At 41.4% G+C, this 57,671-nt stretch carries 52 protein-coding genes and 1 pseudogene (1 of these 53 running past the window's edge); 31 read left to right on the top strand and 22 right to left on the bottom strand.

Annotation, left to right across the window (positions count from 1 at the left end; genetic code table 11):
- The 3 genes and pseudogenes from HWQ58_RS11490 to HWQ58_RS11480 form a co-directional block, all read left to right on the top strand.
- Window positions 1–2,222: pseudogene (locus HWQ58_RS11490) on the top strand (dynamin-like GTPase family protein) (it extends 247 nt beyond the left edge of the window).
- 118 nt (window positions 2,223–2,340) lie between these two features.
- Window positions 2,341–2,727 (top strand): KGK domain-containing protein, encoded by a 387-nt coding sequence (locus tag HWQ58_RS11485; protein ID WP_292861915.1) that lies wholly within the window; start codon window positions 2,341–2,343, stop codon window positions 2,725–2,727.
- Between the two features lie 198 nt (window positions 2,728–2,925).
- Window positions 2,926–3,951: an LD-carboxypeptidase gene (locus tag HWQ58_RS11480; protein ID WP_292861912.1), complete on the top strand. Its 1,026-nt coding sequence runs from the start codon at window positions 2,926–2,928 to the stop codon at window positions 3,949–3,951.
- Window positions 3,952–4,146: 195 nt separating this feature from the next.
- Here the strand turns inward: HWQ58_RS11480 and HWQ58_RS11475 are convergent, their stop codons facing one another.
- The 4 genes from HWQ58_RS11475 to HWQ58_RS11460 all read right to left on the bottom strand — a co-directional run bounded on the left by HWQ58_RS11475 (window position 4,147) and on the right by HWQ58_RS11460 (window position 7,475).
- Window positions 4,147–5,100, bottom strand: coding sequence for a hypothetical protein (locus HWQ58_RS11475; RefSeq protein ID WP_292861909.1), 954 nt, complete (start codon window positions 5,098–5,100; stop codon window positions 4,147–4,149).
- A gap of 245 nt (window positions 5,101–5,345) precedes the next feature.
- Complete coding sequence (locus HWQ58_RS11470) at window positions 5,346–5,867, bottom strand: hypothetical protein (RefSeq protein WP_292861907.1); 522 nt, start codon at window positions 5,865–5,867, stop codon at window positions 5,346–5,348.
- A gap of 67 nt (window positions 5,868–5,934) precedes the next feature.
- On the bottom strand, window positions 5,935–6,369 hold the full coding sequence (locus tag HWQ58_RS11465) for a hypothetical protein (RefSeq protein ID WP_292861904.1): 435 nt from the start codon (window positions 6,367–6,369) through the stop codon (window positions 5,935–5,937).
- 242 nt (window positions 6,370–6,611) lie between these two features.
- Window positions 6,612–7,475 (bottom strand): DUF2382 domain-containing protein, encoded by an 864-nt coding sequence (locus tag HWQ58_RS11460; protein ID WP_292861901.1) that lies wholly within the window; start codon window positions 7,473–7,475, stop codon window positions 6,612–6,614.
- Window positions 7,476–8,100: 625 nt separating this feature from the next.
- Here HWQ58_RS11460 and HWQ58_RS11455 point away from each other — a divergent pair.
- The 6 genes from HWQ58_RS11455 (at window position 8,101) to HWQ58_RS11430 (ending at window position 13,974) form a co-directional block, all read left to right on the top strand.
- Window positions 8,101–8,316 (top strand): hypothetical protein, encoded by a 216-nt coding sequence (locus tag HWQ58_RS11455; protein ID WP_292861898.1) that lies wholly within the window; start codon window positions 8,101–8,103, stop codon window positions 8,314–8,316.
- Between the two features lie 34 nt (window positions 8,317–8,350).
- A complete protein-coding gene (locus tag HWQ58_RS11450) occupies window positions 8,351–8,806 on the top strand; it encodes a CAAD domain-containing protein (protein WP_292861895.1) in 456 nt (151 codons plus the stop codon).
- Between the two features lie 129 nt (window positions 8,807–8,935).
- The gene (locus HWQ58_RS11445) at window positions 8,936–9,418 is read left to right on the top strand and encodes a hypothetical protein (RefSeq protein ID WP_292775507.1); all 483 of its coding nucleotides are present in this window, start codon (window positions 8,936–8,938) and stop codon (window positions 9,416–9,418) included.
- A 292-nt stretch (window positions 9,419–9,710) separates the two neighbouring features.
- The gene (locus HWQ58_RS11440) at window positions 9,711–10,355 is read left to right on the top strand and encodes a hypothetical protein (RefSeq protein WP_292861892.1); all 645 of its coding nucleotides are present in this window, start codon (window positions 9,711–9,713) and stop codon (window positions 10,353–10,355) included.
- A gap of 293 nt (window positions 10,356–10,648) precedes the next feature.
- Window positions 10,649–12,139 (top strand): helix-turn-helix transcriptional regulator, encoded by a 1,491-nt coding sequence (locus HWQ58_RS11435; RefSeq protein ID WP_292861889.1) that lies wholly within the window; start codon window positions 10,649–10,651, stop codon window positions 12,137–12,139.
- A gap of 215 nt (window positions 12,140–12,354) precedes the next feature.
- Window positions 12,355–13,974, top strand: a complete 1,620-nt coding sequence (locus HWQ58_RS11430; protein ID WP_292861886.1) for an NAD(P)/FAD-dependent oxidoreductase — start codon at window positions 12,355–12,357, stop codon at window positions 13,972–13,974.
- Window positions 13,975–14,432: 458 nt separating this feature from the next.
- Here HWQ58_RS11430 and HWQ58_RS11425 read toward each other — a convergent pair whose 3' ends face one another.
- The 3 genes from HWQ58_RS11425 to HWQ58_RS11415 form a co-directional block, all read right to left on the bottom strand.
- Window positions 14,433–14,699 carry a hypothetical protein gene (locus HWQ58_RS11425; RefSeq protein ID WP_292861882.1) on the bottom strand — a complete coding sequence of 89 codons (267 nt, stop codon included), beginning with the start codon at window positions 14,697–14,699 and terminating at the stop codon, window positions 14,433–14,435.
- 262 nt (window positions 14,700–14,961) lie between these two features.
- Window positions 14,962–15,150 carry a hypothetical protein gene (locus HWQ58_RS11420; RefSeq protein ID WP_292861879.1) on the bottom strand — a complete coding sequence of 63 codons (189 nt, stop codon included), beginning with the start codon at window positions 15,148–15,150 and terminating at the stop codon, window positions 14,962–14,964.
- A 167-nt stretch (window positions 15,151–15,317) separates the two neighbouring features.
- The gene (locus tag HWQ58_RS11415) at window positions 15,318–16,442 is read right to left on the bottom strand and encodes a THUMP domain-containing protein (RefSeq protein WP_292861876.1); all 1,125 of its coding nucleotides are present in this window, start codon (window positions 16,440–16,442) and stop codon (window positions 15,318–15,320) included.
- Between the two features lie 346 nt (window positions 16,443–16,788).
- Here HWQ58_RS11415 and HWQ58_RS11410 point away from each other — a divergent pair, with 346 nt between their 5' ends.
- Window positions 16,789–18,186, top strand: coding sequence for a hypothetical protein (locus HWQ58_RS11410; RefSeq protein WP_292861873.1), 1,398 nt, complete (start codon window positions 16,789–16,791; stop codon window positions 18,184–18,186).
- Window positions 18,187–18,431: 245 nt separating this feature from the next.
- On the opposite strand, the gene HWQ58_RS11405 is transcribed toward HWQ58_RS11410, so the two are convergent.
- Together HWQ58_RS11405 and hemW are read right to left on the bottom strand one after the other, a co-directional pair.
- On the bottom strand, window positions 18,432–19,319 hold the full coding sequence (locus tag HWQ58_RS11405) for a UTP--glucose-1-phosphate uridylyltransferase (protein WP_292861870.1): 888 nt from the start codon (window positions 19,317–19,319) through the stop codon (window positions 18,432–18,434).
- 10 nt (window positions 19,320–19,329) lie between these two features.
- Window positions 19,330–20,559, bottom strand: a complete 1,230-nt coding sequence (gene hemW, locus HWQ58_RS11400; protein WP_292861868.1) for a radical SAM family heme chaperone HemW — start codon at window positions 20,557–20,559, stop codon at window positions 19,330–19,332.
- Window positions 20,560–20,963: 404 nt separating this feature from the next.
- Here hemW and HWQ58_RS11395 point away from each other — a divergent pair, with 404 nt between their 5' ends.
- Window positions 20,964–22,040: a PIN/TRAM domain-containing protein gene (locus tag HWQ58_RS11395; protein ID WP_292861865.1), complete on the top strand. Its 1,077-nt coding sequence runs from the start codon at window positions 20,964–20,966 to the stop codon at window positions 22,038–22,040.
- Window positions 22,041–22,107: 67 nt separating this feature from the next.
- Here the strand turns inward: HWQ58_RS11395 and HWQ58_RS11390 are convergent, their stop codons facing one another.
- On the bottom strand, window positions 22,108–22,926 hold the full coding sequence (locus HWQ58_RS11390) for an Rpn family recombination-promoting nuclease/putative transposase (RefSeq protein WP_292861862.1): 819 nt from the start codon (window positions 22,924–22,926) through the stop codon (window positions 22,108–22,110).
- Between the two features lie 519 nt (window positions 22,927–23,445).
- Here HWQ58_RS11390 and HWQ58_RS11385 point away from each other — a divergent pair.
- Both HWQ58_RS11385 and HWQ58_RS11380 read left to right on the top strand, forming a co-directional pair.
- On the top strand, window positions 23,446–25,392 hold the full coding sequence (locus HWQ58_RS11385) for an amino acid transporter (protein ID WP_292861859.1): 1,947 nt from the start codon (window positions 23,446–23,448) through the stop codon (window positions 25,390–25,392).
- 264 nt (window positions 25,393–25,656) lie between these two features.
- Window positions 25,657–28,899, top strand: coding sequence for a PAS domain-containing protein (locus tag HWQ58_RS11380; protein ID WP_292861856.1), 3,243 nt, complete (start codon window positions 25,657–25,659; stop codon window positions 28,897–28,899).
- 163 nt (window positions 28,900–29,062) lie between these two features.
- Here the strand turns inward: HWQ58_RS11380 and recR are convergent, their stop codons facing one another.
- The 4 genes from recR to HWQ58_RS11360 all read right to left on the bottom strand — a co-directional run bounded on the left by recR (window position 29,063) and on the right by HWQ58_RS11360 (window position 31,370).
- Complete coding sequence (recR, locus tag HWQ58_RS11375; protein ID WP_292861853.1) at window positions 29,063–29,620, bottom strand: recombination mediator RecR; 558 nt, start codon at window positions 29,618–29,620, stop codon at window positions 29,063–29,065.
- Between the two features lie 65 nt (window positions 29,621–29,685).
- Complete coding sequence (locus HWQ58_RS11370; RefSeq protein ID WP_292861850.1) at window positions 29,686–29,814, bottom strand: hypothetical protein; 129 nt, start codon at window positions 29,812–29,814, stop codon at window positions 29,686–29,688.
- A gap of 269 nt (window positions 29,815–30,083) precedes the next feature.
- A complete protein-coding gene (locus HWQ58_RS11365) occupies window positions 30,084–31,121 on the bottom strand; it encodes an aldo/keto reductase (protein WP_292861847.1) in 1,038 nt (345 codons plus the stop codon).
- Window positions 31,122–31,190: 69 nt separating this feature from the next.
- On the bottom strand, window positions 31,191–31,370 hold the full coding sequence (locus tag HWQ58_RS11360) for a hypothetical protein (RefSeq protein ID WP_292861844.1): 180 nt from the start codon (window positions 31,368–31,370) through the stop codon (window positions 31,191–31,193).
- A gap of 245 nt (window positions 31,371–31,615) precedes the next feature.
- Here HWQ58_RS11360 and HWQ58_RS11355 point away from each other — a divergent pair, with 245 nt between their 5' ends.
- From HWQ58_RS11355 to HWQ58_RS11345, 3 genes are all read left to right on the top strand, one after another.
- A complete protein-coding gene (locus HWQ58_RS11355) occupies window positions 31,616–33,508 on the top strand; it encodes a lipoxygenase family protein (protein ID WP_292861841.1) in 1,893 nt (630 codons plus the stop codon).
- A gap of 30 nt (window positions 33,509–33,538) precedes the next feature.
- Entirely contained in the window at window positions 33,539–34,888 is a 1,350-nt protein-coding gene (locus HWQ58_RS11350; RefSeq protein WP_292861839.1) for a cytochrome P450, read from the top strand.
- Window positions 34,889–35,157: 269 nt separating this feature from the next.
- Entirely contained in the window at window positions 35,158–35,718 is a 561-nt protein-coding gene (locus HWQ58_RS11345) for a hypothetical protein (RefSeq protein WP_292861836.1), read from the top strand.
- Window positions 35,719–35,768: 50 nt separating this feature from the next.
- Here HWQ58_RS11345 and HWQ58_RS11340 read toward each other — a convergent pair whose 3' ends face one another.
- Complete coding sequence (locus HWQ58_RS11340) at window positions 35,769–36,509, bottom strand: chromophore lyase CpcT/CpeT (RefSeq protein WP_292861833.1); 741 nt, start codon at window positions 36,507–36,509, stop codon at window positions 35,769–35,771.
- Window positions 36,510–36,715: 206 nt separating this feature from the next.
- The gene (locus tag HWQ58_RS11335) at window positions 36,716–37,213 is read right to left on the bottom strand and encodes a GNAT family N-acetyltransferase (protein ID WP_292861830.1); all 498 of its coding nucleotides are present in this window, start codon (window positions 37,211–37,213) and stop codon (window positions 36,716–36,718) included.
- A gap of 251 nt (window positions 37,214–37,464) precedes the next feature.
- On the opposite strand from HWQ58_RS11335, the gene HWQ58_RS11330 reads away from it, so the two are divergent.
- From HWQ58_RS11330 to HWQ58_RS11320, 3 genes are all read left to right on the top strand, one after another.
- Window positions 37,465–38,055 (top strand): flavodoxin family protein, encoded by a 591-nt coding sequence (locus HWQ58_RS11330; RefSeq protein WP_292861827.1) that lies wholly within the window; start codon window positions 37,465–37,467, stop codon window positions 38,053–38,055.
- Between the two features lie 3 nt (window positions 38,056–38,058).
- The gene (locus HWQ58_RS11325) at window positions 38,059–38,205 is read left to right on the top strand and encodes a hypothetical protein (protein WP_292861825.1); all 147 of its coding nucleotides are present in this window, start codon (window positions 38,059–38,061) and stop codon (window positions 38,203–38,205) included.
- Between the two features lie 140 nt (window positions 38,206–38,345).
- Window positions 38,346–39,365, top strand: a complete 1,020-nt coding sequence (locus tag HWQ58_RS11320) for a tRNA-dihydrouridine synthase family protein (protein ID WP_292861822.1) — start codon at window positions 38,346–38,348, stop codon at window positions 39,363–39,365.
- 63 nt (window positions 39,366–39,428) lie between these two features.
- Here the strand turns inward: HWQ58_RS11320 and HWQ58_RS11315 are convergent, their stop codons facing one another.
- From HWQ58_RS11315 to HWQ58_RS38420, 3 genes are all read right to left on the bottom strand, one after another.
- A complete protein-coding gene (locus HWQ58_RS11315; protein ID WP_292861819.1) occupies window positions 39,429–40,232 on the bottom strand; it encodes an oxidoreductase in 804 nt (267 codons plus the stop codon).
- 572 nt (window positions 40,233–40,804) lie between these two features.
- The gene (gene dpdE / locus HWQ58_RS11310; protein ID WP_292861816.1) at window positions 40,805–44,116 is read right to left on the bottom strand and encodes a protein DpdE; all 3,312 of its coding nucleotides are present in this window, start codon (window positions 44,114–44,116) and stop codon (window positions 40,805–40,807) included.
- Window positions 44,117–44,424: 308 nt separating this feature from the next.
- Window positions 44,425–44,607, bottom strand: coding sequence for a hypothetical protein (locus tag HWQ58_RS38420; protein WP_366837760.1), 183 nt, complete (start codon window positions 44,605–44,607; stop codon window positions 44,425–44,427).
- A 182-nt stretch (window positions 44,608–44,789) separates the two neighbouring features.
- Between HWQ58_RS38420 and HWQ58_RS11300 the strand changes: the two genes are divergently transcribed.
- The 7 genes from HWQ58_RS11300 to HWQ58_RS11270 all read left to right on the top strand — a co-directional run bounded on the left by HWQ58_RS11300 (window position 44,790) and on the right by HWQ58_RS11270 (window position 50,423).
- Complete coding sequence (locus HWQ58_RS11300) at window positions 44,790–45,044, top strand: RNA-binding S4 domain-containing protein (RefSeq protein WP_292861812.1); 255 nt, start codon at window positions 44,790–44,792, stop codon at window positions 45,042–45,044.
- Between the two features lie 47 nt (window positions 45,045–45,091).
- Complete coding sequence (gene arfB, locus HWQ58_RS11295) at window positions 45,092–45,508, top strand: alternative ribosome rescue aminoacyl-tRNA hydrolase ArfB (RefSeq protein ID WP_292861810.1); 417 nt, start codon at window positions 45,092–45,094, stop codon at window positions 45,506–45,508.
- 49 nt (window positions 45,509–45,557) lie between these two features.
- The gene (locus tag HWQ58_RS11290) at window positions 45,558–45,734 is read left to right on the top strand and encodes a hypothetical protein (RefSeq protein WP_292861807.1); all 177 of its coding nucleotides are present in this window, start codon (window positions 45,558–45,560) and stop codon (window positions 45,732–45,734) included.
- 783 nt (window positions 45,735–46,517) lie between these two features.
- A complete protein-coding gene (locus tag HWQ58_RS11285) occupies window positions 46,518–47,402 on the top strand; it encodes a lipid kinase (protein ID WP_292861804.1) in 885 nt (294 codons plus the stop codon).
- A gap of 117 nt (window positions 47,403–47,519) precedes the next feature.
- Window positions 47,520–48,125: an exopolysaccharide biosynthesis protein gene (locus HWQ58_RS11280; RefSeq protein ID WP_292861801.1), complete on the top strand. Its 606-nt coding sequence runs from the start codon at window positions 47,520–47,522 to the stop codon at window positions 48,123–48,125.
- A gap of 794 nt (window positions 48,126–48,919) precedes the next feature.
- Window positions 48,920–49,477 (top strand): hypothetical protein, encoded by a 558-nt coding sequence (locus tag HWQ58_RS11275; protein WP_292861799.1) that lies wholly within the window; start codon window positions 48,920–48,922, stop codon window positions 49,475–49,477.
- Between the two features lie 169 nt (window positions 49,478–49,646).
- Window positions 49,647–50,423 carry an SDR family oxidoreductase gene (locus HWQ58_RS11270; protein WP_292861796.1) on the top strand — a complete coding sequence of 259 codons (777 nt, stop codon included), beginning with the start codon at window positions 49,647–49,649 and terminating at the stop codon, window positions 50,421–50,423.
- 78 nt (window positions 50,424–50,501) lie between these two features.
- On the opposite strand, the gene HWQ58_RS11265 is transcribed toward HWQ58_RS11270, so the two are convergent.
- The gene (locus HWQ58_RS11265; RefSeq protein WP_104909074.1) at window positions 50,502–51,281 is read right to left on the bottom strand and encodes a photosystem II S4 domain protein; all 780 of its coding nucleotides are present in this window, start codon (window positions 51,279–51,281) and stop codon (window positions 50,502–50,504) included.
- Between the two features lie 156 nt (window positions 51,282–51,437).
- Here HWQ58_RS11265 and HWQ58_RS11260 point away from each other — a divergent pair, with 156 nt between their 5' ends.
- From HWQ58_RS11260 to HWQ58_RS11250, 3 genes are all read left to right on the top strand, one after another.
- Window positions 51,438–51,722 (top strand): hypothetical protein, encoded by a 285-nt coding sequence (locus HWQ58_RS11260; RefSeq protein ID WP_292861793.1) that lies wholly within the window; start codon window positions 51,438–51,440, stop codon window positions 51,720–51,722.
- Complete coding sequence (locus HWQ58_RS11255) at window positions 51,688–51,933, top strand: hypothetical protein (protein ID WP_292861790.1); 246 nt, start codon at window positions 51,688–51,690, stop codon at window positions 51,931–51,933. Before HWQ58_RS11260 ends, HWQ58_RS11255 begins: the two co-directional genes overlap by 35 nt.
- Before the next feature lie 238 nt (window positions 51,934–52,171).
- Window positions 52,172–52,444, top strand: a complete 273-nt coding sequence (locus HWQ58_RS11250; RefSeq protein WP_292861787.1) for a hypothetical protein — start codon at window positions 52,172–52,174, stop codon at window positions 52,442–52,444.
- Between the two features lie 54 nt (window positions 52,445–52,498).
- On the opposite strand, the gene HWQ58_RS11245 is transcribed toward HWQ58_RS11250, so the two are convergent.
- Together HWQ58_RS11245 and HWQ58_RS11240 are read right to left on the bottom strand one after the other, a co-directional pair.
- On the bottom strand, window positions 52,499–53,008 hold the full coding sequence (locus HWQ58_RS11245; RefSeq protein ID WP_292861784.1) for a hypothetical protein: 510 nt from the start codon (window positions 53,006–53,008) through the stop codon (window positions 52,499–52,501).
- Between the two features lie 242 nt (window positions 53,009–53,250).
- The gene (locus tag HWQ58_RS11240) at window positions 53,251–53,628 is read right to left on the bottom strand and encodes a hypothetical protein (RefSeq protein ID WP_292861782.1); all 378 of its coding nucleotides are present in this window, start codon (window positions 53,626–53,628) and stop codon (window positions 53,251–53,253) included.
- 463 nt (window positions 53,629–54,091) lie between these two features.
- Between HWQ58_RS11240 and HWQ58_RS11235 the strand changes: the two genes are divergently transcribed.
- A complete protein-coding gene (locus tag HWQ58_RS11235) occupies window positions 54,092–56,722 on the top strand; it encodes a TonB-dependent siderophore receptor (protein ID WP_292861779.1) in 2,631 nt (876 codons plus the stop codon).
- 452 nt (window positions 56,723–57,174) lie between these two features.
- The gene (locus HWQ58_RS11230) at window positions 57,175–57,570 is read left to right on the top strand and encodes a hypothetical protein (protein WP_292861776.1); all 396 of its coding nucleotides are present in this window, start codon (window positions 57,175–57,177) and stop codon (window positions 57,568–57,570) included.
- The last annotated feature ends 101 nt before the right edge of the window (window positions 57,571–57,671 follow it).

Here is a 57,671-nt window from a genome sequence, read left to right as displayed (position 1 = left end):
CAGAATGCAAAATTGAGTATGCAGAAGTAGATAAAGAACGTGTTATTTTGACGTTTTTAAGTGAAGCAGAGATTCGAGAACAAGTAGCTTCTTTGTGTCAGCAACTAGGATTTAAGACAGTACCTAATATCAATCAACCTGATTTAATTAACTTGCTACGTCAATATTCTGAAGCAATTATTCAGCAGGAGGGTGGTGAGAGTAAATCAGAACGTGCAAAACAGGCGAAGGCGTTAATGTTGTTGGTAGAAGGATATATAGCAAACCGCGATCGCATAAACACGGTGATTAATGCTACATATCCAATGGAGCAATTTAACTTTTCTAATCTCAAGGAAGCGGCTGGATATGCCCGTCGTGGTAGTAATAGTGCCGTATTAAAGCGAATAGAATATTACTGTAATCATCCTTTGTTACAAGATGGAAATGTAATTATTGACACGCCGGGTATCGATGCACCAGTAGAGAAAGATGCCCAACTAACTTATGCCAAAATTCAACATCCTGATACTTCGGCGGTGGTGTATGTGCTAAAACCTGCTGCGGCGGGTGACATGACAAAAGAAGAAACAGAACTTTTGGAATTAATGCGGGAGAATGGGGGAGTACGCGATCGCGTTTTCTATATCTTCAACCGGATCGATGAAACTTGGTATAATACTCAGCTACGGCAACGATTGGACGATTTAATTAATGGGCAATTTACCAATTCAAGGAAGGTTTATAAAACGAGTGGATTATTAGGATTTTATGGCAGTCAGATTAAACAGACAAGCCAACAAGATAGATTTGGTTTAGATTCTGTTTTTACAGAAAGTATTAAAGGTTTAGATGGTAAAGAAGAAACACCACAATTTGTCTATGCGTTTAACAACTACTGTGTAAATTCAGGAAAGCTATCTTCTACTAAATTCCGTGTTTCTGTTAACGGCTATGAAACCCCAAATCAAAATTATGTGCGGATTTTGGGAGATTGGGGAAATGAACTGATAGAAAAGCTAATTCAAGATAGTGGTACTGAAGAATTTCGCACAGCTATTACTCGTTATCTTACGGAAGAGAAGCGTCCACAATTATTCAAAAATCTTGCTGATGATTTGGAAGATATTTGTATTAAGCTTAAAAAACATTATCAGAGTGTCCAACGCGATTTAGATAGTCAGCCTCAATAAATTGAGACGATGAAGGCGCAAGAGTTGCAACACCTAAATCAGCAACTACAGCAAATTGGGAGAGAATTTAGTGAGCAGATCAAAGAAGAAGTTAATCATGTAATTAATAATTCATGTGATGCTTTTGAAGCAGATTTTAAGCAATTACAATCACGAATGATTCGCCGTTTAGATGAATTGCTAGATACTTTTTCTGTAGCTTATGCTTATCGACGTGCAACCATTAGCCATCCTCGCAACGCTACTGCACCCTTAATTGCTATTTTAGTAGAGGCATTTTATTACTTAGCAAATCAATTAGAAGATATTTTGGTTGAATCTTCTCAGCAAGTAATTGCAAATTATTTCCAGCAGTTGATTGAAAAGATTCGCAAGTCAGAATATTATCACCAATTGTATCGTTTATTAGATCATGATGGTGGCATTGAACAAGAGATCAAAACTGTAGAAAAAGTAGTTACTCAAGCATTAGTGAGTGCAGCTAGTGTAGAGTGCGATCGCTTTGTGCGAGAAAGCCCTAGATTTTATGATGAGGGCACTTTTTCTATATATCAATTTCGTCAGACTTTATTACAAACTTCTCAGGGTTACGACGCTGAAAGTATTGTGGAAGCAGAGCCAGCAATTAGGCAATTATTGAAGTTAGATTTTGAACCAAAAGTTTCCCATACTATTCGGAAATCTTTTCGTCAAACCATTAATCAAATATTGAAAACTCAATTGATCCCAATGGCAAATCAGCAAGCAGATGAGATTTTGCAGCAATACCCACAGGCGCGTGCTTATTTAGAGAAAACATTGGAACAAGAAGCTGAAGAAAAAATTGCGAATAATCGCCGATTATTGAATGTTGTTGCAGAAAATATTGGAGCATATAATTCAGCAGCTTCTAGTATCAATAGTTGTTTACAAGCGATGCAATTATCTGACCATCTTTTGCCTGTAATTGGTAATACAGAGTTTATCTATGCTACCCCTGCTTCATTCGATAATGATGGCAAATCTGATAGTAATGGATTTGTGAACTCAGATAAGGTAGTAGAGGTTTAGTATTAATATCAGGTAAATACAGATAATTTTGGATTTCTGTAGCTTGTAGTTAGTGACTTTAACCCTCACTAACTACAGTTTTGTGCAAAGTATAAAAATTTAAAAAATTGAGGTTGATATGGAAGATGAATTCAAGCCAATAGAGTGTAACGATGGTGATGTTTTGGATTTTGGAGAGAACATATATAAAGTTGCTAAATTTAAAGAAGCAATGAATACCTCATCTAACTACAGCCTAGAATGTACATTGAATCAAGAATTAAGTAGGCAACAAGTAAAGATAAAACAGTCTCAGGATGCGAATTTTAATTGGTTTCAGAAGGGTATAGATTGCGAGATTTTAACATTAGGTTCTCCAAGCTGGAAAAAGGGTAAAGTAAAAATTAAAATAAGCGTTGAATTTTATGTTGAAGAGGAAAATGTACAAATAACTAACAGCAACAGTTCAGAAATCACCGAACCAGACTCGCCTCTTGATGATCTTCGCCGCATGATTCACGAGTAAAATTATTCAATCAAAATTTACATATAGCAGTCCTATTTGATTTGTGAAAATCGAAAGGCTTAGATTCCTGACTTATTAAAGAAGCCAGGAATTTTGTTGTTGACGAATGATTTATGCTTGCTATAACTACTCTGTATAAAACTAGGTATTAGGTATTAGGAAAACAGTCTTTAGTCCCCTGTCCCCAACTTAATGGTTATGAATATCAAACGTCGGGAATTTCTCACAACCTGTGGGCTGGCTACCTTAGCCACCCAAATACCAACACTTACCGCCCAAGGTAAGCCATCTCTAAACACCATCTGCAAGCCGCCCCGCCTGCAAGCTGGCGATACCGTAGGGTTAATCGCCCCTGCGGGTATTGTTGACGCTAAAGACATCGAAGCAGCGCAGAAATCAATTTCAAAGTTGGGGTTAAAAGTCAAGCTGGGGAAGCATATTTTAGATCGTTACGGCTATTTAGCGGGTAAAGATGCCGATCGCGCCGATGATGTAAACTTGATGTTTAGCGATCGCTCCATAAAAGCAATTATTGCCATGCGTGGTGGTTGGGGCTGTAATCGCATTTTACCCTTACTCAACTACTCGCTGATTTGTTCCCATCCAAAAATTATCATCGGGTACAGCGATATTACAACGCTGTTGTTGGCAATTAATGCCCGTAGTCAAATGATTACTTTTCATGGCCCAGTTGCTACCTCTACCTGGAATCAGTTTACAGTGGATTACTTCAAGCGCATCCTATTTAATGGTGAAGCGGTGACTATGCAAAATCTCAACCCTAACGAAGTGCGGTTGGAGATAATCGCACCGGGAAAGGCGAGGGGTAAACTTATAGGTGGAAATTTATCAGTGCTATCAGCGATGGTAGGTTCATCTTACCTACCTTCTTGGAACAAAAGTATTCTGTTTGTGGAAGAAGTTGGCGAGGATGTTTATCGTATAGATAGGATGCTGACGCAGTTAAAAACTGCTGGAATACTTAATCAAATTGCTGGCTTTATCTTTGGGCAATGCACTAAATGTAGTCTTGGAGATGAACCGTCATTCACATTAATGCAAGTATTGCAACAACACATACTTCCTTTAAATATTCCTGCTTGGTATGGTTCAATGATTGGTCATATTAAGGATAAATTTACTTTGCCAATCGGTGTAGAAGTGGAAATAGATGCTGAACTTGGGACAATACGAATGTTAAAGGCGGCTGTTAGTCTTGTGTGAAGAATGCAGGAGGTTAGAATATAAAAATAGTGACTCACATTTTATCTAATATGTAGGGGCAATTCATGAATTGCCCCTACGGTAAATCAAGGCTTTCACTGCCTTTTTGCCTAAGTCCTAATTATCTATGGGGGAATGCTTTATTTTTTGCAAGTCCCCTAACACCCCTTAAGGAATGTCTAACTTATCACCATCTCATAGTGTGTCAGTGTTTACAGAGGTGGTTCGATCAATAATCTCTACTGGGAGTGATTGGGGTGAGTGAGTTTCACCACTTTTCCTCATGCCAACATCTTCAGTTTTCACCTGCTTATTATCTGCAACCAGCCGTTCATCTAATCCTACGCCCTGATTACTAGCTGATTTGACCTCTTGGGCTGCACCCTTTACTGCATTCGCTGTATCTTTTGCTGCATCTTTGAAAGCTGGTTTGGCTTCCTCAACTGTCTCTTTAACAGAGTCTGCTACATTTTTAACGGCTGGTTTGACCTCTTGGGCTGCACCCTTTACTGCATTCGCTGTATCTTTTGCTGCATCTTTGAAAGCTGGTTTGGCTTCCTCAACTGTCTCTTTAACAGAGTCTGCTACATTTTTAACGGCTGGTTTGACCTCTTGGGCTGCACCCTTTACTGCATTCGCTGTATCTTTTGCTGCATCTTTGAAAGCTGGTTTGACTTCCTCAACTGTCTCCTTAACAGCGTTCGCTACATTTTTAACAGCTGGTTTTACCTCTTGGGCTGCACCCTTAATTGCATCAACTACAGATGGCTTGGTTTCCTCAACTGTCTCCTTAACTGCCTCTACTACATCAACAACAGATGGCTTCACTGCTTGTGCTGTATCTTTGGCTACTTCTGTTACCTCTTCTATAGAGTGGTTAACAGTCTCAGCTATACTCTTTGCTGCATCTACTATACCTTCAACAGAATCGTGAACAGCTTCAGATGTACCCTTGCCAGCCAAAGTGCCTGCTACCGCGCCCGCGACAGCACCAAATACACCTCCAACTCGACCACCAACTATACCACCAATCGCTGCACCAGCTATACCAGCACCAATGCCTGATCCTGAAGATTGAGCATCGGTTTGCTCTTGATCGGGGTCGGTATTTTCGTCATACTTATCTGCTTGTTGCTTATTCTGAGTCATAATCATCGTCTCCTTTATATTTGCAGCGTCCAGACAAAGGACTATGTGTATCAAGTGGGAGCAATGCGAAAAAGTGAGAAGCAACAAATAATGTCACTTTAAAAACTTTTTCAAGCTGATAGCATCAGTAAAAACACTAAAAAAATGGTAATTTTGCCCAGTTTCCTATCAATAAACCAATTTTATTGATAGGAAAAATCAAATCTCACAAAATCGCGTTGCTCCCGTATCAAGTTTGGAAATGCTTACTTATGACGACCAAACCATTTAGAGGCGATCGCTCCTAAAGCTGCTCCGACCACTGGATTACTGAGAAACTTAAGAATTGCTGGTTGTTCAGCCATCACTTCGTGGAAGATGTCAGGATGGCTATGATATGTGAAAGATGCCACCTTGCTGAGGTCATCTGCACTTATGTGCTTAGGGTTGTGGGTAGAAAGTCCCAAATCTCGCTCCAGATGGCGCTCGTCTAGACCTCTTTGCTTTAAGTGTTTGAAAAATGCCCGTGCAACATCATCCCGTTCGTTAGGCTTAATCTGAGCGATCGCTTTTTGGAGTTCTGGCTCCAGCTGGCTTGGTGGAATGCTGTTATGGTTGAAAGATTGACTAAATAATTGCCGACGTTGATCGTGAGATGAGCGCTGGGCAAAATCGTCAAAATTTTGGTATTCCTGAGTTGGGTCAGATGAAACATCATCTAAAGACTCTGTATTACCGTGAGCCAACTCGTTGAGAATTTCGCGTTTATACTTGTCACTGCTGCTCATTTTAAATGTCTCCTTTTCTACTTACAATCAACTAAATTAATTCAGGTTTTCCCAAAAGAATGAGTCTTTATTTATACTGAATTTGCTGAGATTGCACATCATACTGAGCCGTCAAAATCAGTTTTTTGTCTGGTGCATACATCAAAACTTTTAAGTCTTGATTCGGGAAATTTTGGTGAAAACCTTGGAGTAAGGATTTTGCTAATGGTCGCACTTCGGTCGGACGAACTTGAGGCGCAATCACGACACCTAACTTATTGTTGTCACGTACATAAGCATCTTGGACAATTCCCTTGGCTGTAGCAACAACCCAGTTCCCAAAATCTTGACCCTGTACACTGTTACCGCGTGACAACAAGGCATAGTCAGCACTATGGATTCCAGACGGTAATTGAGTTGGTTGTTTAGCTTGAACAGTACCACTACAGGCGGCAGTCGTTGTTAGTACTAATACCAAGACTAAAGCTGTTAAAACCCGACGAAACTGTTGAATTATTTTCAATTTAACCACCTCATCTAAACTAATGACTCTTCTCCAATATCAATCTTCTGAAAGTATTTGAGTAGAAGTAGGTAGAAAACCCACTTTTACTAACTCAAATGCAATGACCTTTGTAGTTTAAGTAGGTTAACAAGTGGTGGGGGTGAAAGGTTGCATAGCTTCTATCAAGCAGTGCGAATTGAACACCTAAACCTAAATCCCCGTTACAAAACGTAATTGCGAATTGCGAATTGCGAATTGTTTTAACCCCGGTCAGTTTTATTCTCTACTCGAGTTCCATCAGTATTAACATCTAATTCTTCGCGTCGAATCGTTTCTTGACCTTCAACGGTTTCTTTGTCTACAACTTTCTGCACTTTGACTTCTTCGCGCAAAAAAGCTTCCTTTTGGATGTCTGCAACTTCTTCATAGAGGTCTATATGCGCTACCTCGCCCTCGGAAAAGTCAGTCGCTTCAGCAGACACAACTTTGCCTGTGTCTTGAGAAGTCACTCGCTCAATCACGACTCGCTCTTTTTCCACCGGAACAGCAACTCTTGCAGTTTCGGTTTCAACATGCTTACTAATCGCTACTTCTCCGCTTTTTCGGCGCTGTTTATTAACAACTAGTCTTTCTTGGTAAAGTTTGAAAGTTTGGTCTTCGTGAGCGCTGACATCATACAGATCCGCGTCATCTGCGTAGGTGTAGTTGTCAGGACTTGGAGTAGTGCGACCAACTGTCGATGCTAGCGCAGCTGAACTTTCTACAGACGGTGTACGATATCCTCCACGCACCTGTTCTTCATAGTCGTAGTCAAGTGTTGTATGCTCTTGATATTCAGGTAAATTTTCCGCTTGCTCTCTTGTTATACCAACGACATATACACGGTTTGCTGTAGAGTCAATACGCGATTTTCCTACTGGTAGTAAGACTTTCTTGCCAAAAATCCAAAAGCCGATGTCAACAATTAAATAGCGGAATTCTCCTTGGTCGTCTACTACAGCATCATTTACTGTGCCTATCTTCTCATCAGTTCCTTGAACATACACACCCATTCCTTTGATGTCATTGCCTTCAATAGTATTATGGTAGTCTGCATCAAATTCACTTATTTTCTGGAGTGGCATTCTTTTATTCCTTAAAATCTTGCTGTGTCTCTTTTATAAATTACACAATTTAGTTTAGATAAATCGTCTCTCCAAGGAGTGACTTCAATCACCTTGATATTTCATTAATTTAAGTAATTAAATATAGTTTAATGACCCCTAAGAATGATACAGGATAAGGTTTTTCGTATTAATGTCTTACTCTAAATAAAATTGATGATAACTAAATTTTTATAACTTTTGTGACTACTTTCTAGCATTTGTGTGACTACTTACTAGCAGTAAACTTCAAGTCTAAATTTAGCTAAATCGATACATACCATCAAACCTAGCTAGTTTAATATGTTTATTAATACCTTACACTTAAATCAAATATCCTCACATTCTTAAAGATTTATTGCCTTAAGTTGTAATGCTTGCTCTATCACTCTTGTTGAAGACAGAATTTATTCCAAAAGATTGATGATAAGTAAATCTAAAAATGCCTAAATATTATTAAAGTCCTAATAAATTTGCAAACAAATATTTACCTGTGCTGCTAAGGAGCAATAAGGAAAAATAATGGACTTAAGTGTACATCAGCGTGCTATAGGCGTATTTACTCATCATCGGCATGCGGAACAAGCGCTGCATAAGTTGATAAATTGTGGCTTTGGCAATGGATAGAGTATCTGTGGTGGTGCAGAATGCAGACGGCAATAATCATATTGCTGGTGTTGAAATTAGGGAGTGCGTTGGTGATAAAGCTGACGATGAGTTTCGTGACGCTGGCTCAATTCTCAGCAGATATAGAATTCAAGAGTGGCATCTAGTTGCAAAGCAACTGTTGCCAAAATTGATAATAACAAAGTGTAAACTTTAAAACTGCTCTCATTGCAGAAAATCAGGAGATAATTATGGATACAGAATTACAGCAAGAGCAATATGTCGATACTGCCTCCCAAAACCAGATAGAAGCACTTAAAGGTTCAGAGTCTGGAAACCTGGCAATGTTGCCACCCGCCTCGGAAAATGAAGAACAATGGCAAACAATTGGTAGAGAGATTTCTATATTTTTGGCAAAAATACCTGAGTACATAGGTAGATTCTACCAAGAATACAAATTACCGATTATCAGCTTTGCGTTGCTTGTGATAACGGTTACAGCACTAAGAATTTTTCTAGCGGTACTCAACGCAATAAATGATATTCCCCTAGTTTCTCCATTTCTCCAATTAATTGGACTTGGTTACACAATTTGGTTTACTTCCCGCTATTTGCTCAAAGATTCCACTCGGCAAGAATTTACAACAGAAATTCGCTTGCTTAAAAAACAAATTCTAGGCAGAGAAGAATCACAGACTTTAAACTAACTAAAGTATAGTGGCGAATACAGTGTATTTGAACTTTCGGTCAAGTAAAACTCGGCTTTTTACTTGACCATTGTATAGAACTGTAGACTCTTATACCACGTCAGCTAAATTAGCAGGAAAAGAAAATGTATGATCAAGACAAATAGATTAGCTTCGCTGACAACAACAGTATTTCTTTCAACATTGCTAACAGTCCCGCTGCTTAATAGCTGCGGCGGAGGTTCCCAATATGCTGCGCCACCTCCAGTTGACGATAGTGTTGGTAGAAATTTAAATAATCGCGCCCCCGTAAATCAACCCCAAGCTAGGAGGGGATTGAGTACAGGGCAGAAAGTGGCAATCTTGGCAGGAGCCGCTGGACTTTTCTACCTCTACAATCAGCGAAAGAATGCCCAAGGAACAGGAGCGCAGGGGAAATACTACCTTTCTAAGAATGGGCGTGTTTACTATCGAGATGCTCAACGTCGCCCTGTCTGGGTAACAGCGCCACAAGAGGGCATTCGTGTTCCCCAGGAGGAGGCACAACAATACCGGGACTTTCAAGGATATAATAACAGTCCCACAGGGCGAGACTTAAGGGGTTTGGGTGAAGGTACTGTTCCAACAAATTAATTTTTGTACATATTATAAATAGATGGCGTTTAACCGTCATTCTATTTTTTAATAGAAACCTTTTTTCATATTTAAAGTTGACAATACTCCTAAGCATAAAAAGTATTATTTATTATATTTTTTAAAGAACTCTTTGGGAAACTTTCATCTTAGTATATACCAATATTTATTAGCTTGATTAAGAGAAGAGTAACCTTTGATAGATGTTTTTTAAGTAAGAAACCAATTAATATCTCGAAAGTAATTAATTGACCGTTGATAGTTGAGTGAAATCAAACTTTAGGAGTCACAAATGAATTTATTAGAAAAAATCTTCGGTGGCGGTCAGGCACAAGAAAACGACTACCGCAATTTTGTCAACCGCTACGAGCAGGGCTTACCCCATGAGGGATATTCTGATGAAGAAGTTCTAAACCGTTATCAGCAAGTATCTAGACAGTTACCTCCAGACGTTTATCAGGAATCTGCACAAGAGGTTTTTAATCGGATGTCACCACAAGATCGGATGCAATTTGGTCGCTCTCTTCAACAGCAGACGCGCTCTTCAAACTTGAATTTTCCCGATCTAAACCAAGATGGTATAGACGATCGCTTTCAAGACCCAAATTATCTTGCTCAAACGACAGGCCGGGTTCACCAGCAACAACCAGATATACTCAGTCAAATCCTGGGTGGTGTTACGGGGAGCTTTACGGGTGGTCAAGGTGGTAACATTATGAGCAATCCATTAGCGAAGGGAGCGATGGCTGGTATAGCGGCCCTAGCTGTCAAAAAGTTAATGCAAAGAGGCAACCAAGGAAATTCTGGGCAGTATGGTAACGTCCGCCCAGCTAGCGAAGACCCCTATGGAGATCCGGCGGATTCCGGGCAGTATGGTAATATCCGCCCAGCTAGCGAAGACCCTTATGGAGATCCCGCTGACCAACAGTACCGCTAGTAACGTCAAGCAGCAAAGCTGCAATTCGTAATTGATAATTTGTAATTCGTAATTACAATCAGTGAAAGCTTGAACTCATCACTGATAATTCTGGTCAAGTAAAAATCAGTTTTTTTACTTGACCACTTTTTATTAGATTGGTATCACCTGGTGTCAAATATCTTGCATTGTTGGTGGTTGTTTAAAGCGACTCAAAGCGGCTGAGAGTTTATTCTAGCAAGGTCAAGTAGAAGAAACTCAGGCTTTATTTCATCATTGTAAATTATCTATGTGAGCAGCGGATTTGTAGAAAAATGAAACAGTTAGCAAAAACATTATATAGTAAACTTCTGCATCTATTTCACCAGGTAATGGGAATTACCATTTCCCGTAATCCAAATTCAAAGGAAACTAATGTTGCTCTTGATGAAGAATCTCTAAAAGACCCAACTACTCAATTATCAAAGCAAATTCCTCTTCAAGACAGAGTTAATAAAGATGAGCAAAATTTACTATTAAATTACCAGTATTCAGCAAAACCTCGGCAATTCAAAAAAGCTTCTTTATTTCCTGATAGTAAGACTAATGTTGCTGCCTTGTCGCTAGTTTTGTATGGAGTTGCTGAAGTTTTATCTCAAAAAATGAATCTGTCATGGAAAAGTCAAGTAAATAATACTTTTAGTTACGAAAAAGAAGCTAAAACTGGAAAAGGAAAAATCTTTTATTATGTAACAGATAATCCCGAAACTCCACAACCAGAAACTCTGGCAGAAGAGGCAGCTTTAGTTGTTATAGACCAATTTGATCCAAGAGCCTGTGCTATTCACCTGATTTACTGTGCCTTAGTAGCTAGCTTAGATAAACCTTGGTCAGGCAATTTTGTAATTGATGATAAGCAACTACTTGAATACACAGGGCTTGTTAAACGCAGGGACTTATGCAAGCATGAAAAATTGAGTATTTTGTACGACTTGTTACGGCAACCTGCTCAGGTATTAGCTTGTATTGCATGGCCTAAACAGGGGAAAGTAGGAGCTTTTACTGTTGCTGATTTAAAGATTTGGGACATCAGCATAATACGAGATTTTGAAACAGATAAAGCTGGCAATAACAAGCTAGTGGGTTTAAAAGTGATAGGTCAAGCTGGAGTATGGACAAAATACTTCCTCAACAAATCTAAATACCACTACCACACTGGAATTATTACCAAGAAAACCGTACAGAAACTATTTAGTATTGGTAAACAAAATGCTGGCGCGGCTAGAATGCTAGTTTGGCTAACCTTCCAAATCCAACCGGAATTCCAGGATTGTGTAATGGGCAAGACTATGATGGAGATTGCCTACGGTGCAGACAAAGTGTCAACAGCAGAGCAAGACAGACAGCTTAGACGGCAAATGGCTGATGATTTGGAAACTGATTTGAAAGTTGTCAAAGAAACCGGATGGCAAGCAGAACTGGAAACAGGCCCAGCTTGGTTAACAAGCAGCACAAGCGCTAAAAGACCTATAGGTTACTGGAATCAAATACTCAATTCTAGATGGCGTTTTCATTTACCAGCAGAAGTACAGGAACGCTTGACCCTGGACTCGAATCAGCTAAGTCCAAACAATATCCAACCTGTATCAGGTAATGTGATCAGAGAAGCGAGAAAAGCAAAAGGCTGGTCTAGAGCATTTTTCGCTACAACGATGGGGAAAAGCGTTTCCTGGGTTGATGCAGTCGAGACGGGTACACGTCAGGTTTCTCAAAAGGACTTGCCCAAGTTGCTCAATACACTGGAACTACACCTTAACAGGTATTGATTTGAACTAAACTTTTCTTGTTTCTCTGAGGTAATTTTTGCTACGTATTATTACTCATTGCAACTGCGTCGGGAGGGGGGGGTTAGGTTTTTCGTGGGTTTTTCCATGACGTGAAAAGTCAGTGTTTATGTAAGGTTTCGGCAGAAGGCAGTATTCGTCGTGCCTCCTGCCTCTGTTGTTAATATTTTGATAGACAGTATGAATTTCTCCTCGCTATGTTACGCCTAACAGAAGTAAAGCTCCCGCTTGATCATCCTGAAAATGAAATCAAGACTGCCATCCTCAAAAAGCTGCAAATCACAGACGAAGAATTGATCGGCTATTCCATCTTCAAGCGTAGCTATGATGCCCGTAAGAAAGGAGAGATCAGCCTTGTCTATATTCTGGATGTAGAAACGACTCAGGAAACTCATCTACTCAAGCGCCTGAAAAAAGATCCCCATGTGATGGCTACGCCAGACATGAGTTATCGCCCAGTGGCACAAGCACCCAGCAATTTGGCAATTCGCCCCATCATCATTGGTACAGGGCCTAGCGGCTTGTTTGCAGGGTTAATGCTCGCACAAATGGGCTTTTGTCCAATCATTTTAGAACGTGGCAAACAAGTCCGCGATCGCACCGTTGATACCTTTAACTTTTGGAAGAAAAAATCAGACTTCAACCCAGAATCCAATGTCCAGTTTGGCGAAGGTGGTGCGGGTACATTCTCCGATGGCAAACTCTACAGTCAGGTCAAAGATCCTCAGCATTATGGGCGCAAGGTGCTAACCGAACTCGTGAATGCGGGAGCCTCACCGGAAATTCTCTATATCAACAAACCGCATATCGGTACCTTCAAACTGGTCGGAATCGTCCAAAGTATGCGTGCCAAAATCGAATCCCTCGGCGGTGAAATTCGTTTTCAAAGCCGGGTGGAAGATATTAACATCGAAAATGGACAGGTGCGGGGAGTCACCCTCGCCAGTGGGGAATATATCGCCAGCGATTATGTAGTTCTGGCAGTAGGTCATAGCGCCCGCGATACTTTCCAAATGCTATTTGAACGTGGAGTTTACATAGAGCCGAAACCATTTTCTATCGGCTTTCGAGTCGAACATCCCCAGTCTCTCATCGACCAGTGTCGTTTCGGCACTCAGGCGGGTCATAAGATTTTAGGTGCTGCCGATTACAAACTGGTTCACCACTGCCAAAATGGTCGTTCTGTCTATAGTTTTTGTATGTGTCCGGGGGGCTTGGTAGTTGCAGCCGCATCAGAACCGGGGCGACTTGTCACCAATGGCATGAGCCAATACTCTCGCAATGAGCGCAATGCCAATAGTGCGATCGTTGTGGGCATCACCCCCGAAGATTATCCGGGAAATGCCTTAGCGGGAATTGACTTCCAACGGCGCTTGGAAGAACGAGCATTTGAGTTGGGCGGTGGAACTTATGAAGCTCCAGGGCAGTTGGTGGGAGACTTTCTCAACTATCGCCCTTCTACAGCATTGGGGACTGTTAAACCGTCTTATACACCTGGGGTGCATTTGGGTGATTTGAGTCAGAGTTTACCAGATTATGCGATCGCTGCCATTCGTGAAGCACTTCCCGCTTTTGACAAACAAATTAAAGGATTTGCAATGGATGATGCCGTGTTGACTGGGGTAGAAACCCGCACCTCATCACCGATTCGGATTAAACGCCAAGAGGATTATCAAAGTTTAAATACAGTCGGTCTTTATCCGGCTGGTGAAGGCGCAGGATATGCAGGGGGAATTCTATCGGCTGGTATCGATGGTATTAAGGTGGCGGAGGCGGTGGCTTTAAGTATATTGCAAACCGTAAATCACAAAATCTGAGGGGATAAAAGGAACAGCCTCACTTAGTCCCAAAGGGGAACCTTTTCAGCACCAAGATTTCTGGCATCTTGTACTGTTCGGGTGACCAAGCCCCGTTGGGGCTTGTGTGGGGTATAGGGTGTGGGGTTGCAGGTTCTATTCAGCCCCAACAACCATCAATTTCACTTGCCCCGTCTTTTCAGGACGATTGCATTGGTCTTTCTTCACAAGCCTCGACCAATGCCGTCTTCCCCACACCCCATACCCCACACCCTACCCCCTATACCTTATTCTTGACAGTAGATTATCAGGATTGTTTTGGTATAATTTGGATAATACGAGCGTTGGACATCTAATATCAAGCCTTACCTAGATACATTTTGAGGTAGGGCTTTTGTTTTTATGGCTGGAGTCGATATGCAATCATCTATCAAGCGCGATGGCGTACACGCCCGCCGTAGGCGATCGCAGTGCAGAATTTATCCGATTGTTAAAGCTGGTTCTTTACAGAAGTTAAATAGGGCTGACTCAGTTTCTGATTCATCTTCAAATACAGCAGAAATGTACCATTCACAGGGCGAACCATTCGTATATTCAGCCCAAGCAATTGTTGCTGTTTCACCTGATGGAATCCCTAACTCACCCAAGTTAAATGAGGCCCACTCTTGATCATCGATAGATACCCACAACTCTGTAATTGCCAATTCAGTTTTATTGGTAACGGTAAAGGTGAATTGGTCTGACATAAATAGCCTTGCCTTTTAACGATAAATAAATTGCAGATTGTCAGTCACTGATTATACTGCCACTTGTTTCAAAAGTTGTCATACTAACTGCCAGAATATAGACTTACACATAGTTTCAAGTGGCGTTGCTGAATCATGGGATGATTTCGCTCAATTGGGAACGAATTCTCAATGGTTTTAACTGCCGATTCATCTCGCATTTATGCAACGCCTTTCAAGTTTGTTTGACTTAATTTAAATTTATTAAAGAGGATTAAAAATATCACCGATTCAGATTGAGTCTATCGAGATAGCCAATGTCATGCAACAGCAGATTTAGGTCGCGGTTCTCACAAACTCCGACAATACAGCACATCCCCAGTGTCACAAAATTTTCAGGCAATGTATTTTTTACTGAGCAGAAGTAGTTGAGAGCGATCGCCTTAAACATACTACAAACCGAAAATCGCAAAATCTGATCGATTCTGTCTTAATACAGTTTTGCGTAAAAGCGTAGCATTTTTAATGTAGGGGGACGCATTGACATTGCAGAGGGATGCATTGACATTGCAGAGGGATGCTTTGACATTGCAACGTATTGCCAAATTTAATTCGCTACGAATTAATGAAATGCTGTACTTAGTACAGTTCATATTTCATTAACTGACAGGGCAGCGTTCCGTTGTACACTGCAATCCGTTGGGATGATTTTAGTCCAATTGATTGAGACAGTTCCTTGTTGCCACTCAGGACAAATGCAGTCCAGCCTTTGAAGCGTTGTTTCAGCACATCACCTAAAAGTTTATAGAACGCCCCTAAATCACTATCTCGCCCCAGCCGTTCGCCATAAGGTGGATTGCAGAATAAAATCCCACTGTCTGCGGGGGCGACAACATCAGCAAGCTCCATTTGAGAAAACCATACATGATTATCAACGCCGCAGTTTTGAGCATTGTTAATCGCTTGCTCGATTATATTTTCATCGCGATCGCTTCCCCAAATAGGTGCAGTCAGGGTATCAAGTTGGCTGTCTTTAGCTTCTTGGAGCAGTTTTTCTAAAAGGGACAGATCAAAATCGAGCCAATTTTCAAATCCAAAGCAATCGCGAAACAACCCTGGTGCGATGTTCAGTGCCTTTAAGCTAGCTTCTAGGGGTAAAGTGCCAGATCCACACAGAGGATCGTAGAACATCTGGTCTGGCTGCCAGCCCGAAAGTTGAATCAGGGCAGCTGCTAGAGATTCCTTGAGAGGGGCTGCTCCCACCGCAGGACGGTAGCCTCGGCGATGCAGACTATTTCCAGAACTGTCGAGTTTAACGGTACAACAGTCACGTTCAATATGAACATTTACCCGTACATCTGGGTCATGAAGCTCTACATTTGAACGCTCACCTAGATTTTTTTGCTGTTGGTCAACGATCGCATTTTTGACCTGGAGAGATGTGAAGTGGCTGTGGTTGAGGCGATCGTTTTTGCCCGTGACATTCACCGCCAGCGTCATGTCTGGCGTGAGATAGTTTTGCCAATCGATAGTCTGGATACCGCGATAGAGATCCTTGGCATCAAGGCATGTAAACTCATCGATATTCACCAAGATTCGGAACGGTAGCCTAGCCCAGAGGTTGACGCGATAAAGTAGAGTGCGATCGCCCTCAAAGGCTACACCGCAAAACCTTGGCTCCACTGAATGAGCGCCCAGCTGCTCTAACTCCTGAGCCGCGAGGGTTTCTAATCCGCGAGCAACTGTTGCAAAATACTGATTCATCCTCTAATCCAAAGCATTATCTTCACTGCTCAGCCATTGACGCACTTTAGCTTAACTCTATCTCTTGTGACATTCTCTCTCGTTAAGTCTGCGATTATAACCTTATAGCGATTCAAAAAATGTTTGCGATAGCCCTCTGCCTTTCTTTAGTAACTCAACACAACAAGCCCCAGACAAACGAAATCAAGCCTGAGTAAGGACACAGCAAATATTTATTGAAAGAGATTATATTTTCTTCAGTTTAAGTACTATCTTAAATCAATTAACCCTGCTAATATCAAGCTGAAATCCTATTCAGGCACTTTGCAATACAACCCATGAATAAAAATAGTCAGAGGGAAAAAATATGACTTTAGTATCTGATATTGTTCTGCTACAAGACTTAACATCGTCATCTAATGAGGATTTAGTCCAGCTTAAAGCCATACTTCCTGCGACGGTAAATCGCTTAACCAACCCGACGTTAGCAAGTATTTTTGGTGATGACCTGAAATTTGGTATTGCCTCTTTCAAGGATAAGCCAATTCCGCCTTTTGGGGGTTACGCTGACTATGTATATCAAGCAGAAGTTGCTTTGACAAATAATGTCACAACAGTTAAAGACAAAATCTTTGACTTTCAAGCTTTTGGTGGCAATGATGGTCCCGAATCACAATTAGACGCACTCTTGTACGCAGCTTTAGATAGTAGCGACAGTCTTGGTTATAGAGTCGGTTCATTTCGTGTTGTTATAATAGCTACCGATAGTATTTATCACGTTGCCGGCGATCGCGCAGCAGTTAGTCCAAGTGATACCATTGCCAATAATGGAGATGGGATAACCGATCCTGATGAAGATTATCCAGAGATCGCACAAGTAAAAACTGCGCTAGAAGCAAATAACATTATTCCAATTTTTCTAACTACAAGTGATGTTGCAGTCGATTACGAGACACTAGTTACCCAGCTTGGTCGAGGTGCTGTACTGACTCTTGGTTCTAAAAGTGAGAATCTTGCAGATACCATAAAAGAGGCAGTTGCTCGATCCAGAAATGCGATCAGTACTGATGTCACTACAACCAATGGAGACGACACCTTTAGTCGGGAGAATTTTTCGGCTGGCGATAAGGTTATTTTTGCTGGAGATGGTGATGACAGTATTTCGCTTTCTGGTGTTATTGGTAATCATTACATCGATGGGGGGGCAGGTTCTGACATCCTTTTTAGTGGATCTGGTGCAGACATAATAGATGGGGGTAGTGATGACGACAACCTTCTGGGCGGCAGAGGTGATGATATTCTTTTTGGCAGTAGTGGAAAAGATATTCTGATTGGGAATCAAGGCAACGATTACCTACAGGGAGATAGTGGGGATGACTTACTAGAAGGAGGCGCTGGTTCAGATAAGTTTGCATTTGCAACAGGATCAAAGTTTAATATTAGGGAACTCGGAGTTGATATTATTAATGACTTCAATCTTGAGGAAGACAAGATCCAACTATCTAAATCTACCTTTACCGCTCTAAGTAATTCAGTCTTCCCAACTGAATTAAATTCCGCAGACTTTGCCACAGTAACGAACGATACTTTAGCTGCAAGTAGTAGTGCAGCGATCGTTTATAATAGCGCAAATGGTAGTCTCTTTTATAACCCTAATGGTTCGGCGGATGATTTTGCTGAGATTAATTTTGGGGGTAAATTTGCACAATTGGATTCTACGTCTTTTCCGGCTCTAACTACCGCTAGTTTTGAGGTAGTTTTTTAAAGAGGCAGTAGGAAGGAAGTAGAAATTCTTTGTATCTGATTTTGAGTCCTGCATTTTGTAACTCATCTACCTGAAAACTGCTTTAACAAAAAAACAGGAGGCTATTACCAAGGGCAAACTAAATGGTATAGTTTCAAGATTTTTCAAGTCCTTGCTCATCGTGCTTACCTGAATGGATTACTATCTGCTTGAGCTATCTTAAAAAGTGAGATTTTCCCAGACAAACGAATTGAACTGAGATTAATCTATATTTTTCTAAAATCAATCATTGTCTGACGATAAGCATCTGGCAAACCTGTATCAAAACACTTGCCTTTAACAACGTATCCTGTCATTTCCTCTTGCTGACGCAATTTTTCCAGACAGGATGTTAACTGAAATTCACCTCGTTCTCGAAAATTTTGGTTAATATGTTCTGCTAAAAAATCAAAAATTTTCGCCGTTAGTAAATATAAGCCAAATATACCTAAAAAATCATTTTCTGACATTCCCTCTACACGTAAATGCTGTTGTGCATACTCAATGGTAGGCTTTTCATAGAGTTGTGTAACTGATAAAATCGAATTTGACTCTTGCCAAACTCCTGTTATACACCCAGCTTTATGAATAATCTCTACTGGCATTGTAGTTAAGGCAACAACGTTTTGATTAAGTTGTTCGTAAACATCTAAAATTTGACGCGCACAAGATTTTTCAATATCAGATGCATAAATATGGTCGCCCAACATCAGCAAAAACGGCTCATCTTGCACCCAATCTTTGGCACAAAATACCGCATGACCATAGCCTAGTTGTTCCTCTTGCAATAAAATTGTAATTTTGCTACCTAAATCTTCCAGATATCGACTATATTCTTGATTTTCTGGTGAGAGTTTTTGTAAAAGCTCTTTTTTGGGTGGGTTTTTCAATAAATCTGCAAATATTTCTTTGTCATCCGGCTGCACCACAATCCCCACTTCTGCAATTCCAGCACCAATTGCCTCTTCAATAATTGCGAGAATCACAGGTTTTGCCCTACCATCTCGATCAATAATCGGGAAAAGTTCTTTTTTCACAACTTTAGTAGCTGGAAACAAACGAGTGCCGAAACCAGCTACCGGAATCACAGCTTTTCTAACTTTATTTTTTTGCATAAGCAGTTCGTCATCCCAACTTCTCAAACAATTTTGCCAACACCACATTAGAAAACAAAAACCCTTGGGGATCAATTAAACGCAATCTTCCCTCTGCAACTTCCACCCAACCTTTCTCAAAATACAATTGCAAGCACCGACAAATCTCCTCCACCTTCTCTTCCCCATAAGCTTCCGCCAAAGCCGCCAAGCTCAAACCCTCCGCCAAACGCAACCCCAACATTAACGTTTCTAACAATACTTCCTTTGGGGGAGTCACATCACAATCAATTACACCTCCAGCTTGTACCCACTGGTAATACTCCTTAGTTTTGCGCGGACGAGTGAAGCGTTTCCCCTCAACATAACTCGCCGCACCCATACCAAAGCCATAATAAGGGCGGTTTTCCCAATACACTCGATTATGCCGACACTGATGACCAGGTTGAGCATAATTAGAAATTTCATAATGCTCATAACCTGCACTAGTTAAAACCTGCTGACCCATCTGGTACATTTTGACTGTGGCTTCATCCGTAGGCATTGGAGTATCGCCAGGTTTGTAGTAACGACCAAAGGCTGTACCTGGTTCGATGGTAAGATCGTAAATGGAAATGTGAGTGGGTGCGTAGGCGCGTTCGCGTAGCGTCTCGGAGAGAAGCGACTTGTCGCCAGACATCGCCACTGCTTTTTCTAAGGAATCCTGCCATTGATCTAAAGACTGATGCGGCAATCCAGAAATTAAGTCTAGACTAAATTCGGGAATCTCTACTTGGTGGATTAGTTCCACAGCTGCAAAAATATCTTCAACTGAGTGCGATCGCCCCGCCCTTTGCAATAATTCTCCTTGAAAGGCTTGTACACCCAAACTTACCCGGTTCACGCCTGCACTGCGATAGCCTGCTATGTGGGCTAAATCAAAGGTAGCTGGATCAATTTCCATAGAAATCTCTGCCCCAGACGCAATCCCAAAATGCTTCTCTAGCTCTCTGAGTATACGTTGTAGCTGCTCTATTGAGAGCAACGAAGGAGTACCACCACCGAAGAAAATTGTCTTCAGGGGTTGACCAAATGCTGGTGTAATGGCAATTTCTTGACATAGCACCTCAACATATTGGGAAATAGTACCAGATGTTTCGCCCCGCAAGCGATCGCCAACAACAGACACCGGGAAATCACAATAAAAACACCGCCGTCTGCAAAAGGGAATATGCACATAAGCAGAACTTGCAATTCCAGAAATACTAAATTTTTTACTCATTTTGAGAAAGTTTTAAGTTAATCTAACTGCAAATTAGAGACAATGAAAATGAGGAAAGAATTCAGGACTCAGGAGTCAGGAGCCAGAACAATTGTAAAATCAAGCGTGCAATCACTTCTTGATTTTATTAAAATTATTAAGTTTGGGTATCAAAGTCTTCTTAATTCTGACTTTTGGATTCTGGATTCTGAATTCTTACAAAATGAGTAGTTTATTTACAAGTTTTTGTCGTTTTACAACGAAACAATGAAAAATATTAAGATAAAAGCCTTTAGTTATAATAATTGCAGATATTGTCAGCCTAAACCCCTAGTGTAAGTCAATATTGATCAGTTTATCTTACCGATGAAATAAAAAATACTTAACTTTATCGGTTAACACAGTTGCAGGAAAACAAGACAACCATGCTTGACGCCATTATTATTTTCTCATTTATCCTAGCAGCGTCGGGAATAGGGTTCTACAGCATTGAACTACTACCCAATGGGACGCTAGATCAGGTAACGAATCTAGAAGCTTTACGCTTAGTTGTTGCCGTCTTTGCCGCTATTATTGGTGGTGCGATCGGGCTGAGTTTCCAGACGACATATCGTCGCCTAGAATCACAAGTCAAAGAAATGCCTCTGGAAGTGATCTTAACTCGTGCCATTGGCTTAGTGATTGGGCTATTACTAGCTAACTTGATGCTAGCCCCACTATTTTTGCTCCCTATCCCGGCGGATTTTGGATTTATTAAGCCATTGGTGGCTGTTGTCGGTAGCATCATCCTCTCCGTCACTGGCATGAATTTGGCAGACACCCACGGGCGAGGCTTATTGCGGTTCATTAATCCCAACACGGTCGAATCAATGGTAGTGGAAGGAACATTAAAACCAGCCAATACCAAAGTTTTAGATACTAGCTGTATTATTGATGGTCGTATTGAAGCCTTACTAGAAACAGGGTTTCTGGAAGGGCAAATTCTTGTACCGCAGTTTGTCTTGCAAGAACTCCAACAAGTAGCGGATGCTAGCAAAGACCAAAAGCGGGTGCGGGGAAGGAGAGGACTAGAAATTCTCAACCGCATTAAAGAAGATTATCCCGATCGCATCCTGATTAATGCAGTTGACTACGAAGATATTCCCACAGTGGATGCCAAGTTAGTACGCTTCGCCCAAGAAATTAGCGGCACACTGCTAACCAACGACTACAACTTGTCTAAAGTTGCCAGTGTTCAGAAAGTACCTGTTTTGAATGTGAATGATTTAGTGAATGCCGTCCGTCCCAGTTATTTACCTGGCGACAACCTGGATTTAAAAATCCTCAAGGAAGGCAAAGAACCTAGTCAAGGCATTGGCTACCTAGATGACGGCACAATGGTAGTCGTTGAAGAAGGTAGCAGTTATGTGGGTGGTGAACTGCGAGTAGTAGTCACCAGTGCTTTGCAAACTACAGCAGGAAGAATGATTTTTGCCAAACCCCAAGCTTCAGCATTGGCGTGAAACAATGGGATGTTTATTCAATTCGAGTGACACTTGGTAATCGGTGCAGTCAACCTGCACCGATTATTTATTGATTGGACTCACGAGACTGACTTGCCTGTAAATACTGTAACTGCTCAATTGATAACCCTGTAACTCTGCCGATATGTTCTAATGGCATACCAGTATTAAATAGATTTCTTGCCACTTCGAGTAACGCTTCAGCCTTACCTTCAGCCTTACCTTCAGCCTTGCCTTCAGCCTTACCTTCAGCCTTGCCTTCTTGTAGAATGTCTTGATAAATCGCTGACTCGCGCATAATATCTGACCTCAAAACTCGTTTAATAACCTCTTTATCTAATACTAAACCAGCTAAAATCGCTGTAGAAGCAGCAATATTACTTTGAGTTCTTAATTCTGTAATACTGTTAATTTCCTGTGCCACTTCGTTAAGTATAACTTCTGGATCAATTGTATTACTTAACACTGCCAAAGGTAAAAGTCCAGGTGTTCTCAAAAATACTTCAGTTGGTTGTTCCCAAAGTCTGATAACTGCAAATTCATGTCGTGTCCCAACAATTGTAAATGTATTTTGTTGCACCAAATTTGAATTTGTCTGCTTGAGGTAAATTACGACTTGATGCATTGCTTTGTCTGGAAAGCGGCGATATGCTCGTAATCGATAGTCAATCATCCGAAAAGGAATTTCCGGATCGACTTGGGTTTGAAATTCCAAATGCAATATGCTTTGCTCTGACTGCAACAGAATTAGAGCATCAGCCCGAATCGGTTCGAGAGATAATTCTTTTGGACTTAGTTCTGTTAAATTAATAGATTCGCCTAATAACCATGTAGCGAAGTCACTGGAGAAGTTCTCAACTAAGAATTTGCAGATATTGTCAAACATTTGAATTTGTGTAGTTGGTGCAGACGGGTTCGCATGATGCTGGGAACCTATCTAACACATTGCCTGTATGTTGTATACGACTATATGTCCATAATTCCATCAAACTAAAGTCTGCGGCTACACAAACAGAGTTATAGATTAGCAGGCTAATTATTTTATGGTCATTTACACAAACATCATATAACTAAAAGTGACTTTTATTTTAGGGCTGATTTGTTGATTGCGTACATACTAAGTTTCGCAGCGTCGTTTTTTGAGAATTTATAAGGCTTAAAGGTGCTAGGAGTGCAAAAGCGTTAATACCAAAATATACGGTTGCAGTATTGATTATTTCTATACCAAAATCTGCAACCGCTCTTAATATGGTAGACGACTAGGAACAGCTACTATATATTTTGTAAATTGGACAGGATGCTTAACATACAATAATAATGCTATACCTTTGTAGTTAAAAATTTTAATAAACCACGAAGGCTTAAAAAAATCACAAAGCCGACTTTTGCAACACAACCGTATTTGATGGCTAAATCAATTGTTTCAACAAAACGGCTCGGCAGCCAGTTAATCCATTGGTTGCTTGAAGAAAACCGACAAGAGAAAAAAGGGCCTTACCGCAAGGAAGAAGCACATCGCCAGCATTCTTGGTGGCAGGTGATGTGCTTGACTGGTGTAGATTATTTCTCGACCCTTGGCTATCAACCAGGGATTGCAGCACTAGCGGCTGGCGCTCTTTCTCCTATAGCTACCCTGATTCTGGTTTTGCTGACGCTCTTTGGAGCGTTGCCAATCTATCGGCGCATTGCTGCCGAAAGCCCTCATGGTGAAGGGTCGATCGCAATGTTAGAGCGTTTACTCCCCTGGTGGCAAGGCAAATTACTTGTACTGTGCTTACTTGGGTTTGTGGCAACTGACTTTATTATTACCATTACTTTGTCAGCTGCTGATGCTACTGCTCATATTATCGAAAATCCGCTGACACCAAATTGGCTTCACAATCAGGCGATCGCAGTTACCCTGATATTAGTTGCATTACTAGGTGCAGTTTTCTTGAGAGGTTTCCGAGAAGCCATTGGGATTGCAGTAGTTTTGGTGGGAGCTTATCTGCTGTTAAACTTCATTGTCGTTGGCGTCGGTGTGTATCAGATATTAACTCATACAGAAACGATCCCGAATTGGCAAGCTGCACTTTTTGCACGCCATTCTAACCCTTTGATGCTAATCGGCATCTCTTTGATCATCTTCCCCAAACTAGCGCTGGGATTATCAGGTTTTGAAACTGGTGTTACCGTTATGCCTCTGGTTAAAGGTAGCAGTAACAGCACTTCTCAGCATTCCAAAGGGCGGATTCGGAATACACGCAAGCTGCTCACCACTGCTGCTCTGATTATGAGCTTCTTTTTGCTTACCACCAGTTTTATAACCACTCTACTGATTCCAACCGCAGAATTTGCATCGGGGGGCAAAGCCAACGGACGGGCCCTTGCTTATTTAGCACATTTGTATTTAGGCAATGCCTTTGGCACAATTTACGATTTAAGTACTATTTCTATTTTGTGGTTTGCAGGTGCATCTGCAATGGCAGGGCTGTTGAATATCGTGCCTCGCTACCTACCACGCTATGGCATGGCACCCAATTGGGCACGAGTAACCCGACCTTTGGTGTTAGTCTACACAGCGATCGCTTTTGTTGTCACAATTATCTTCAAAGCAAGTGTAGAAGCCCAAGGTGGGGCTTACGCAACTGGTGTGCTTGTGTTGATCACCTCAGCCGCCTTTGCTGTAACTTTATCAGCCCACCGTCACAAACAGAAGCGGGCAAAACTCGTTTTTGGCATCATTACACTGTTATTTGTATATACCACCATTGTCAATATCATTGAAAGACCAGAAGGGATTAGGATTGCTGGGTTTTTCATCGGTGCGATCATTTTTACCTCCCTGGTTTCTCGTGTTTGGCGTTCAACAGAACTGCGAGCAGAGCGGATTGAAGTTGACGAACTTGCTAGGCAATTCTTTGCCGAAGATAGCCAGGGAACAATACGACTGATTGCAAATCGGTTGAATACGGGCGATGTCCTAGAGTATTTTATGAAAGAGAAAGAGGTACGCGAAGACAACCATATTCCAGCCAACGATCCAATTCTGTTTCTAGAAATTCATGTATCCGATGCTTCAGAATTTGCGGATGTGATCGTAGTAAAAGGGGTACAAGTTGGTGATTATCGCATCCTCCGGGCTGAAAGTGCAGCAGTACCGAATGCGATCGCAGCTTTACTACTTTACATTCGTGACCAAACAGGTAAGATTCCCCATGCTTACTTCGGCTGGGTTGAGGGAAATCCCATACAATACCTATTGCGTTTTATCTTGTTTGGCGAAGGTGACATTGCTGTAGTTACCCGTGAAGTACTGCGTCGGGCTGAAAAGAATCCCCACATGCGACCTGGTATTCATGTTGGGGGTTGATTCAGGAGTGCTGAGTGCTGAGTGCTGAGTAAATTAAAATCACTCAGCACTGTTTCGTTAGCAGAGTTCTTTTTTCTCCTTGTTCCCTTGTCTCCCCCTCTCCTTGTCCTATAAAGATGCGGCAAATAAACCAGTGATAGAAGTAGGATAGAAGTAGCGATCGCTGCTTCTGCCTCAAGATGGAAGAAATTGTCCTAAAATTTATGTAAGTATGAACGGCTGAATCTGAGATTAACTTTAAAATTATTTAATTAACTTTTTAGAATGCCAGACGCGGAAAAGTTCCAGAACCAGCTGGCTAATGACAAGCTGCTGCATCGGCAAGTTAGTAAAAAGGCAAAATCTTCGCTAGTAGCCAGTCAAGAAGAAGGAATGGTGCTTCAGTTGGCTGATGGCACTATCCAGGCTTGCAATGCCGCTAGCGATCGCATTTTGGGACTGACCACAGAACAGCTTGTGGGGCAAAATTTGCTCGATCCCAAGTGGCAGTTTATTCATGAAGATGGCTCTCCTTTACTCAGTGAAACTCACCCTGCGATCGTTACCCAAAATACAGGTAAACCTTGCTTAAATGTGGTGTGTGGCTTTTATAAGTCAAATGGTGAGCTAGTCTGGCTATTGTTTTCCTCGCAACCTCTGTTTCAAACTGAAGGAAGTAATCTGTATGCGATCGTGACCACTTTTTCGGATATTACGGCATCTAAGCACGCCCAGTTCGAGGATGACTGTAGTTGTGAACAACATACTCAACAAGTTGATGCAGATGAATTTCAGACACTGTGGGATAGTCAACGTTTGTTTCAACAAATTGCTGGCACTCTTCCGGGGATAATCTACATTTATGACCTAATTGAACAGCGAAATTCTTACGTTAATTACGAAATTGCTGAAGGTTGGGGCTACACACCAGCAGAAATCCAGGCGATGGGAAAAGAGTTATTTAATCAACTTTTACACCCTGAAGATTTGGCTCAACTCCCTAGCTATTTGGAAAAATTTAATTCTGCTTATCAGGGTGAAGTCCTTAGCTTTGAATACCGGATTCGACACGCCAATGGTGAGTGGCGCTGGTTTTGTAGCTATGACACTGTGCACAGCAGAACTGCTGATGGATTGCCGCAATATCTTTTGGGGATCGCTTTTGATATTACAGAACGACGACACATAGAAACTTCCTTGCGGCAAAGTAACGAAAGGTTTGAGCTAGCAGCAGCGGCGGTTAATTGTCTAATCTATGACTGGGAGATTGGCAGAAATACTGTGGAAAGAACTCAAGGTCTAACCCAGGTTTTTGGCTACACACAACAAGAAACTGAACCTACCTTCCAGTGGTGGCAAGAACGTATCCATCCCGACGACCAACAAAGAGTTAATGACCAGTTCATGGCTAGTATGGCCAATGGAAACCGTTATCGGATTGAGTATCGAGTGCGTCACCAGGATAACCGTTATCTGTGGGTAGAAGACCAGGGGTTTGCAGTCCGGGATGCAAATGGTCAAGTAGTTAGGGTAGTTGGTACGAGTACTGATATTACCGAACAGCAAGCTGCTTTATGGGAACGTCAAAAAATTCAAACAAATCTGCGCGAGAGTGAAGAACGGATTCGGTTGGCCACTAATGCTGCTGAACTAGGTATGTGGTTTTGGAATATCATCACCAACGAGGTAATTTGGACGGACAAATGTCGGCAGCTGTTTGGACTGTCCCTAGAAGCCGAAATCAGCTTTGAGATTTTCCTCAACTGTGTACATCTAGAAGACCGCCAATGCATTCATGAAGCGATCGCCCGTTCTCTTGCAGAACAGGTTGACTATGATATTGAATACCGCACCCTTTGGTCTGATGGTAGTATTCATTGGATTTCTGCTAAAGGTCGCGTCTTTTATGATGCCGATGGGAAGCCAGTACGGATGATGGGTACTACCCAGGATATTACCCAACGCAAACAGGTAGAAAATGATTTACGCCAGCGTGAAACTCAATTAAGGCGGTTAGTTGATTCCAACATTATTGGCATTATGTTCGCCACTCCTGATTACATTACTGAGGCGAACGAGGCTTTTTTAGAAATGGTAGGTTATACGCGAGAGGAACTTTTAGCGGGTAAGATACTCAGACAACATATCACCCCACCTGAATATCATGCTCTCGATCGGCAAGGGATAGAGCAACTTTTAACGGTTGGGATATGTACTCCCTTTGAAAAAGAATACATCCGCAAGGATGGTTCCCGCATTCCCATATTAATTGGTGGTGCTTTGGTGGAGCGAGAGCCAGCGTCTTGGATTTGTTTTATTCTTGACCTAACCCCCAGGAAGCAATTAGAAAAGGCACTCAGGCAACAAGCTGAGGAACTCAAACAGGCAAACCGGAATAAAGATGAGTTTCTTGCTATTCTCTCCCACGAATTGCGATCGCCCCTCAACCCCATTTTAGGGTGGTCATCGGTACTCAAAAGCCGCAAATTAGATGAAGTGACTACAAGTCGTGCTTTGGAAACCATCGAAAGAAATGCTCAATTGCAGATTCAATTAATTGATGAGTTGCTGGATGTTTCCCGAATTATTCGCGGTAAGTTGAACCTGACTTTTGCCACTGTTAACCTGGTAGCTGTAATTGATGCTGCATTGGAAACAGTCAGGTTAATTGCCGAAACCAAATCTATCCAGATTAAAGTACAAGTTGACCCCAAGGCTGGTAAAGTGTTAGGCGATTATTATCGCTTACAGCAAATTGTCGGGAATTTACTCTCGAACGCAGTCAAATTTACTCCCTCTCGTGGTTCAGTGGAAGTAAGTCTCTCATTGAGTAGTGAGTTAACTTCCCACTCAGCAATAATTCAAGTTAAAGATACAGGTCAAGGTATTTCCCCTGAATTTCTACCCCACGTATTTGAATATTTTCGTCAAGCCGATAGCAGCACAACCAGGACATTTGGCGGACTGGGACTGGGATTGGCAATAGTTCGTCACTTAGTAGAGTTGCATGGTGGTACTGTAAGAGCAGACAGTCCAGGAATTGGACAGGGAGCAGTTTTTACTGTCAGACTGCCCGTGATGAAGGAAAGTGAGGGTGCAGGGGAAGCAGGAGGAGCAGGGGAGATATTTAACTTGTCAGTTCTGCGTGGACTACGGATATTAATTGTCGATGATGATGTTGACACACGTGAGTTTCTACACTTCTTGCTACAACAGAATGGGGCGTTGATAACTGCCGCAGCATCGGTAAACGAGGCGCTTAAAATTCTAACACAGGCTGTACCTAATTTATTAATCAGTGATTTAGGAATGCCAGAAATGGATGGCTACAGCTTGATTAGGATGCTCAGAGCCATGCCCAAAGAGGAGGGCGGGGAAATTCCGGCGATCGCTCTTACCGCCTATGCTGGAGAAAGCGATCGCGATCGAGTTTTAGCAGCTGGTTTTCAGAAACACATTGCCAAACCAGTACAACCAACTGAATTACTCACCTCAATTGCAGATTTGCTAGGGCAAAATTATCGCTAAAACTGCTTCAATAAACTTACTCAAAGTTAACCAAAATTATCTTTGACGTTATCTTCTCGCTTCAACCAAGGATGTCGGCATCTTCTTGTCCACGAGCGTTAGTTCCGACTAAGCTAGCCGTACTTTATTGGGAGGTGCATTTTCAAGATTGATAGAGGCATTTTTATTCTAACTCCCGGCGTCCTTCCAACGCCCTCGCCAAAGTAACTTCATCTGCGTACTCCAAATCGCCACCTACAGGTAAACCAAAAGCAATCCGCGTCACCTTAGTAAATGGTTTTAGTAGCTGACCAATATACAGGGTTGTTGTCTCCCCTTCTACACTCGGACTAATTGCAAGAATTACTTCTTGAGGTTTTTGCTGACTCACCCGGCGCTGCAAAGCTAGTATATTCAACTGATCTGGGCCAATTCCATCAATTGGCGAAATCACCCCGCCCAAAACGTGATACTTGCCCTTGTATTCGCGGGTTTTTTCCAGCGCAATCACATCACGAGGATCTGCAACAACACAGATAGTATTATTGTCACGGTTGGCATTGCGGCAAATTTCACAAACAGGTTCAGCAGATAAGTGAAAGCAAACAGAACACAAGCCTATCTGTTTTTTTGCCTCAACTAAAGCTTGTGCCAAAGCTTCTACTTCTGCTTCTGGTCGCTTCAAAATATGCAAAGCCAGTCGTTGGGCACTTTTGGGGCCAACTCCCGGTAGGCGTTGCAATTGTTCAATTAACCGTGCTAAAGGGCGTGCGTAAACCGTTGTCTTGTCTCCAGAATGTTTTCACTTTAACTATGATGACATTTTTTCAGTACTTCCATCAGGCGCAACACTTCCAACTCACGCGATCGCTTAGTACAGCATTTCATTAATTCGTAGCGAATTAAATTTGGCAATACCTTGCAATGCCAATGCATCCCAATACAATGTTAATGCGTCCCTCTGCAATGCCAATGCATCCCGATACAATATTGATGCGTGCCCCTGCAATGGCAATGCATCCCGATACAATGTTAATGCGTCGGCCGCAATGCCAATGCATCCTCCTGCATTAAAAACGCTACGCTTTTACGCAAAATTGTACTTGGTTGTGGACTTTGCAGCCGCTCTGCCAGTTTTGTGCCCACAGCAAAATATACGGTTGTTTGCTGTGAACCTTAGTTTTCAAACACGCCCTAGCTAAAACTTATCCTAACCACTCAGGATTTTTGGCTGTACTATCAAATTGGTTAGTGGTTTTAAACAGTTCATACTGACCTTTGAGAGCAGCTTTGCGAGTCCGATTCAATAATGCTCTAACTTGTTCCTGGCTCATGGGTGTAAAAGTACGTACTGCCTCGAAAGCCTGGTTTAAGATGGGCATACTTTCAATGCCTGTAATCACCGTTGAAGTTGGCAGATTCATCGCGTAATGCAGACATTCGATCGGTTTGACCACGTTGCTTTTGAGAATGTTTTGGTCGCCCATTGATTTCATCCCCAGTACAGCAATTCCGTCTTTAACCAGTCTGGGTAAGACTTGCCTCTCAAAACTGCGGAAATGGGCATCCATAACATTTAACGGCATCTGCACTGCATCAAAACGGAAGTTGTTTTGATTGGCAACTTCCAACATTCTCAGGTGTACTAAAGGGTCTTTGTGTCCAGTAAAGCCTATGTAGCGAATCTTGCCAGCTTTTTGTGCTTCCACAACTGCTTCCATCGCACCACCAGGGGCAAAAATCCGGTCTGGGTCTTCCATGCGAATGACTTCATGATGCTGCAACAAATCAATGCGGTCTGTTTGCAAACGTTTTAAAGATTCATCAATTTGTTTAGCAGCCGCCGCCTTTGTGCGACCGTCGATTTTAGTCATCAGAAAAGCTTTTTGACGATAACCATTTTGCAGAGCTTTACCCATGCGAATTTCGCTACCTCCATTATGGTAATCCCAGCTATTGTCCATAAAATTAATCCCGCGATCAAGAGCAGTACGGATCAGCTCAATACCCTCTTGTTCGTCTTTTGGTCTACCAATATGATGACCACCTAGACCAATTACAGATATTTGTTCTTTGGTGCGTCCTAGTTGCCTGTAGAGCATTTCACCTTTTTTAATCTGGAGTGGGGTAGACTGATTTTGTGCTAAAACCTGTTTGGTTAAACCTTGTAAAGCAAATACCCCAGCTCCACCTAAACTAGAAGCAGAAACTACCTTCAGTAAATTTCGTCTGCTAATATCCACAAATTTATCCTTTTGCCACAGTATAAGAACTTGCCTTCATAGCTTTGCATGGAGCAAAATTCGCTGCTTCTAACTGTTGAAGGATAAAAGCAGTGAGGTAGAGATAGATTTTTGATAGAGGGAAGGTAAGAGAAAAATATTCCATTGCTGTGTAAGCAGAGGAAACATTGGAGACATCGGCAGCAGAGGAAGAATCTGATAGTCGTATTCCTGATATTGTTTCAGTGGTTCAAATGTCAACTCAAACACAACACCTTAGTACGAAAGTTTTCTTTGAGAATTGTTTCTAAATCTTGGCAAATATTATTTGTATTCCTAAATATTTATTGCAATATTTATAAACGTTTAGTGCGTGATTCAGAAGTTGACAAAATCTAGAAAATTTCTTGAGAAAAATCGTAATTTTAAACTTGATTGCGATAATACGTTTAGCTAACTCAAACCTGTTTCTCCTAACCTATTAAAATTCCCCATACTAAACATGAGTAAAGTCAATGACTGCTTCATCACCAGATAATTCAATCAGTTCATCAAGTACTCATACTTTAGATATAGCTAGGCAAGAGTATCAATATAACTACATCCATATTCCATCTATTGCGATGCTGGATCGGCTTTCTATTGCCGAAGAGTTCACCACTAAGTGGTATTTTTTATTAGCCCAGCAGTTACGAGTTGTGTTTATCAATACCTTGATTGTGAGCAGAGGCAATCAAGGTTCTAAATCGATTCGTGATGATGTCGCAAAGTTTATTTTAGAAGCCTTGCTCAAAGGAGCAGTACCAGTAAAAATCAGCATTCTGGCAAGAATCTTGCAAATTATCCCTCAATTTTTGCTCAATGGCATATCTAAGGATCTTAGAGAACTCGACGATCTTTTTTATTCTATTTTGAAAGAAAACGGACTTGTGATCCTCAGAGATGCTCTAAATAAAATAATTAACCTTCTATATGAAGGACAGCCTACAGGACATGCAACCAGTCTCAAGGACTACGAAAATTTGTTTCCAGTGATTGGTGTGCCAGCGATCGCCAAAACTTACCAAGAAGATGAAGTATTTGCCTACATGCGAGTAGCTGGCTACAATCCCGTCACAATAGAGCGAGTAACGACTCTAGGCGATCGCTTCCCAGTCACAGACGAACATTACCAAGGAGTAATGGGAACTGACGATTCATTAGCAGCAGCCGGACTTGAAGGCAGGCTCTACTTAGCTGACTATAAAATTTTAGATGGTGCGGTCAACGGTACATTCCCACACGAGCAAAAATATCTCTATGCTCCCCTAGCACTGTTTGCCTTACCCAAAGGCTCAGACCCCACCCGTCTATTGCGTCCGATAGCCATTCAATGCGGTCAAACCCCAGGCCCAGATTATCCGATTGTTACTCCTAACTCCGGTAAATACTCTTGGCTTTTTGCCAAAACAGTAGTCCAAATAGCAGATGCTAACTTTCACGAAGCTGTCACTCACCTAGCAAGAACTCACTTGTTAATTGGTGTATTTGCGATCGCCACCGCTCGACAACTGCCACTCACCCATCCTTTAAGAATTCTACTACACCCGCATTTTGATAGCACTTTAGCAATTAACGATGCCGCTCAACGTATTCTCATAGCTCCAGGCGGTGGTGTCGATAGATTACTCTCAGCATCAATCGACAACTCTCGCGTTTTAGCAGTGCTAGGATTACAAAGCTATAGTTTTAACAGCGCTATTTTACCTAAGCAATTCCAACAGCGCGGTGTAGACGATCCTAACTTATTGCCTATTTATCCTTACCGGGATGATGCACTACTAGTCTGGGATGCCATTCATCAATGGGTTTTAGACTACCTAAACCTTTACTACACCACGGATGAAGACATTCAAAAAGACACAGCCCTGCAAGGATGGGCAGCCGAAATCTCAGCTTACGATGGTGGTCGCATCCCCGATTTTGGCGAAGATGGGAGCATCAAAACTCGCAATTATCTAATTGATGCCACGACACTGATTATTTTCACTGCCAGTGCTCAACACGCTGTGGTTAACTTTCCGCAAAAATATCTTATGGGCTACGCCGCAGCGATTCCATTGGCAGGTTATTTACCAGCCTCAACTCTCAAAAGAGAAGTTACTGAGCAAGACTACCTGAATTTGCTCCCTCCCTTAGATCAGGCACAACGGCAATACAACATACTCAGCTTGTTGGGGTCTGTGTACTATAACAAGCTGGGCGATTATCAGCAAGGATACTTTACAGACCAAAAAGTAAAACCATTGTTACAAGCATTCCAAAGTAATCTTCAGCAAGTAGAAGATACCATCAAGCAACGTAATTTGCACCGTCCAGCCTATGAATATCTACTTCCTTCTAAAATTCCTCAGAGCATCAATATCTGAACTAGAGACAAATGACTCAAAATAAATACCATGACACTTAAAGATAAAGTCCTCAAAGCTCACGATCGCCAGCTTTGGCTTGCACCTATATTAGCTAAAGTAGGTTACGACACTGCGATTGGCAAGTTTCTACGCTTGATTTTTTATTACATGGATGCGTCAATCATGCTCAACGCATGGCGAGACTTTCTCTACATCCGTAAGGACAATATTGGAGACAAGTATTTTGCAGTAGACCAAGCAATTATGCATTCCTCTCACTCCCAGGTAAGAGAACTAATGCAAACCCAACCACAACTGCGGGGAAATGATTTAGGCATCATCAGAATATTAGCTCCTAGCTACTTGCTTGATAATCCTTTGAGCTTGGGAACCAACGGTAACGAACACACAGGACTACGTACTGTAATCTTACAAGCCTTACCGGAACCGTCAGGGCAAATAGACTTTTTAGGGAATCTAGTTGAGCAAAGGCTGTTAGAAGCTGCTAAACAAGGCAAATTACATATCGGCAACGATTTGCCAAAGATCATACTATCGATTTTGCATCAACTGGTTTTTCAGATATCTTTATCTGAGGAAGAAATCACAGCATCTGATAGCTACATTAAAGGTTTGCCTCTCGCATCCTTACCTAATTTTATCAGCAAGTATCTGCTAGCAATCTTAACAGCGCCAAAAATTCGGCATCGTCAATATTTAACTAAGCGATATAAACAATCAGCTTTATGGGCATCTTACTTTGAAACAGGTGCTCAGTATCAGTTGAACGAACACCAAATCGCTAATACCCTTTTCGATATGATTCATATCGCTGGTACTGCCGGCACACGTGCGCTTTTGGGATCTGTGATTGGTGTTCTCTGCTTAGATAATACCCTTAGAAAGGATGTAGTATCAGAAATCAATACAGTCTGGAATGGCAAGAAAAGTTTAGATCCAGATGCTCTAGAAAAGTTAAGACTTCTCAATCAAGTGATTCTAGAAACGGCTCGTCTCTATCCACCTGTGCGATTTGTTAGCCAACTCACCACTGAAGCGGGTGAAGTTGAGATTGGAAAACAAAAATGTCCATTCCAAAAAGGTACTCGCTTGCTTGGCTCTATTCTTACAGCTAATCGGGATGCCAATAGATACCAAAATCCAGATGATTTTGACCTAACACGAAATTTTTCAGATATCTTATCTTGGAACGGCGAAGAGCATGAGCGAGCCTGTCCCGGTAAATCCTTATCAATTGGCTTTATCAAAATTTTCTGTTTACATCTGTTCCACAACTATCAATGGGACTCAATTACAGAAGTCAAATGGGATTTTGAAAAAGTGACTGCCGTTACTCCTAATAATTTAGTACTACAAGGTTTTGCTCAACGACTGTGAGTCAGGGACTTTCAATTAAAAAAACATCCCATCTCTGCGAGACGCTCCGCGAATGTAGAGGTGCAGAGCTAGCTGTGCGCCCCTACTTCTCATGTTTGATTAAGTAAGCTAAAAACAAGTGGCATTCCTGAATTATAATTTGGTAATTGTTCTGGTTTTTTGAGTTAATTTTACTCTTTTTATAGTGCAAGATTACTCATCTTTTCTCTGACTCAGTTATTTAAAAATTTAGGTATTCATTTAGCTAAAAGGAAATAATTACAAATTATATGGCTGAATTAATTGAAAAAAAGCAACTTAATAATATTGCTACCTGGATGATTCCAGTCAAAGAAACAAACTTACCATCTGTCCTTAAAGGTGTATTTTTTATGGATGGTAATCCACTCCCAGATACTTGCATTACTATGTACAACTTAGAATGGGATATACAGAATATAACTTTGCTTTTGCCAGTCTTTGCACCGTTACAATGGACTTTTCATAACTCGATTGCGGGTTGGATATTACTACGTTTAGTTCAATGGTTAAAAGTAACTTACAAAATTCAGTTTGAAGATGAAACTTTGCAACAAGCTCAAATCATACCTGTTTTCCTGGAAATACCAATTTCAACATTGATTGTAAGTTGTACAATGTCTCAAGACAAAAATTCTTTCAATGGAGATATTTGGCACAGAAAGAACGTTTGGTTCGGCGGACTTTATCGAGCTGGTGAGTATACTCTCCGTAAAGTTGTTGATAAAGATGGTTGTTATACTCCTGCTTTTAACGATATGCTTACCAGAGTCCAAAATGAATGTTTAGTGATTGGACACCACTCAAATTGATCTGGCTTAGGTTAGTCAGCTAAAGCTTAGAGCCTTGTCGCCCCCCATTACTAATTTGAAACAGAGGTTTTATTCTTTTTTGATTTCTGTTTTCGCCAATCTGAAATTGTATTTTTTGTACTCCAAATTCCCAAAGCCAGTAACCCGAATGTGACAGAAGGTTCTGGAACAGAATTAACTCGACGGAATTCGATGGGTGTGGCCACAAGTAAATTACCTTTTTTATCAAAAATTTTGTCTAAGGAGTCGATGCTACTCTGCTCAATAGTTACATCGGAAACCACTTTGAAGCCATTACTTGTTATACAGCCATTGGGAGCGTTATTCCCAATGTAACTGTTCGGCTCCCAAAATAATTGCAGATTACAGGTGTTCTTCTCGACATTGTTAATATTAAGCTGTCGACTAGACTGAGGATGATTGCACAACCCGCGTACAGTATTTTCATTTAAAAAGCTGCTAATACTTAAATTCACAGCCGAATTTACTTCATTAAAAGAATAAAGGCGTAGCCGCTCAAAACCTGGGCTTTCTTGCTCTAGATAAACGTTCTGTGTATCAGCCAAAGGATTAGTATTATCCAGTTGCACACTACAATTTGACATAGTAATTAATGGCACAGAGGGGCTACTAGCAATCTGTTGGGCATTATCAAAAAAACCAGTGAACCACTGTGCTACTTCTTGAACCTGTGTCTTAATTGGTGGCGCACTGGTATCAGCACGGCTTTGTTGAAGAAATGAAAATGTTGTTACCAAAAATGTCAAAATTGATACTTTGAGTAAATGCATAGAGGTTTGGACTCCAACAAGAGCAGATTACAGATTTATGGATAAATAATTTACACCATCAAGCCCCATCTTCCGCCATGAAATAAATTTCTTGGCTATTGGCTAATAACCTTGTGGTGTCACTTTCCAGATTAAGCCAATAGTAAATAACTTAAATTATCTAGATTAGCCACTCAGTTTCATCATAAAGAGAACCTATCAAGTAGTTAGCCATTATACGCGAATATCAAAAATTTAGTACCTTCATAGATGAACTCTGCCATCTTGCACATACCCATCTTTTGATGTGCCTGAAGTGATGCTTTGTTATTTGCCTTGATGAACAGTATTCCTTCGCGTTCTGGTAGAAAATCTTTCAACTTAGCAAACATTACCCCAGCAATACCTTGCCCACGCATAGTTTCATCAACACAAATGGGGCCATACAAGTAAGCATCTTTTGTACCAGGATAGGCTTGTAACATCACCTTTATAATTGGTAAATTAGCAGTTGTCTTTGACCAACTGAGTAAGAATCCTACAACTTGATTATCTTTACGGGCTACAACGCTCGGCATTTGAGAGATAGTCATCCTTACAGCCTCTGGCTCAAGACGACCTAACAACATACCACCATGTTCTGCGTCATTGGCTTGGGCCAACTTGACGATTTCAGTAACATCATTGAGACTGGCACGGTCAATCACTACATCATTGAGACACATACCTGGTTGATAAAAATAGGAGAAAGATTTGGAGCAAAAGAATTTTCTTTTAGAAGAATAACAGAGACTAATAAAACCTATTTTTATGTTTTGTTACGTAATAGTTTAGCCCTAAATTTCAGTACACGGTAGCTCCAGAAAAAACCTGCTGGGATTTGCATGACTTTAAGATTGACTACTTTACTTTATAAGCCAGTAGTCCTTATGATATTTCTCGTTCAGTTTCAGTCAAAATTTTAACTAAACCTCCTATGCCCAGCGTTGTGATTATCTATTTTTCTGGTGCAGGCCATACTCATCTTATGGCCCAAGCTATTGCTGAAGGTGCAAGTAAAGTTAAAGATACTACTGTTGAGCTGCTACGGGTTACTGGAGAGCAGATAGTCAATGGTCGTTGGAAGAATGATCAGGGAATAGCAACTCTCAATCAAGCTGATGCAATTGTTTTTGGCTCTCCTACCTACATGGGTGGTGTCGCGGCTCAGTTCAAGGCATTTATTGATGCTGCTAGCGAAGTTTGGTTCCGACATGGATGGAAAGACAAAATCGCTGGGGGTTTTACCCATTCCAGCTCTCCTAGTGGCGATAAACAAGGCACACTTCTCTATTTAGCTACCAACGCCGCCCAACATGGCATGATTTGGGTAAATGTGGGAGACTTGCAAAGCTTTTTATCTGGTAAAGATGATGGGGTAAATCGATTAGGAGGATTTCTAGGTGTAATGGGTCAAAGTCAGCTTGATATGAGTGGCAAAGAACCAGTGCTAGATGCGGGTGATTATCTAACTTCACTACGCTTTGGGGAACGCATTGCAGAAGCAACCAAACGTTGGGTCGAGTAGCTTTTGACACTTGTATTTGGTTATCGCATCCTTATATCTGACAAAAAATTCAAAGAGTCAAAGTTACACCAAAGCAGCGATCGCTTAGAACTGGCAGTACACTGTGACTATGCCAAACCTTCCAAAGTGGGTAGGCGTAGCCCGCCGTAGGCATCGCTGTCTTTTTTGGATTTTAGATTTTGGATTGGGAATTGCTTTCTCTATTTGGGTTCTACTAGTGCATCTGTCGTAATTATTTTTAAAATTGGTATAACTTAACAGTGATGCTTTGTTGATCGCTCTTCATCTTTATGCCCCAGGTATCGCTCCCCCAATCGTTCTATCCACACCTGCCCCTCACCGCTCTTGCGCCTATGCAGGATGTGACAAATCTCTGGTTTATGAAGGTCATTGCCCACTACGGTAGCCCTGACTACTTCTTCACCGAATATTTCCGCGTCAATGATACCTCACGGCTTAATCGTAGTATTCTGGCAGCAATCACCGAAAACGACACAGGTCGCCCCGTTTTTGCTCAAATGATTGGCGAAAGCATTCCAGACTTAGTAAGAACAGCAAAGGAACTTTGCAAGTATAATATTGCTGGAGTTGACTTGAACATGGGCTGTCCAGCACCCAGAATCTATCGCAAAAATGTTGGAGGTGGATTGCTGCTCTTACCAGAAAAAGTGGATCGGATTCTGGGAGAACTGCGTTCTGCTGTGAACGATCGACCTTTGACTGTCAAGATGCGTGTAGGCTTTGAAAATACAGATAATTTTTACAAAATTCTAGATATAATCAATCGCCACAGCATTGATTTGCTCTCTTTGCATGGTCGCACCGTCAAAGATATGTATCATGGGACAGTGAAATATGATTTGATCGCTGAAGCAGTCAGACAAGTCGATTGTCCAGTGCTTGCTAATGGCAATATCAACTCGGCAACAACTGCTGTTAAAGTGCTTTCTCAAACGGGCGCGGCGGGTGTAATGGTAGGACGCTGGGCGATCGGGAATCCTTGGCTTTTTAATCAAATTCGGCAAGCTTTGCGTTTCGAGCCGATCGCGCCCGTTCCTTTAGCAGAGGTACGCAACTATATCGATCGTTTATGGCAAACTCCCACAGCAGCAACTATGCCAGAGCGATCGCGCGTAGGCTATCTGAAAATGTTCCTCAACTACATTGCTCTGAGTGTTGACACTGAAGGTCATTTTTTACGGTTGATGCGACAGACTTCTACTGAGGCAGAACTGTTTAACCTGTGCGATCGCGTTCTTCTTACCGATCTGACAAAAACTTTAGCCCTAGCACTCTCCTTGAGCGTGTAATATCGTGTCCGGCTAAAAACTTGCCTTAACCGAAAATTGCGGCGTTGGAGATTTGGCTGTGATTTATGGTAAATTCAACCGCTTACGCGCACCAAATCGAAATAAGTTATCTGGCAATATTGCTTTTAAGCGAGGCAACCATTGTGCCTCATTGCCAACACGATAGCGTAATCGTGGCAACCGACTACGAGCAGCAAATAGAATCGTCTGTGCAACTTTTTCAGGATCGTCGCCTTGTGCAATTGCTTGACTAACAGTTGAACGAATCACATCGCGTACATTGTCATAATCAGCGTAATTCAATGTGGGTGACAACATAGCTTGGTTGAAGTTGGTCTTAAAGTAACCAGGCTCAATTAAAGACACTTTAATATTGAAGGGGTCTAGTTCCACACTCAATGCTTCACTATAACCTTCGAGTGCAAACTTACTTGCACTGTAAAAACCTTGTCCTGGTGCGCCAATCAATCCTGCCACTGAACTGATATTAATAATATGCCCACTACGCTGCTGTCTCATAACTGGCAAAACAGCATTGCTAACCCGGACAACACCCCAAAAGTTGGTTTCAAAAACCTCCTTGGCTTGTTCTAAAGAAGTTTCTTCAATCATGCTGGCATGAATCTGTCCAGCATTGTTAATCAATAAATCAATGTGATTAGTCCGCATGAGTAACTGTTTGATACATGATTGTACTGAAGAATCAGAGGTAACATCGAGTGTCAACATTTCCACATCTTGTAAAGTTGGATGTTCCTTGCGACTGGTACCGAAGACCCAGTAACCTTCTTGAGCAAGCTTTTGAGCAGTTAGCTGCCCAAATCCAGATGATGCTCCTGTTACTAGCACGACCTTTTTATCAGTCATCGGTTCTCCTTTTGTTTGTGAATTCCTTGGTGCTGCGATGGACTACACCCTGCCTAATAAGAGCGATCGCGTTTATTCTAAACCTTTAGGACTTACGCAAAAACTCTCTGAAACTCTTATTTCTTCTCTGCAAGACGCTGCGCGAACGTGTCCTACCCTGCAAGAAGCCACTTCGTGTCTATGCGTCCAACTCTTACGAGACGCTGCGCGTAGCTTGCTTCTCCATAGGAGTATGCAGTTCGTTTTTCCATTACCCGTGCGTAAGTCCTGACCTTATTCATTTTCAATAAAAACCTAATTTTAGCCATAGGATTAATAGCTAATTTGTCAAGTATGAAACTTCAGTGTTCAAGATACTTATCAAACAAGCGTTTCAAGATTGTTAATAAAAATGTGGGTAAAAGCATAGCTTTGGCGGGGGTAAGGTTCTTCGGGTTTTATAAGCAATCAACCGGACATGATGTAACACCAGAACAAAAAGATCCCCGACTTATTTAAAAAGTCGGGGATCTCAAGCTCTCAATCTGTGCAAATCAAATAGGATTAGCAAAGCTATTTAATCGCACACAATATCACTCAAATTGCACAAGCGATCGCCCCGATACAACAATAAAACCCACAGAATCAAGCCTCAAAAGCGGCTGGCGAATTCCCTCTAGAATGGCTGCATTTAAAGCAGTTTCTATCTTCAATTCTTCAGCTAATACATTATCCCAACTTTGCTGGTTCAGACGTAGGCGTAATTGTTCTACTCTATTAGCTAATTTCTTTTCGGCAACCCTAGCACAATTTTGGCACAAGTCAATAAAATCGGGACGGTTGGAAAGTAATTCTGAAGAAGTGTTACGCACTTGATAGCAAAAATTTTGCCATTTACTAGGGTCAACAAAATCGTCAATAATTCCTAAGCGCTCTTTTGCTAGGTTATAATCTCGTCCTTGATTATTGTTTTTATCTTTGTATGGACGTTGCAGAATACTTAAAAGAGCTTTATCCTCAACAGCACGTATTGGCTCTTTGCGACCGTCAACATAGATAGTTTCTATAATTGGCGGAAATAGAGCATCAACACGTCGTTGCAAGTTTTTGAATTGAGAATTATCTAGTTTGTTATCCAGTAAAACTTGTTTGGCAATTCTTAAATTTGCCTCAACTACATAATTGCACTGGAAACCGAACCATTCCTTCCCTTCTTTCGCGTCCCAAGATGCATCAGTACGCCACAGAGCAAAGGCTTCACCTCGGTCATCCCAGTTGATATAGTTCAAGAGTGCTTCGATAAATCCTTCGCCAACTCGAAAGAGTTTAACACCAGCATTTTGGTTTGCTACCCTACGATTATAAGTACCAAATTGGTCTAGATAACTCTCAGCAAAACGGTCTTTTAACTCATTTATCGGAACCAAGGTACGCGTTGTCGGTTGATAACGTCGCATCTCTGATGAATCGGGGTTATTGAGTCCTCTAAATCCTAGCGCGTCACAAATCCAGCCTTCAATTGCTCGCCTAATTTCTAGATGACGAGCATCGTAATTATCTAGGTCTTGAAAATACTCGGTAGCAATTTCATCGTTGGCATCAATTTCATCTAGAGCATTTTGTTCGCTAATTTTGGCTATTTCCGCTTCAATTTGCTTTTGAATTGGTGAAACCATCTCTAACAATCCAGCCGCACCTGATTGAAACAAAACTGTTTCTAATTGTGCAAGTTTCTCATCAACATAAAACTGGAGACTGGCAATTGATTGTTGGAAAATACCAAACCCATCTTTTAAGACTTTATACCAAGCATTGTGAGGGCTATCTTCCAAGTAAGGGCCAATCAAGGCACTAGATTGGATACCAATTTTGCTGCCAATGCGGTCAAGTCTGCCAATTCTCTGCTCTAATTGATTAGGCGACCAAGGAAGGTCAAAATGAATTAACCAATCGGCAAACTGAAGATTACGCCCTTCTTCTCCAGAGCGATCGCATACTAAAATAAAGCAGTTTGGGTTATTCTTGAACCTATTTAAGCCTTCCTCAACTTTATCTGGTGATTCTCCAAATTGATGGCTGGCTATTGTTTCTGCACCAAAGGTATCAGATAAATACCGGACAATTTCGCCACAAGTTTGCACAAAACTGGTAAATACAATAAATTTAGGCAGAATGTCACCAGTAATTGGTCTCTTGATTCTCTGCTGTATTCTGGTGATGAATTCCTTTTGATTCTTCCGAACATTTGCGGGAATTTTGAAGTATGTACCTAGCTGATTCAGCAGTACTGTTTTCAAATTTTCCGTCCGTTGTCCGTCCTCTTGAGGTTGACGAAGAATATTTAGTAAGGATTGGAGAATCTCTTCTTCCCCTGAAAATTTGGGGGTTGTAGTTAATAGGCGAACATCATCTTCTTTAAACTCTTGGATGAGTTTAGCATGAGATTTCGCAGTTAAACGCGCCGTAATTACCTGCTCTAAAATCCCTAACCAAGTCCCAGCAGCGAGAAATAACAGCAGAAAAATTCGCTGATATTGCTTTTCATCAGGAGCAACACTCCGCCATTGATTCAGGAGTTCGTGGATATCAAGCGATCGCTCGTCTAAATCATACTCTTCTTTTGGCGTAAAGTTGCGGTCAAATATCACATCTTCCACCGCAGCGCGACGGTTGCGAAGCATTCGCCGATGTAGTCGATAGATATCGCTGACATGGACGCGAATCGCTTGGACGATTTGCTCTTGCTCGGTAGAATTTGCTTGTAAACAATTTTCTAAATCATCCGCCAGCTTCAGTAAATACTTATCCTCAACAAACAGGTTTCGTAGTTGCTGCAAGTTGCTTTTGAGAATTTCTGGTTCTGCACCTTCTTTAAAAGAAAGCAGAAGTTTACCGATTTGCTGACGGCTTTCAACTTTGGTGCGGAAACTTGCTAAATCGCCCAGTTTATAGGTTGTCGGGTCGAGCAAGTGCAACATGGCCAGAAAATCTTGCTCGTGATTGAGAACCGGAGTGGCAGATAATAAGAGTAAGCGATCGCTTTTATGAGCAAGTTCTTTGCAAGTCTGAAAACGCTGGCGCACTGTTGCATCCTTAGAGGTCGCCATTGCCGCAATATGATGGGCTTCATCTAAAATTAAGCAACCTATCCTTGCTTTCAGGTTGATTTTATGGATATCTTCAACCGCCAGCACTGCTACCCGTTTGGGAAAATGGGAGATGTAAAACTTGTTTTCTAACTCAGTTTGCCATTGTTTGAGCAAATATTGCGGAACTATCACCACCGCACCTTTTTTCGGTTCATCGAGAAGAAATTGACGCAGAATCGCACCCGCTTCGATGGTTTTTCCGAGTCCTACCTCGTCTGCTAGCAAGTAGCGTTGAATTGGGTCTTCCAGTACCCGCCGCACTACTTCAACTTGGTGAGGATAAAGATTAATATTTGCCGAAATTAGTCCCGTCATCCCGCGACTCACAGCGCGTTGCTGAATCAAGGATTTCACGAAAGCCAATCTTTTGTCGTGGAAATAAGGCGTTTCGTGACCCTTCATCGCCAGAGTTTGGATAGGGTCTGTATTTGGTAGATTACAACGAACGTAAATGTCTTCTTCAAATGCGATCGCAGTTTTTTTATCTGGTAAATCAATTTGATACATTTCTGTATCATCATCCCAGATAAAAACTCTGCCAACTATCCATTTATCTTGAGTTTGGGACTTAATATAGCATCGAGCCTGGGGTTCCAGCTTGACTTGAGAGAGAGAATTTAAAGGTAAAGTTTTTTGGAGACGTTGCCCTATAGAGCAGAAATACTCAACGATTGCATTGGTATCAGATATTTCCGTAACTTTTCCGATACCCAAAGAGTTATTCTGGGACTGTACCAATAAACCAAGCTTAATCATAGATCCAGTCCCTTGAACACACTAAAAGAACCTTCCAGACTAGTTTTTAGCCCATATCTGGCAGTTTTGTCGATCAACATTATAGATAATAAACTGGTATTACAGTTTTTGTGAGAGCGATATCTACGACTGGCTATTCAGTGTCGCTCCACCATAGGCAATTAATAAAATTAGCAATTTTCAGTTAAATACACCATGTAGTAGAGATACAGCATTGCTGTGCTTCTACTACGATATACAGTTCAATTAAATAAAAACTGGCGTAAATTCACATTTATCACTAAAGTTTTACGTAAAGCGTAACGTTGTTAAATGCATGACGCATTGGCATTGTCAGCCAACACAATAGCATTGTTCACCGACACAATGGCATTGTCACCCGACGCATTGGCATTGTCACCCGACACAATGGCATTGTCACCCGACGCAATGGCATTGTTCACCAACGCAATGGCATTGTTCACCAACGCAATGGCATTGTCACCCGACACAATGGCATTGTCACCCGACGCATTGGCATTGTCACCCGACGCATTGGCATTGCAGGGATTGCCAAATTTAATTTGCTACGAATTAATGAAATGCTGTACTTAGCTGATTATGTGGTGTAACAGATTTACGCTTTAGCTTGAGAAGCCCACGATACAATTAAGATCGTGTACATTTATTTACGATGAAGAAAATTAGAGACAACACAATCAAGTTAAATCAATTTTTAAAGTTGATGGGGATAGTACCAACTGGAGGTCAAGCCAAGCTGATGATTCAAGGTGGCGATGTCCAAGTAAACGGTATGTTGGAAACTCGACGAGGACGGCGACTAGTACCGGGCGATCAAGTAACAATCCAAGGACAGACTTTAGAAGTAAATTTGAACAACAATGAAGACGCAGATGTAATGATAGATTTAGCCGAGCAAACCGAGTAAAGAAAGTTTATCCCAAATTTAAAAGTTTTTCTTTTGCCTTGTGAGCAATGCTACAAATTTCCCACAAAGTTATTATCCCACAGACTGAGATTGAAATTACTGCGATTCGCTCCCAAGGAGCGGGAGGCCAAAATGTGAATAAGGTTTCTACCGCGATCCACTTGCGCTTCGATATTGCGGCTTCATCATTACCCGATTATTATAAACAACAGCTTTTAAAGCTCAACGATCGACGCATTAACCAAGAAGGAGTAGTTGTAATTAAAGCCCAGGAACACCGAAGCCAAGAGAATAATCGTGAGTCAGCATTGAGACGACTTCAAGAACTCATTCAAAGTGCAGTTGTCGTGACAATCAAACGCAAACCCACTAAACCAACTCGCAGTTCTCAAAGAAAGCGTCTTGACCACAAAAGTAAGCGCGGACAGGTTAAATCTAACAGAAGGCAGGTGACAGATTCTTGATTTATCTGTTATGTGTAGAAAACACACGTATTATTAAATGTGAAAAAAGATGAATAAGACATTACTAAATATATTGGTGTTTGCGCTTTTAATCTTGTTTATCATCTCTCCCTTTGCCGCCCTTGCGAGTTTAATGCTTGTAGTGTTAGTTGCGGCGTTTTTATTTTTACTAGGGGACACGTTTCAAGCAATTCTTGGTGGCGACACCGACCCGAAAAAGTCATAAAAGCACAATTCAAAATAAAGATAGGGATTTACCCGAAAAAGCCGTTTCCAAGGTGCGATCGCTTTAGCTTAGGCAATTGTCAATCTGTCACAGCATAAGTTGACAGATACAATTGCTTTCTCAACCAAACATTAAACAATTATAATAACGATTTCCTAAAAGGAAAAAGACTTTGAACCTTACTCCTCAATGTTAGTAGGAGAGCTAGTGCGTTGCGGGATTTTCCCCCGTTAAGCAACCAACTAGGGCTGTATTGGATTCAACACGAGAAGCGCTACATACAGATTTTTTCAAGTAAATGACGTACATAGGTAAGGGCACAACATTGTTGTGCCTTTACAATAATCTGTACCTTACCCTGCGGGTGACGCTCCTGCGTCGCTAACGCTGCGCTAACAGCAGTCGCTCATGGGGGAAACCCCCAAGACCGCGCTGCTTCACCAAGTTGCAATCTGCTGTATATGTATCTATTTTAATGAAAAATATTCTTTGTGTTTGGCATAAGAATATTTGAACAACTTGCTATTTTTTAAATAAAAACACCTAAAGTTTATTTATCTGGGGAGTAATAATTATATTTGCTGAAGATAAACACACTGAGGGATAGTAGAGTTAAACTAAATAAAAAGAAAAGTTAAAAATTAGTAGTCACAATATAATAAGTATTAAGAAAATGAATTGTTGATAACTTTCATAACAGTCTAAACACTTTTTTCTAGTTAACATCAAGCAGAATACATAGATGCGGATAATTGGACATATCAACAACAAAAGGTACCACCCATGAGTTCCCGCGCACTGCTGTTAGTAAATCGTCATGCTCGCCAAGGGCAAAAGGGTCTGTCGCAAGCGATTCAATATCTGAAAACACTTGGTTTTGATTTAATTGAGGAGTCTACAGAAGATCCCAAACATCTTGCTGAAGTTATACTTCGCTATAAGCATCAAGTTGACTTGGTAATTATTGGCGGAGGAGATGGTACTCTAAATGCCGCAGTAGATGCTTTAATTGAGACTCAGTTACCTTTGGGAATCTTGCCTTTGGGAACTGCCAACGATCTAGCGAGAACTTTGGGAATCCCAAATTCCCTCAACGAAGCTTGCAAAATTATTGCAGATGGACATTTACACCGCATCGACTTAGGTTGTGTGAATGACAAGCACTTTTTTAACGTTGCCAGTATGGGATTGAGTGTAAAAATTACCCAACGACTTACCAAAGAAGTCAAGCGCCGTTGGGGAGTATTTGCTTATGCTGCCACTGCATTGCAAGTGATTTTGGAAGCCAGACCTTTTACAGCGGAGATTGCGATCAACGGTGAATTGGTTCGCGTCAAAACAGTGCAAATTGCAGTCGGTAACGGCCGCTATTACGGTGGTGGTATGGCAGTGGCTGACGATGCCACAATAGACGATCAAAGACTAGACCTTTATAGCTTGGAGATTGAACACTGGTGGCAGGTTATATTATTACTACCCGCAATGCGACAAGGGCGACATATACATTGGCAGAGTGTACGCTCCCATCAAGGTCAAGAAATAGAGGTACATACTCGCAAACCTCGCCCTATCAATACAGATGGTGAAATCACTACCTACACACCTGCTCATTTTCGGGTTATACCTAAAGCTATAGCTGTTTTTGTACCCCTAGAAAGCAGGAGTTAGGAGTCATTCAATTTTAGATTTTCCTTCAATTCAAAATCTAAAATTGGCAGAGTTTAGAAGTTATTCTCTCTTATCTTCCTCTACTACAAAGTGGGAACTCGCATCAACTCACGCCAAATGCATCTGAGATTTTCTCAAGATATAAAGTCCCTGTTGCAACGCCTAGCTGAACAACCTTTAACTCTAGGTGATATTCTGACAGAAACCTCAGAACGGGGCTTTAGCCTGGTAATTACATTATTAGTTTTGCCTTTTTTACTTCCTATGCCACCGGGATTAACTGGCCCATTTGGTGGTGCTTGTTTACTGTTGTCAGTGCAAATGCTTTTAGGAAGGCGATCGCCTTGGCTACCGAAAAGAATCGCTAACTACAAATTTCCTCGTTCCTTCGCGCAGTTACTTTTGCAAAATTTGGGACGGCTTACCAAAGTTTTCCAGAAAATCGCCCGTCCCCGATTAGCAAAAATAGCTCAGAATCCTTTAGTTTGGCGAATTAATGGATTTTGTATCTCTTTATTAACAATATTACTAATATTACCAATTCCGTTTACAAATCCTATCCCGACTATCGGTATTTTACTTTTGACTGTTGCCACGATCGAATCTGATGGTTTATTAATTTGCATCAGCTACGGCATTACAGCCCTAATTACCTTGCTGTTTGGATTTATTGGTTATGCAGTGTGGTTAGCTCCCAGTTTGCTGCCATCGATATTGAAATAATAAAAAATTAAAAAATATCAGCAATAAAAAAGCCTTCAACTAAAAGCTGAGGGCTATGATTTAATTAAGGTGCATCTACCATTTATTAATCCGCTTTATTTATTGCCATATCCGGGAAAATTATACTTTTGAGCAAATTTATTTTCTTCTCGAATCAAAAAGTATCTGCAATAAAAAAAAGCCCTCAACTAAAAGCTGAAGGCTGTGATTTAATTAAGGTGCATCTACTATTTATATATCCGCTTTAGTTATTGCTGGATCAGGAAGAATTGAAAAAAAATGGATAGCTGTGGAATTGATTTCGTTAGCTACAACGGTAGTACTAGTACAGCATGGCGTAAATAAACATACCCCTTCGGGTGACGCTCACAGGTTCGCTAACGCTGCGCTAACGGCAGTTCCTCATGGGGGGAACCCCCAAGACCGGACTGCCTCACCATTTCAAATGGCGCAAGAGCTTGGAATATAATTATGCGTGACTTTTGAACGCCAGTTGCTTCAAGTCGGCAGAGCCGACGACAGTCGCCTCAAGTCGGGAAACCCGCCCACGGCGCTGTCTCCCCAACGCACTGGCTCCTTTTGACTTCCGCCTTACGGTACTAGCCTCAATGAGGATCACCTACGGTATTTAACTAGGTAATCATTGACTAACTTCACATTAATTTTACAATTATCCCAATTTTCCTCTGAATACACAAAGTTTCTGTTAATATCTCTGATTCGATATCCGTAATAGTACGAATTTAGTTTATTAGTTGGGTATATGACTATGAAAGTTAGACACACCCAACTTGATGAAGCGATCGCAATTTCTATTAGCCCTTGCTAGTCTTAGTATTGTCGGGGGAAGCTTTTTTCTGAGAACAACTTTTAACAGTACTAGTGAGCCTAAAATCATAACTGATAGATCACGCTACAAAGAAATTCGTAATCAACTATGGTCTGATAATGACCAAGTAAAACATTTTCCTAATGAGATTCCCACTGATGCCAAAGATGTTCGCATTGCTTACTCTCCCGGATTTTTGCAGGGAAGTAGTTTTTTTCAAATTAGGTTAAAAGAGCCACCAAAGAAGATAGAAAAATTACTTTCACAATATAAAAATAGTGCCAAGCACAAATATAGAGGTGGTAACACAAACGACCACATAAATCAACCTAACGGTGTGCCGACAACTTTCTTCTACACTAGTGACTCTCCTACAGAATCTTTTCCAGCTACTTATGAAATATTAGTATTAAATACAGATGACAAAGGTAGACCTGGCTTTAAGTGGAATCATGGAGATAGCTATGGCGTTGCTATTAATAGTTCTGCCTCAGAAATTATCTATTGGTCTGAAAAATGGTAATTAGCAATTCAAAATGAAGAAGAAGTTATGATTGGAGCAAGCCTTCTTTCAGATTTCATAGTACTAAGTGCTGGTTTTATCCTTTTGGATATATCACTTTGGGTAGTTAAAATTTATAGTCAGCATAGCTAAGATTTATAAGCGCTTAAAAACTATCTAAATATGTAGAATGCCAACTGCTTTAATTACTGGTGCCTCTAGTGGTATTGGTGAAGCCTTTGCTCAAGAACTAGCTGCACGCAAGACAAATCTTGTACTCGTTGCTCGTTCTGAAAACAAACTAAGCCAATTAGCTAAACAACTACAAGAACAATACAAAATTCAAGTAGACGTTATAGTAAAAGACCTCACAGAACCTAATGCAGCGAAGAGTGTATTTGAAACCACGAAAGCAAAAGGATTAACTATTGACTTATTAATCAACAATGCTGGTTTTGGTTCTTATGGTGATTTTGCTGAAGGGGATGGAGAAAAACAAGTTAAAATCGTACAATTAAACATTTTGGCATTGGTAGATTTAACCCACAAATTTCTACCAGTGATGCGGCAACGTCGTTCTGGAAGTATTATTAACGTATCCTCTATTACCGCATTTCAACCTATACCATACCTTTCTGTTTATGCTGCTAGTAAAGCTTTTATTCTCAGCTTTAGTGAAGCGTTATGGGCAGAAAATTATCAGTATGGTGTCCGTATTTTAGTCACTTGTCCAGGGCCAATAGAAACAAACTTTTTTGCAGAAGCTAATTTTCCTCCAGCACTGGCAAGCAGTACAGATAAAGTGTATTCTTCCCAAAAAGTGGTTCTGGAATCTTTAGAGGCTTTAGAAAAAGGCTATCCAACTGTTATTAGCTCTAATAGTAGTACTCAAATTAGAAGCAAATTATCTCGACTTGTACCGCGTAAACTTCTACTGAATATGTTAGCAAAACACTTTAAAGCTTAAATATTAAGTATATATTTAAAAGTTAGGAGTTTGGAGTTAAATAAACTGGTGTATTTAAAACTCCTCACTCTTCACTTATTACATATACCTTGTTAATTGAACTCGGTAACGCTCTTTTTTTGTAACGGCGATTTCCCCAACTTCTAAACGCCCTTTTGAGCGAATGGCGATTAAGTCGCCTGATTTGACTTGAGAACTAGCTTGGGTAACTTCCTTCCAATTGACGCGGACATCACCAGCATCGATGAAATCAACCATTTTGCTGCGGGACATACCAAAACCAGCAGATGCGATCGCATCTAATCTTAAAGAAGCCTCCACAGTTGTTAATTCTTTTTTCTTGGGTTCTCGAACCTTTAATTCAGTTAGTTCAATCTGCTGAGTTTTCACAGGAACCGATCGCACCTGTTTGAGGCTCATTGATAAAAATTCCACCAACTCTGGTGCAACAATCGCCTGCGCCCCTCGTTCTCCTAAAACAATTACATCTCCCGTCTTTTCACGAACAATTCCCGTCCCCAACATTGCGCCTAAAAAGTCGCGGTGAGAGGCGGTATCAAACAGGAAATTACCAGCAATTTCCACGGCTACAAGGCTGACTTGAGATTGATCTAAGGGAAGTTCCGAACGAGCGATCGCTATTCTTTGGCGTTCAGCTTGCGGATATCCACCCCACGCCACCAATTGCACTTCTGTTAATCGGTTAAATACCCGTTGAATTTCTGCCAATTCTGGGGGAGATAGAAAATCTGTCAAAACCACTTCCCAAGTTTTGATCGCTTGCTCTGCTTGGTCGATTGCACGAGCTACACTATCTCGATTTTCAACACCTTTTAAAAGTTCTTCTCGTGGCAACATTCTTAAAAATTATGAGTTATGAATTGAGAATTAATCTGCTATAACTATCTTGATTCTAGCTTTTAATCCCTATTGACCCCTGATGACTAGTACGTACAATTATACGTAGGGACTAATAATTTTCTTAAATCGGCGTTGACTAAAAACGCATAACCTATGTCTATCGGGACTTTCGGCAATATCTACTCAGATGAGTTAATTACAGCCACCGAGTTGAATCGTCAGCCAGGGCGAGTTCTAGACAAAGCTTTAGAACGTCCAGTGACAATTACTCGCAACGATCAGTCTTTTGCCTTGTTGCACCGGGAGGAAGTGACTTTTCTGGTAAAGGCAGCAACACAGAGTAAAGCTGTTTTTGAGGCATTAACTGTCGCCTTCTCTTTGTTACTGGGAAAGGAAATCGGTTTTGAACATCCTTATGGATGGCCCTTGTGTGTTTGAAGAAGATGATCTGCAAGACTTTATCAAGGAGCTGAGTGAGGCTTTTCGGTTGATAGATTCCTCAACTACAGCATGGGAGATAATTGACGCTATCATCCATGAATGGCATGAGAGTGCCGTAGCGATCGCTAGTCCTGAACTGGCAGATGCTTTTAGTGCCGAGACTGATGAAGTACCATTAAAGTCGCCATCTACTCAGAGTCCTGTGTGAATAAGAGTATGTCAGACAATGAAGAAAAAAATCCAATAGTGGAGAACGTAGAGCCGCCATTCGTTAAGGGAACTCCAAGAAATAAATTATCCAATATTGTGGGGTGGGCAACATGAGCGCCCAATAAACAAAGGCGGGCGAGACGCCCACCCCACAATAAATAATTGAATATTTTTTTATTTGGAAGTCCCTAAACTGACGACTCCAGCATTATCTGATAATAGAAAGCACTTGGTTGGTGGTAGCTAAAAATCGTCGGGTGAATCGGGGCTGGGAAGCTTTAATGCAACGCCATCCAGAAAACACACGTCGTTGTTACGAGGATTTATGTACTGCACCAACCACCAGACAGCCTGGGCGTGTTTTTCCTTTAAAGGGCAAACCCTACAAGGGGGCATGGGAATATGAGGTAACAAAAGGGGACAAAGTGTTTTACGTTCCTGATGAAGAACAATTGAAAGTCGTTGTCTACTACGCAGGAAAACGTCCAAATCCTTCACCTACACCGTAATTCGTGCCAATAAGAAAGAGTGGGCTACAAATAAATCTGTAAACTATGATTTATTCAATACACAGTATTTGTGTCGGCATAACCTTGGATATTTTCTGGATCAAACTGACGTAATATTTTGGTTGCTTGGCGAGTAAGAGTTTCAGAACCTTGAACGGCGACTAAATATTTACCTGCATCTAAGCGGTTGCGATAAGGTAAAGCATCACCACCACCTACTAGTAAACCGACTCCGCCACCGACAAACACACCACCCATCGCACCACTAGCAGCACCCAGCAGTCCGCCAACAATGTGATTGCCAACTTCACCCGCCCAGGCAAAAGTATCTAAACCAGTGATGAGGCTGAATGTAAAACCTGCAAAAAAGCCAAATGGTATCAGCCAAGTTGCCATCTGTTTTGCTTGCTTTTTAGCCTGGTCTTTGGGGTCAATTAAGCCAAACTCGTCAGCCGTTTTATACCCCCTCCCCAAAATAGTGCTGTTAATACCTTCTTTTTCTAAAGCTAAGTAAGCAGCTTCGGCTTGAATGCGGTCTGGTAATACGGCAACAAGGTAATTCATTGATTTTACAATTTGTCTAATAAAAGTTTTGCCTTAATTAACAGCGTATCAGTCCTGGTCGAATCAATCTTGTATTGGGTAGGAGTTAAAAGTTAGGAGTTAGAAGTTAGGAGTTAAGAGTCTTACTCCCCAACGCTAACTCTTAAGGGGTTGTTCTTGTTAGGGCTGTATTGAACTCAACTGCAAACCGCGTAGGCGTAGCCCGCCGCAGGCATCGCACAAGTTAAATGTACATGCGCTGATCATTTTAGCAAATCTAGTGGCTCACAAAAATTGTTCACGCCTTGCTTGAGGACATATATCAAAACTGGTGTTGCCAAAATCTTAGGAAATGTCGGCGTTGTTTTTAGATGTTCCATCATCTTCACAAGAGAAGTATTAAGCAAATCTTCCCGATATTCTTGTTCGCAAATGACCACACGCCATTTTCTCGCCAAGGCATCTAACCACTCGGAATTTGCTCTTTCTGGTTGTTGTCCGGCTCGGATAGCTAGCGTCATCGCCGCATCTTCTAAATCTCCATCACAGTCTTCAATCAAATCCAGCGCTTCCATATCGCTAGGATCATCTGCCAATTGAGAGCGAAACTGTGCAATTTCTTGAGATGTTACTTTAGTCATGAGTCTTTGACAAGGCGAGTGATGCCTACGGCGGTAAACTACGGACACTCAGTTATGCTACATCATTTCACAAAATTGCTGTTACAAATAGGTTTTTCAGGACGCTTTCTGAATCCAAAATCCGTCTTGGAAGTTTGAGCTACTGCGTTGCACGGGTTTAGCGTTCTCGCTATCAAAGCAAGCGACAACTGTTTTAAGGAAGCCGACGCACCCGGCGATATCTTGCTACAGACTTTCCGCAAAATCCAAAATTTTATCCAGTCAGTAACAGATTTTACCAACAATACTTGTCAAAAATTTTTGACAAGTATTTGCAATAGCTTCGTCATCTACTGTAATGTATATTCTCAATAAGCTCATTACTAAACTCAGGAAATAACAGCTATTTGCTGCTTGATTGAGAGTAATAGCAAGTGGGGGTGTAGGGGTGAAAATGGTATTGAAGCAAATATTTAAGATTCTTTTGGTCACAAGCTCTATTTGGTTCTACATTGCAATAAGCGCTATTGCTCAAGAAGTAAACAAACAAGCACAAGGTAAATCTGTTGCGTTAGTACTACGGGATTCCAGGTCGATTAGAGAGATTCCACGACTGGGTAAAGTAGAATTTCCTAACACCAGCGCTCAACAGTTAGTACAGTCACCAACGCCACAAGCAGCGCCGACTTCAGAAGTTGTGCAAGTAACGGGAGTGAAAGCCAATTCTACCGACAAAGGTGTAGAGGTGATTTTACAAACTTCCTTTGGGCAACAGCTGCAAATTACAAATCGTAGTACTGGCAATAACTTTATTGCTGACATTCCTAACGCGCAACTGCGATTACCCAGTGGCGATGCGTTCACATTCCGCTCCCAAAAACCTGTTGTTGGGATTAGTGAAATAACTGTTACTAATCAAGACAGTAATACTATCCGGGTGACGGTGACAGGTGAAACGGATGTGCCAGTTGTAGAGTTGTTTGATAGTGATGAAGGTTTAATATTCGGACTGACAACTGTTGCATCTTCGGCACAAACGCCACCCACTCCAGAACAACCAGAGAATCAAACCCCATCAGAGAAACCATCGGCACAAACTGATGAACCGATTGAACTGGTGGTGACAGGTGAGCAAGACGGTTATCTTGTCCCCGATGCTGCCTCTGCAACCAGAACTGATACCCCAATCCGGGATATTCCAGCATCTATTCAAGTGATTCCCCAACAGGTGATTAAAGACCAGCAAATCACTCGTTTGGATGAAGCACTTCGTAATGTGAGTGGTGTTACATTTGCGGGAAATAATGACAATCGAGGTATTAGGTTTAGTTTGCGAGGGTTTGGAGCACAAGCATATTCAGGTAGCGTTCCTGTGTTGCGAGATGGCTTTAGGGTATACGGAGTTCAGGGGTTTCCAGAACTTTCCAATTTGGAGCGTGTTGAAGTCCTTAAAGGGCCTACTTCTATTCTCTACGGCGAGATTGATCCAGGGGGTGTAATTAACCTAGTTTCCAAGCAACCACTGGCTGAACCATTTTATGAAGCTGAACTGCAAGTAGGTAGCCAACCATTTGTGCGTCCTCGCTTTGATATTTCCGGTCTATTGACAACCGATGGCAAGGTTCTTTATCGACTGAATGCTTTATACCAATATAGTGAGAGCTTTCGGAACTACGACAATGATCTTGATCGCTTTTCCATAGCACCGATTGTTACCTGGAAAATAGGCGATCGCACTAATTTAACTTTCAACTTGGAATACACCAAAGATAATGGCCCTGCCGACTTTGGTATCGTTGCCTCTAACAACGGAATTGTTGACGTTCCTCGTAGTCGCGTCAGTAATAATCCCAACGACACTATCGAGAATACTTACCTCAGCGTTGGCTACAATTTAGAGCATAAATTTAGCGACAATTGGACAATCCGCAATGCCTTTCGGTATCTGTCTTACAAGTACGATTACAGTCCTTTAGCACTGCCTTTCAATTTTGATGGCACAACAGGAATACTGACTCGTTTTTTTGCTGACCAAGACAATACCACAAAAGATTACTCACTTCAGACAAATGTAGTCGGAAAGTTAATGACAGGTTCCATTAAGCATACTCTTGTGGTTGGTGTTGACCTTAACGATAGTGACGATAGCGGCAAGACTAACTTTAGTGGCTCGGATACTATTAATATTTTTAATCCTGTTTATGGCCCTGAACCCGATCCGAGTACATTAGCTCTTTTGAGTGACACTACTACCAACACCAAAAGACTTGGTGTCTACGCACAAGATCAGGTAACGCTATTCAATAACTTGTTTTTACTAGCAGGATTTCGCTATGACACCGTAGAACAGACAGTAACTAACAATACAAATGGTAGTGAGCAATCGCAAAGCAATGATGCCATATCGCCTCGATTCGGGATTCTTTATCGAGTCATACCAGAATTTTCACTCTACGCTAGCTATTCGCGATCGTTCAATCCCAACACAGGAACAACAGCAGGTGGTTCTCCCCTAGAACCTGAAACAGGAGAAGGTTACGAAGTGGGTGTGAAAGCAGATTTGCTGGCAAGCAAACTCTTAGCAACCTTGTCATACTTTGATATCACAAAGCAAAATGTTGCTGTTGGCGATCCCGTTAATTTTGGCTCCTCTCTTGCTACCGGTGAACAACAAAGCCGAGGGGTGGAATTGGATATTACTGGAGAAATCTTACCTGGATGGAATGTCATTGCCTCCTACGCCTATACCGATGCTGAAGTTACAGAGGACGAACCAGCTCGTATTGGCAGCAGATTACCAGGCATTCCCAGGCACAGCGCAGGTTTGTGGACAACTTATGAAATTCAAGCTGGCAATTTGCAGGGGTTAGGCTTCGGGCTGGGATTTAACTATGTAGGTGAACGAGAGGGGGGATTACCAAATTCTTTTCAAGCTGATAGTTACTTTGTCACCAATACAGGGCTGTTCTATCGCCGCAATAATTGGCGATTTGGTTTGAATTTTAAGAATCTGTTCGATGTCAATTACATTGGAACCGTTAGTGATAATTCAGTCAGAGGCAATGATTTCGGTGAACCATTTACTGTAATTGGTTCGGTAACATTTCAATTTTGATTCAAAATTCTCATGAATTGAGGTTAGCCATGAAATTCCGTAACTTGGTGTTAAAGCCAATGCCTCTCGTTTTGCTACGTCTGTGCCTAAAAATGGATCAGAGCCAGTTAGCAACCTGAGAATACCTTTTTCAAAATATGTTGCTATAAGTCTGAGATTGCCTTGAAGAAGAATTCAGCTATTCTGAATTCAGGAGCGGAGCCGGAGATGCTCCGCCTCCGGTCAGAATCAAGACGCTCGCGGACTCGCTAACGCTGCGCTATCAGTGGAGGATTCAGACCCGCCACTGATTGAAGACCACTAAATCTTCTCTTTCAGAGACGCTGCGCGAACGATTTAGTGGGGATCTTAAACCCCTTGATTACATCCGCTCTTTCGTTCAAAATACCCAACTGAATTCTGGCTTCTGACTCCTGAATTCTGTTTTGATAAATAGTAAGATACAAAAATCTATGGTTAATATCATCGACAACCTAGAACAGTCATATTGCGTAATCCAAATTGGTGAGGAAGTGACTGAACAAGATACTCAGAATTATCTTGCTCGTTTTACACATCTCATCAATCATCAAGAGCGCATAGGCTTTGCTTTTCAATACCTGGGTGGTAAACCTCGAAAATCAAAAGCTGGCGAAAAAATGGAGGGTGAGTGGCTGCGTGTACACAAGAAAGAACTTGAGAAATATTGCTTGGGTATAGCTATGGTTACTTCTCCTAGTATAGAATCCCTACTAAAACGAATAATTTTGAAAGGAGCTGGGAAGCGTTTATTTGGTTGCGATTGCGAACTCTTCTATAGTTTGGATAAAGCAGAAGAGTGGTTTAAGACTCGTAGCCAAAGCAGATAATAGGGATTGGGGATTGGAACACAATACCGTTCGGTTAAGGAATTAACTCACATCTTGCACCTGGAAATATGAATGTCAAAACCACAACTAAGTGCAAGGAG

Origin of the sequence: Nostoc sp. LPT, assembly GCF_017115165.1 — a bacterium.
GTDB lineage: Bacteria > Cyanobacteriota > Cyanobacteriia > Cyanobacteriales > Nostocaceae > Nostoc.
This window is presented reverse-complemented; position numbering and strand designations above follow the sequence as displayed.

Excerpts from the sequence above, each read along its gene's own strand:
- HWQ58_RS11260 (WP_292861793.1), top strand. The coding sequence starts at position 51,438 with ATGTCTATCGGGACTTTCGGCAATATCTACTCAGATGAGTTAATTACA.
- HWQ58_RS11370 (WP_292861850.1), bottom strand. The coding sequence starts at position 29,814 with ATGCATTGGCATTGCAAGGTATTGCCAAATTTAATTCGCTACGAATTA.
- HWQ58_RS11270 (WP_292861796.1), top strand. The coding sequence starts at position 49,647 with ATGCCAACTGCTTTAATTACTGGTGCCTCTAGTGGTATTGGTGAAGCC.
- HWQ58_RS11290 (WP_292861807.1), top strand. The coding sequence starts at position 45,558 with ATGAATAAGACATTACTAAATATATTGGTGTTTGCGCTTTTAATCTTG.
- HWQ58_RS11230 (WP_292861776.1), top strand. The coding sequence starts at position 57,175 with ATGGTTAATATCATCGACAACCTAGAACAGTCATATTGCGTAATCCAA.
- HWQ58_RS11350 (WP_292861839.1), top strand. The coding sequence starts at position 33,539 with ATGACACTTAAAGATAAAGTCCTCAAAGCTCACGATCGCCAGCTTTGG.
- hemW (WP_292861868.1), bottom strand. The coding sequence starts at position 20,559 with ATGAGTAAAAAATTTAGTATTTCTGGAATTGCAAGTTCTGCTTATGTG.
- HWQ58_RS11435 (WP_292861889.1), top strand. The coding sequence starts at position 10,649 with ATGAAACAGTTAGCAAAAACATTATATAGTAAACTTCTGCATCTATTT.
- HWQ58_RS11405 (WP_292861870.1), bottom strand. The coding sequence starts at position 19,319 with ATGCAAAAAAATAAAGTTAGAAAAGCTGTGATTCCGGTAGCTGGTTTC.
- HWQ58_RS11450 (WP_292861895.1), top strand. The coding sequence starts at position 8,351 with ATGGATACAGAATTACAGCAAGAGCAATATGTCGATACTGCCTCCCAA.
- HWQ58_RS11440 (WP_292861892.1), top strand. The coding sequence starts at position 9,711 with ATGAATTTATTAGAAAAAATCTTCGGTGGCGGTCAGGCACAAGAAAAC.
- HWQ58_RS11245 (WP_292861784.1), bottom strand. The coding sequence starts at position 53,008 with ATGAATTACCTTGTTGCCGTATTACCAGACCGCATTCAAGCCGAAGCT.
- HWQ58_RS11265 (WP_104909074.1), bottom strand. The coding sequence starts at position 51,281 with ATGTTGCCACGAGAAGAACTTTTAAAAGGTGTTGAAAATCGAGATAGT.
- HWQ58_RS11390 (WP_292861862.1), bottom strand. The coding sequence starts at position 22,926 with ATGTTTGACAATATCTGCAAATTCTTAGTTGAGAACTTCTCCAGTGAC.
- HWQ58_RS11330 (WP_292861827.1), top strand. The coding sequence starts at position 37,465 with ATGCCCAGCGTTGTGATTATCTATTTTTCTGGTGCAGGCCATACTCAT.
- HWQ58_RS11410 (WP_292861873.1), top strand. The coding sequence starts at position 16,789 with ATGACTTTAGTATCTGATATTGTTCTGCTACAAGACTTAACATCGTCA.
- HWQ58_RS11475 (WP_292861909.1), bottom strand. The coding sequence starts at position 5,100 with ATGACTCAGAATAAGCAACAAGCAGATAAGTATGACGAAAATACCGAC.
- HWQ58_RS11320 (WP_292861822.1), top strand. The coding sequence starts at position 38,346 with ATGCCCCAGGTATCGCTCCCCCAATCGTTCTATCCACACCTGCCCCTC.
- HWQ58_RS11415 (WP_292861876.1), bottom strand. The coding sequence starts at position 16,442 with ATGAATCAGTATTTTGCAACAGTTGCTCGCGGATTAGAAACCCTCGCG.
- HWQ58_RS11485 (WP_292861915.1), top strand. The coding sequence starts at position 2,341 with ATGGAAGATGAATTCAAGCCAATAGAGTGTAACGATGGTGATGTTTTG.
- HWQ58_RS11300 (WP_292861812.1), top strand. The coding sequence starts at position 44,790 with ATGAAGAAAATTAGAGACAACACAATCAAGTTAAATCAATTTTTAAAG.
- HWQ58_RS11340 (WP_292861833.1), bottom strand. The coding sequence starts at position 36,509 with ATGCATTTACTCAAAGTATCAATTTTGACATTTTTGGTAACAACATTT.
- HWQ58_RS11460 (WP_292861901.1), bottom strand. The coding sequence starts at position 7,475 with ATGCCACTCCAGAAAATAAGTGAATTTGATGCAGACTACCATAATACT.
- HWQ58_RS11345 (WP_292861836.1), top strand. The coding sequence starts at position 35,158 with ATGGCTGAATTAATTGAAAAAAAGCAACTTAATAATATTGCTACCTGG.
- HWQ58_RS11480 (WP_292861912.1), top strand. The coding sequence starts at position 2,926 with ATGAATATCAAACGTCGGGAATTTCTCACAACCTGTGGGCTGGCTACC.
- HWQ58_RS11430 (WP_292861886.1), top strand. The coding sequence starts at position 12,355 with ATGTTACGCCTAACAGAAGTAAAGCTCCCGCTTGATCATCCTGAAAAT.
- HWQ58_RS11240 (WP_292861782.1), bottom strand. The coding sequence starts at position 53,628 with ATGACTAAAGTAACATCTCAAGAAATTGCACAGTTTCGCTCTCAATTG.
- HWQ58_RS11395 (WP_292861865.1), top strand. The coding sequence starts at position 20,964 with ATGCTTGACGCCATTATTATTTTCTCATTTATCCTAGCAGCGTCGGGA.
- arfB (WP_292861810.1), top strand. The coding sequence starts at position 45,092 with ATGCTACAAATTTCCCACAAAGTTATTATCCCACAGACTGAGATTGAA.
- dpdE (WP_292861816.1), bottom strand. The coding sequence starts at position 44,116 with ATGATTAAGCTTGGTTTATTGGTACAGTCCCAGAATAACTCTTTGGGT.
- HWQ58_RS11470 (WP_292861907.1), bottom strand. The coding sequence starts at position 5,867 with ATGAGCAGCAGTGACAAGTATAAACGCGAAATTCTCAACGAGTTGGCT.
- HWQ58_RS11380 (WP_292861856.1), top strand. The coding sequence starts at position 25,657 with ATGCCAGACGCGGAAAAGTTCCAGAACCAGCTGGCTAATGACAAGCTG.
- HWQ58_RS11425 (WP_292861882.1), bottom strand. The coding sequence starts at position 14,699 with ATGTCAGACCAATTCACCTTTACCGTTACCAATAAAACTGAATTGGCA.
- HWQ58_RS11275 (WP_292861799.1), top strand. The coding sequence starts at position 48,920 with ATGAAGCGATCGCAATTTCTATTAGCCCTTGCTAGTCTTAGTATTGTC.
- HWQ58_RS11335 (WP_292861830.1), bottom strand. The coding sequence starts at position 37,213 with ATGTGTCTCAATGATGTAGTGATTGACCGTGCCAGTCTCAATGATGTT.
- HWQ58_RS11315 (WP_292861819.1), bottom strand. The coding sequence starts at position 40,232 with ATGACTGATAAAAAGGTCGTGCTAGTAACAGGAGCATCATCTGGATTT.
- HWQ58_RS11285 (WP_292861804.1), top strand. The coding sequence starts at position 46,518 with ATGAGTTCCCGCGCACTGCTGTTAGTAAATCGTCATGCTCGCCAAGGG.
- HWQ58_RS11445 (WP_292775507.1), top strand. The coding sequence starts at position 8,936 with ATGATCAAGACAAATAGATTAGCTTCGCTGACAACAACAGTATTTCTT.
- HWQ58_RS11280 (WP_292861801.1), top strand. The coding sequence starts at position 47,520 with ATGCATCTGAGATTTTCTCAAGATATAAAGTCCCTGTTGCAACGCCTA.
- HWQ58_RS11385 (WP_292861859.1), top strand. The coding sequence starts at position 23,446 with ATGGCTAAATCAATTGTTTCAACAAAACGGCTCGGCAGCCAGTTAATC.
- HWQ58_RS11355 (WP_292861841.1), top strand. The coding sequence starts at position 31,616 with ATGACTGCTTCATCACCAGATAATTCAATCAGTTCATCAAGTACTCAT.